This is a genomic window from Nonomuraea sp. NPDC049695 (assembly GCF_040674955.1).
Classification (GTDB): Bacteria; Actinomycetota; Actinomycetes; order Streptosporangiales; family Streptosporangiaceae; genus Nonomuraea; species Nonomuraea helvata.
Genome location: NZ_JBFANV010000011.1, coordinates 112,805 through 168,369, shown reverse-complemented (window position 1 = coordinate 168,369; position 55,565 = coordinate 112,805). Strand labels below are relative to the sequence as shown.

At 70.5% G+C, this 55,565-nt stretch carries 54 protein-coding genes (2 of these 54 running past the window's edge); 24 read left to right on the top strand and 30 right to left on the bottom strand.

The window, feature by feature from the left end:
- The 4 genes from AB0J64_RS13290 to AB0J64_RS13275 form a co-directional block, all read right to left on the bottom strand.
- A protein-coding gene (locus tag AB0J64_RS13290) for a hypothetical protein (protein WP_364025270.1) crosses the window boundary here: on the bottom strand, positions 1–1,548 show its 5' portion. 459 nt of this gene lie to the left of the window's left edge; the window shows 1,548 of its 2,007 coding nt (coding positions 1–1,548); it begins with the start codon at positions 1,546–1,548; its stop codon lies beyond the left edge, outside the window.
- A gap of 157 nt (positions 1,549–1,705) precedes the next feature.
- Positions 1,706–2,587 carry a hypothetical protein gene (locus AB0J64_RS13285; RefSeq protein ID WP_364025267.1) on the bottom strand — a complete coding sequence of 294 codons (882 nt, stop codon included), beginning with the start codon at positions 2,585–2,587 and terminating at the stop codon, positions 1,706–1,708.
- Positions 2,584–2,913 (bottom strand): helix-turn-helix transcriptional regulator, encoded by a 330-nt coding sequence (locus AB0J64_RS13280; protein ID WP_364025264.1) that lies wholly within the window; start codon positions 2,911–2,913, stop codon positions 2,584–2,586. Before AB0J64_RS13280 ends, AB0J64_RS13285 begins: the two co-directional genes overlap by 4 nt.
- 24 nt (positions 2,914–2,937) lie before the next feature.
- The gene (locus AB0J64_RS13275; protein WP_364025261.1) at positions 2,938–3,630 is read right to left on the bottom strand and encodes a TetR/AcrR family transcriptional regulator; all 693 of its coding nucleotides are present in this window, start codon (positions 3,628–3,630) and stop codon (positions 2,938–2,940) included.
- Positions 3,631–3,744: 114 nt separating this feature from the next.
- On the opposite strand from AB0J64_RS13275, the gene AB0J64_RS13270 reads away from it, so the two are divergent.
- The 3 genes from AB0J64_RS13270 to AB0J64_RS13260 are packed head-to-tail and all read left to right on the top strand — an operon-like array spanning position 3,745 to position 5,890.
- Positions 3,745–4,092, top strand: a complete 348-nt coding sequence (locus AB0J64_RS13270) for a YrdB family protein (protein ID WP_364025258.1) — start codon at positions 3,745–3,747, stop codon at positions 4,090–4,092.
- A 2-nt stretch (positions 4,093–4,094) separates the two neighbouring features.
- Positions 4,095–5,006, top strand: coding sequence for an NAD-dependent epimerase/dehydratase family protein (locus AB0J64_RS13265; RefSeq protein ID WP_364025256.1), 912 nt, complete (start codon positions 4,095–4,097; stop codon positions 5,004–5,006).
- Complete coding sequence (locus tag AB0J64_RS13260) at positions 5,003–5,890, top strand: Gfo/Idh/MocA family oxidoreductase (protein ID WP_364025253.1); 888 nt, start codon at positions 5,003–5,005, stop codon at positions 5,888–5,890. Before AB0J64_RS13265 ends, AB0J64_RS13260 begins: the two co-directional genes overlap by 4 nt.
- Here the strand turns inward: AB0J64_RS13260 and AB0J64_RS13255 are convergent.
- Complete coding sequence (locus AB0J64_RS13255) at positions 5,874–6,695, bottom strand: trypsin-like serine protease (protein WP_364025250.1); 822 nt, start codon at positions 6,693–6,695, stop codon at positions 5,874–5,876. The genes AB0J64_RS13260 and AB0J64_RS13255 overlap by 17 nt on opposite strands.
- 231 nt (positions 6,696–6,926) lie before the next feature.
- Here AB0J64_RS13255 and AB0J64_RS13250 point away from each other — a divergent pair, with 231 nt between their 5' ends.
- Positions 6,927–7,289 (top strand): hypothetical protein, encoded by a 363-nt coding sequence (locus tag AB0J64_RS13250; RefSeq protein ID WP_364025247.1) that lies wholly within the window; start codon positions 6,927–6,929, stop codon positions 7,287–7,289.
- Between the two features lie 102 nt (positions 7,290–7,391).
- Here AB0J64_RS13250 and AB0J64_RS13245 read toward each other — a convergent pair whose 3' ends face one another.
- Positions 7,392–8,018: a TetR/AcrR family transcriptional regulator gene (locus tag AB0J64_RS13245; RefSeq protein WP_364025244.1), complete on the bottom strand. Its 627-nt coding sequence runs from the start codon at positions 8,016–8,018 to the stop codon at positions 7,392–7,394.
- Positions 8,019–8,097: 79 nt separating this feature from the next.
- Here AB0J64_RS13245 and AB0J64_RS13240 point away from each other — a divergent pair, with 79 nt between their 5' ends.
- On the top strand, positions 8,098–9,093 hold the full coding sequence (locus AB0J64_RS13240; protein WP_364025241.1) for an MBL fold metallo-hydrolase: 996 nt from the start codon (positions 8,098–8,100) through the stop codon (positions 9,091–9,093).
- Here the strand turns inward: AB0J64_RS13240 and AB0J64_RS13235 are convergent.
- On the bottom strand, positions 9,090–10,319 hold the full coding sequence (locus tag AB0J64_RS13235; protein ID WP_364025238.1) for a Glu/Leu/Phe/Val dehydrogenase: 1,230 nt from the start codon (positions 10,317–10,319) through the stop codon (positions 9,090–9,092). The two genes, AB0J64_RS13240 and AB0J64_RS13235, sit on opposite strands and share 4 nt — an antisense overlap.
- Positions 10,320–10,429: 110 nt before the next feature.
- The gene (locus AB0J64_RS13230) at positions 10,430–10,633 is read right to left on the bottom strand and encodes a hypothetical protein (RefSeq protein WP_364025235.1); all 204 of its coding nucleotides are present in this window, start codon (positions 10,631–10,633) and stop codon (positions 10,430–10,432) included.
- A 106-nt stretch (positions 10,634–10,739) separates the two neighbouring features.
- On the opposite strand from AB0J64_RS13230, the gene AB0J64_RS13225 reads away from it, so the two are divergent.
- The 4 genes from AB0J64_RS13225 to AB0J64_RS13210 all read left to right on the top strand — a co-directional run bounded on the left by AB0J64_RS13225 (position 10,740) and on the right by AB0J64_RS13210 (position 14,731).
- A complete protein-coding gene (locus tag AB0J64_RS13225) occupies positions 10,740–12,089 on the top strand; it encodes an alkaline phosphatase D family protein (RefSeq protein ID WP_364025232.1) in 1,350 nt (449 codons plus the stop codon).
- Between the two features lie 4 nt (positions 12,090–12,093).
- Complete coding sequence (locus tag AB0J64_RS13220; RefSeq protein WP_364025229.1) at positions 12,094–12,807, top strand: class I SAM-dependent methyltransferase; 714 nt, start codon at positions 12,094–12,096, stop codon at positions 12,805–12,807.
- Between the two features lie 69 nt (positions 12,808–12,876).
- On the top strand, positions 12,877–13,470 hold the full coding sequence (locus AB0J64_RS13215; RefSeq protein WP_364025227.1) for an RNA polymerase sigma factor: 594 nt from the start codon (positions 12,877–12,879) through the stop codon (positions 13,468–13,470).
- On the top strand, positions 13,463–14,731 hold the full coding sequence (locus tag AB0J64_RS13210; protein WP_364025224.1) for a CU044_5270 family protein: 1,269 nt from the start codon (positions 13,463–13,465) through the stop codon (positions 14,729–14,731). Before AB0J64_RS13215 ends, AB0J64_RS13210 begins: the two co-directional genes overlap by 8 nt.
- Positions 14,732–14,777: 46 nt before the next feature.
- Here the strand turns inward: AB0J64_RS13210 and rocD are convergent, their stop codons facing one another.
- The 3 genes from rocD to AB0J64_RS13195 all read right to left on the bottom strand — a co-directional run bounded on the left by rocD (position 14,778) and on the right by AB0J64_RS13195 (position 17,401).
- A complete protein-coding gene (gene rocD / locus AB0J64_RS13205) occupies positions 14,778–15,992 on the bottom strand; it encodes an ornithine--oxo-acid transaminase (protein ID WP_364025221.1) in 1,215 nt (404 codons plus the stop codon).
- Between the two features lie 2 nt (positions 15,993–15,994).
- Positions 15,995–16,792 carry a dimethylargininase gene (gene ddaH / locus AB0J64_RS13200; RefSeq protein WP_364025219.1) on the bottom strand — a complete coding sequence of 266 codons (798 nt, stop codon included), beginning with the start codon at positions 16,790–16,792 and terminating at the stop codon, positions 15,995–15,997.
- A gap of 123 nt (positions 16,793–16,915) precedes the next feature.
- Complete coding sequence (locus tag AB0J64_RS13195) at positions 16,916–17,401, bottom strand: Lrp/AsnC family transcriptional regulator (RefSeq protein ID WP_344986260.1); 486 nt, start codon at positions 17,399–17,401, stop codon at positions 16,916–16,918.
- A gap of 92 nt (positions 17,402–17,493) precedes the next feature.
- Here AB0J64_RS13195 and AB0J64_RS13190 point away from each other — a divergent pair, with 92 nt between their 5' ends.
- Together AB0J64_RS13190 and AB0J64_RS13185 are read left to right on the top strand one after the other, a co-directional pair.
- Positions 17,494–19,839 carry a GH1 family beta-glucosidase gene (locus tag AB0J64_RS13190; protein ID WP_364025216.1) on the top strand — a complete coding sequence of 782 codons (2,346 nt, stop codon included), beginning with the start codon at positions 17,494–17,496 and terminating at the stop codon, positions 19,837–19,839.
- Between the two features lie 72 nt (positions 19,840–19,911).
- Positions 19,912–20,856 carry a 2-oxoglutarate and iron-dependent oxygenase domain-containing protein gene (locus AB0J64_RS13185; protein ID WP_364025213.1) on the top strand — a complete coding sequence of 315 codons (945 nt, stop codon included), beginning with the start codon at positions 19,912–19,914 and terminating at the stop codon, positions 20,854–20,856.
- Between the two features lie 5 nt (positions 20,857–20,861).
- Here the strand turns inward: AB0J64_RS13185 and AB0J64_RS13180 are convergent, their stop codons facing one another.
- The 3 genes from AB0J64_RS13180 to AB0J64_RS13170 form a co-directional block, all read right to left on the bottom strand.
- Positions 20,862–22,244, bottom strand: a complete 1,383-nt coding sequence (locus AB0J64_RS13180; RefSeq protein WP_364025210.1) for a glycoside hydrolase family 16 protein — start codon at positions 22,242–22,244, stop codon at positions 20,862–20,864.
- Positions 22,245–22,457: 213 nt separating this feature from the next.
- Complete coding sequence (locus AB0J64_RS13175) at positions 22,458–23,177, bottom strand: DUF5941 domain-containing protein (protein ID WP_364025208.1); 720 nt, start codon at positions 23,175–23,177, stop codon at positions 22,458–22,460.
- Positions 23,174–24,697, bottom strand: a complete 1,524-nt coding sequence (locus AB0J64_RS13170) for a CDP-alcohol phosphatidyltransferase family protein (protein ID WP_364025205.1) — start codon at positions 24,695–24,697, stop codon at positions 23,174–23,176. The genes AB0J64_RS13175 and AB0J64_RS13170 overlap by 4 nt, the downstream gene beginning before the upstream one ends.
- A 140-nt stretch (positions 24,698–24,837) precedes the next feature.
- Between AB0J64_RS13170 and recO the strand changes: the two genes are divergently transcribed.
- The 4 genes from recO (at position 24,838) to AB0J64_RS13150 (ending at position 28,896) form a co-directional block, all read left to right on the top strand.
- Positions 24,838–25,572, top strand: coding sequence for a DNA repair protein RecO (gene recO / locus AB0J64_RS13165; RefSeq protein ID WP_364025202.1), 735 nt, complete (start codon positions 24,838–24,840; stop codon positions 25,570–25,572).
- Positions 25,569–26,342 carry an isoprenyl transferase gene (locus tag AB0J64_RS13160; protein ID WP_364025199.1) on the top strand — a complete coding sequence of 258 codons (774 nt, stop codon included), beginning with the start codon at positions 25,569–25,571 and terminating at the stop codon, positions 26,340–26,342. The genes recO and AB0J64_RS13160 overlap by 4 nt, the downstream gene beginning before the upstream one ends.
- A 111-nt stretch (positions 26,343–26,453) precedes the next feature.
- Positions 26,454–28,082 (top strand): polyketide antibiotic transporter, encoded by a 1,629-nt coding sequence (locus AB0J64_RS13155; protein ID WP_364025196.1) that lies wholly within the window; start codon positions 26,454–26,456, stop codon positions 28,080–28,082.
- A gap of 43 nt (positions 28,083–28,125) precedes the next feature.
- On the top strand, positions 28,126–28,896 hold the full coding sequence (locus AB0J64_RS13150; RefSeq protein WP_364025193.1) for an aminoglycoside phosphotransferase family protein: 771 nt from the start codon (positions 28,126–28,128) through the stop codon (positions 28,894–28,896).
- Positions 28,897–28,903: 7 nt separating this feature from the next.
- On the opposite strand, the gene AB0J64_RS13145 is transcribed toward AB0J64_RS13150, so the two are convergent.
- The 4 genes from AB0J64_RS13145 to AB0J64_RS13130 all read right to left on the bottom strand — a co-directional run bounded on the left by AB0J64_RS13145 (position 28,904) and on the right by AB0J64_RS13130 (position 32,690).
- Positions 28,904–29,749 carry an LLM class flavin-dependent oxidoreductase gene (locus AB0J64_RS13145; RefSeq protein WP_364025189.1) on the bottom strand — a complete coding sequence of 282 codons (846 nt, stop codon included), beginning with the start codon at positions 29,747–29,749 and terminating at the stop codon, positions 28,904–28,906.
- Positions 29,750–29,970: 221 nt separating this feature from the next.
- Positions 29,971–31,182 (bottom strand): FAD-dependent monooxygenase, encoded by a 1,212-nt coding sequence (locus tag AB0J64_RS13140; RefSeq protein WP_364025186.1) that lies wholly within the window; start codon positions 31,180–31,182, stop codon positions 29,971–29,973.
- Positions 31,179–31,772, bottom strand: coding sequence for a PadR family transcriptional regulator (locus AB0J64_RS13135; protein WP_364025184.1), 594 nt, complete (start codon positions 31,770–31,772; stop codon positions 31,179–31,181). The genes AB0J64_RS13140 and AB0J64_RS13135 overlap by 4 nt, the downstream gene beginning before the upstream one ends.
- A gap of 390 nt (positions 31,773–32,162) precedes the next feature.
- Positions 32,163–32,690 carry a CGNR zinc finger domain-containing protein gene (locus AB0J64_RS13130; protein ID WP_344987653.1) on the bottom strand — a complete coding sequence of 176 codons (528 nt, stop codon included), beginning with the start codon at positions 32,688–32,690 and terminating at the stop codon, positions 32,163–32,165.
- A 92-nt stretch (positions 32,691–32,782) separates the two neighbouring features.
- Between AB0J64_RS13130 and AB0J64_RS13125 the strand changes: the two genes are divergently transcribed.
- Positions 32,783–33,688, top strand: a complete 906-nt coding sequence (locus AB0J64_RS13125) for a DMT family transporter (RefSeq protein WP_364025181.1) — start codon at positions 32,783–32,785, stop codon at positions 33,686–33,688.
- An 8-nt stretch (positions 33,689–33,696) separates the two neighbouring features.
- Here AB0J64_RS13125 and AB0J64_RS13120 read toward each other — a convergent pair whose 3' ends face one another.
- From AB0J64_RS13120 to AB0J64_RS13080, 9 genes are all read right to left on the bottom strand, one after another.
- Positions 33,697–34,089, bottom strand: coding sequence for a transcriptional repressor (locus AB0J64_RS13120; protein ID WP_364025178.1), 393 nt, complete (start codon positions 34,087–34,089; stop codon positions 33,697–33,699).
- Positions 34,086–34,958 carry a metal ABC transporter permease gene (locus tag AB0J64_RS13115; RefSeq protein WP_364025308.1) on the bottom strand — a complete coding sequence of 291 codons (873 nt, stop codon included), beginning with the start codon at positions 34,956–34,958 and terminating at the stop codon, positions 34,086–34,088. The genes AB0J64_RS13120 and AB0J64_RS13115 overlap by 4 nt, the downstream gene beginning before the upstream one ends.
- Positions 34,958–35,737, bottom strand: coding sequence for a metal ABC transporter ATP-binding protein (locus AB0J64_RS13110; RefSeq protein ID WP_364025175.1), 780 nt, complete (start codon positions 35,735–35,737; stop codon positions 34,958–34,960). Before AB0J64_RS13110 ends, AB0J64_RS13115 begins: the two co-directional genes overlap by 1 nt.
- Positions 35,734–36,594, bottom strand: coding sequence for a metal ABC transporter substrate-binding protein (locus AB0J64_RS13105; protein ID WP_364025172.1), 861 nt, complete (start codon positions 36,592–36,594; stop codon positions 35,734–35,736). The genes AB0J64_RS13110 and AB0J64_RS13105 overlap by 4 nt, the downstream gene beginning before the upstream one ends.
- Positions 36,595–36,721: 127 nt before the next feature.
- Positions 36,722–37,582 carry a formate dehydrogenase accessory sulfurtransferase FdhD gene (gene fdhD / locus AB0J64_RS13100; protein WP_364025169.1) on the bottom strand — a complete coding sequence of 287 codons (861 nt, stop codon included), beginning with the start codon at positions 37,580–37,582 and terminating at the stop codon, positions 36,722–36,724.
- Positions 37,575–38,417, bottom strand: a complete 843-nt coding sequence (locus AB0J64_RS13095; protein WP_364025167.1) for a 2Fe-2S iron-sulfur cluster-binding protein — start codon at positions 38,415–38,417, stop codon at positions 37,575–37,577. The genes fdhD and AB0J64_RS13095 overlap by 8 nt, the downstream gene beginning before the upstream one ends.
- A complete protein-coding gene (locus tag AB0J64_RS13090) occupies positions 38,414–40,228 on the bottom strand; it encodes an NAD(P)H-dependent oxidoreductase subunit E (RefSeq protein ID WP_364025164.1) in 1,815 nt (604 codons plus the stop codon). Before AB0J64_RS13090 ends, AB0J64_RS13095 begins: the two co-directional genes overlap by 4 nt.
- A 4-nt stretch (positions 40,229–40,232) precedes the next feature.
- The gene (locus AB0J64_RS13085) at positions 40,233–42,134 is read right to left on the bottom strand and encodes a molybdopterin-dependent oxidoreductase (protein WP_364025161.1); all 1,902 of its coding nucleotides are present in this window, start codon (positions 42,132–42,134) and stop codon (positions 40,233–40,235) included.
- Positions 42,135–42,171: 37 nt separating this feature from the next.
- On the bottom strand, positions 42,172–43,149 hold the full coding sequence (locus tag AB0J64_RS13080; RefSeq protein ID WP_364025158.1) for a 2-dehydropantoate 2-reductase: 978 nt from the start codon (positions 43,147–43,149) through the stop codon (positions 42,172–42,174).
- A 74-nt stretch (positions 43,150–43,223) separates the two neighbouring features.
- Between AB0J64_RS13080 and AB0J64_RS13075 the strand changes: the two genes are divergently transcribed.
- The 7 genes from AB0J64_RS13075 to AB0J64_RS13045 all read left to right on the top strand — a co-directional run bounded on the left by AB0J64_RS13075 (position 43,224) and on the right by AB0J64_RS13045 (position 52,607).
- On the top strand, positions 43,224–44,396 hold the full coding sequence (locus AB0J64_RS13075; protein ID WP_364025155.1) for a molybdopterin molybdotransferase MoeA: 1,173 nt from the start codon (positions 43,224–43,226) through the stop codon (positions 44,394–44,396).
- Between the two features lie 77 nt (positions 44,397–44,473).
- A complete protein-coding gene (locus AB0J64_RS13070; protein ID WP_364025153.1) occupies positions 44,474–46,147 on the top strand; it encodes a thiamine pyrophosphate-binding protein in 1,674 nt (557 codons plus the stop codon).
- An 11-nt stretch (positions 46,148–46,158) separates the two neighbouring features.
- A complete protein-coding gene (frc, locus tag AB0J64_RS13065) occupies positions 46,159–47,382 on the top strand; it encodes a formyl-CoA transferase (protein WP_364025150.1) in 1,224 nt (407 codons plus the stop codon).
- Positions 47,382–49,568, top strand: a complete 2,187-nt coding sequence (locus tag AB0J64_RS13060) for an acetate--CoA ligase family protein (RefSeq protein ID WP_364025147.1) — start codon at positions 47,382–47,384, stop codon at positions 49,566–49,568. Before frc ends, AB0J64_RS13060 begins: the two co-directional genes overlap by 1 nt.
- Positions 49,569–49,645: 77 nt before the next feature.
- Entirely contained in the window at positions 49,646–51,136 is a 1,491-nt protein-coding gene (locus tag AB0J64_RS13055; protein WP_364025144.1) for an Nramp family divalent metal transporter, read from the top strand.
- Positions 51,136–51,621, top strand: coding sequence for a hypothetical protein (locus AB0J64_RS13050; RefSeq protein WP_364025141.1), 486 nt, complete (start codon positions 51,136–51,138; stop codon positions 51,619–51,621). Before AB0J64_RS13055 ends, AB0J64_RS13050 begins: the two co-directional genes overlap by 1 nt.
- Entirely contained in the window at positions 51,618–52,607 is a 990-nt protein-coding gene (locus AB0J64_RS13045) for a TerC family protein (protein WP_364025138.1), read from the top strand. The genes AB0J64_RS13050 and AB0J64_RS13045 overlap by 4 nt, the downstream gene beginning before the upstream one ends.
- A gap of 47 nt (positions 52,608–52,654) precedes the next feature.
- On the opposite strand, the gene AB0J64_RS13040 is transcribed toward AB0J64_RS13045, so the two are convergent.
- The 3 genes from AB0J64_RS13040 to AB0J64_RS13030 form a co-directional block, all read right to left on the bottom strand.
- A complete protein-coding gene (locus AB0J64_RS13040; RefSeq protein WP_364025135.1) occupies positions 52,655–52,834 on the bottom strand; it encodes a hypothetical protein in 180 nt (59 codons plus the stop codon).
- A gap of 73 nt (positions 52,835–52,907) precedes the next feature.
- Positions 52,908–53,645, bottom strand: a complete 738-nt coding sequence (locus AB0J64_RS13035) for a GntR family transcriptional regulator (protein ID WP_364025132.1) — start codon at positions 53,643–53,645, stop codon at positions 52,908–52,910.
- Positions 53,646–53,742: 97 nt separating this feature from the next.
- A complete protein-coding gene (locus AB0J64_RS13030; protein WP_364025129.1) occupies positions 53,743–54,978 on the bottom strand; it encodes an MFS transporter in 1,236 nt (411 codons plus the stop codon).
- An 89-nt stretch (positions 54,979–55,067) separates the two neighbouring features.
- Here AB0J64_RS13030 and sucC point away from each other — a divergent pair, with 89 nt between their 5' ends.
- Positions 55,068–55,565: the 5' end (the start) of an ADP-forming succinate--CoA ligase subunit beta gene (sucC, locus tag AB0J64_RS13025; protein ID WP_364025126.1), read on the top strand. 633 nt of this gene lie beyond the right edge of the window; only the first 498 of its 1,131 coding nucleotides appear in the window; it begins with the start codon at positions 55,068–55,070; its stop codon lies beyond the right edge, outside the window.

Here is a 55,565-nt window from a genome sequence, read left to right as displayed (position 1 = left end):
GGCGTCCAGCAACGGCTCGACGTCCCCGCCGTGTGCCGCGAGCCAGCTCTCCAGCTCCGTCGTGGCCTCCGCCGGCGGGTAGTGCTCCGCGAGCACGCCGAGCAGCTCGCCCGGCGCGGCCTCCGCCAGCTCTCCCACCAGCGGTGCGTCCCGGCCCTCGGCGAGCATCCGCTCGCGCACGCCCCGCATGCCGAGCGGTGTCAGGCTGACGAGCATGCCCGGCTCGGTGAGGATGGCACGTAGGCGGGTTCGCGCTTCGGCGGGCAAGGGTTGTTCTTCGTCGTCATCGCCCAGGTCGCTGAGGTAGAGGGGATCGGCGACGCCGTGGCTCAGCACCACGGCGCCGAGCTCGGCCAGGGCCTCCAGCGCCGCGACGAGGTCGTCGTCGACCTTCCGCCGCCACAGGTCGTGCGCCCGCTCGTCCAGCATCAGGTATTCGCGGCAGGCCAGCCAGACCGTCTCCTGGAGGCGGGCCACCGGGACCCGGTCTGAGAGGCCGTACACGCTGTTCAGGACGTCCGCCATCACCTCGCCGAAGACCTCCACCAGCAGCGACTGGACGTCCCACCCCGAGGTGGAGCCGCCGATCGCCGGGCCGAGGTCGAAGAAGGCCTCGAAGGCCCGGGACCACAGCCGTTCCGGGTCGCGCAGCAGGGGCGCGGCCTTGGCCACCCGTAGGAGGCGGCCTTTGTTCACGCGAACCAGGCGGGCGGCCTTCGCCCATTCGACGAGGAGGTGCAGCTTGGGCATGTGCGTGGCGCTGCGAACCTTGAGGTCCTGCTCGCCGGTGCCGAGGAGCTCGGCCAGTTCGCGGGCGTCGGCCATGCGGAGGTTCCCGGCGCTGGTCAGCGGCCGGCCCTCCGCTCCGGCCCAGGTGGCCAGCGCCGCGAGCCTCCGTACGGTCTCGCTTCGCGCCGCGGCGGCGGCGATCTGCGGCGCGGGGGGCAGGACGATGGGCGGCTGGGGGAACGCTCGTTCCTCGTCGGGCCCGAATCCGAGGAAACGTGCCTCCATCACCTTGTCGAGCACGTCCGCGTCGTACACCACCCGCCCCGCGTCGACATCGCGCTGGAACTTCGTCAGGGCCTTGTGGTCGCTCGGGTCGACACCGTTGTCGATGGCCACCTGCGTCCAGAACTTCGCCAGCCCTTGGCGGTACGGGTCCGCCAATGCCTCCGGATATTCCTTCACGGCCTCGGCCACGGCCTTCTCCAACTCGGCCGTCGTGGCGCCGCGCGGGTCCCGGATGCCGGTCGCGTCGAGGTAGCGCAGCAGCGTGATCAGGGTTTCGGGGGCGGCGGCGAGGTCCTCGGGGGGTGCGGCGACATATCGGGGGAGCCACTCCAGCAGGAACCGCCGCGCCTGCGCGGCGTCCCAGAAGGCCAGCCGTCCGTCTCTGCTGCGATGGCGGGAGTCCAAGGCCGCCGTCAGCACCAAGTCGTCGGCGGCCAGTCCGCGGTCGGCGGCCCAGTCCGTGCAGCGGCGGATCAGCAGGTCCTTGGCCGCCTCGAACTCCTCTTCCTGGTCCGGCTCGAAAAAGGTCCGCATGAGTCCCCACAGTGGTTCCGGATGCCCTGGAGGCTCGAAGCCGCACGGGCCGATGACTCTCCATGATGGACCATCGACCCGCTGTGCGCGTCCGAAGAATGATCACGCGGGGGCAGGGGGAGCCACGCCGTCGTGGACGAGGCGCTGGTGTCGCTGTTCACGCGGGCGTGAGCAGGCCCATCACGGTTCTGCCACGCCTGATCGCGCTTCTCGTGACCAGCACGCTCATCCCTATGCTCATCAGCGCACTCGCCGCCACCATCGCCACGAACGACCAGGACGCCTTCTCCAGGCCCAGCGCCAGCAGGACCGCGACAGGCCCCCAGGCGAGCGCGTTGCAGATGGCCGCGGATGCGAGGATCTGGCCGGTGCCGCGCACGTCGGAGCCCAGTGATGGCGCGCCCGCCGCCGTCATGGGCAGCGCCAGCACAATCGCCATGATGATGGGTACGTGGAAGCCGCCCACCATCGCCTCACCCAGCGGCCCGACAGGAGCGCCGGCGTTCTGGAAGGCCATGCTGACGAAGAGCTGGCCGACCAGCCCGACGGGGACAGCGAGCAGCGCGGCCGTCATGATCACCCGTCGCGCGGTCATACGCGTGAGCGGGCCGTGCACGGAACGGCGCATGGCGGTGAAGCAGGTGGAGAGCAGCGGCGCCACCGAGAGCACGGCTATGACGCCCGCCATGGCGAACCACACCTGGGCCATGCTCCGCGTCTTCTCGGCGATCCGCCCCGCGCTCGCGGCCTCGGCCCACACGCCGTGCAGGCTGGCCATGTCGCGCACGCCCGGATTCCACAGGAACCACAGGGCCGCCCCCGCACCGATCAGGACCGCCGCGAGAGGAACCGTCAGGCCCCCGGCGCCCGGGACGTGCCGGTAGTGGACCCAGGCGTCGGCCGCGCCCCTGACCAGGTCGAGCACCGTGCGTACGCGTACTGGCCGCGACCTGATCAGATCGGCGACCTCCTCGCCGTAACGCTCCCGCCACACCTTCGGATAGAGGCTGAGCATCGCCTCGGCCACGGCCCGCATCATGCGAGCCCCCAAGCGGCTCCGGTACGCCTGGCGCCCGCCTGCTCGATGCGCCGCAACGTGGCGAGCTGCTCGCTCAGCGCGTCGCGCCCGCTCTCAGTGATCCGGTACGGCTTGCGCCGCTCGGCCGACTCGACCGCCTCGATCCACCCGCGCTCCTCCAGTCGCATCAACGCCCCGTAGAGGGTGCCCGGCTCCAGCGCGGTCCCCGAGAACTCCTCGATGTCATTGATCATCCGGTACCCGTGCTTCTGCCCTTCGGCCAGGCTGATGAGCACGAGCAGCGCCACGTCTGTGAAGCGGCCGAGCTCCTGTTTCCTCCGTACCATGTATTCAGTAAAACTTAGTAAGTCTCACTGAGCAAGTCCGATCGTCGCGGCCGCCAGCCGCACCGAGTGCTCGAACACCGTCCGCCGGTCCTCGATCGTGTTGTTGAACTGGCCGAACACCTCGAAGTTGACCCACCCGTACAGCGCGGTCCACGCCGAGATGCCGCGCCAGAGCACGTCGTCGGGCACGCCCGGCATGAGGTCCCGGAGCCCGGCCGCCTCCGACTCCAACTTCGGCGACAGCTCCTCGGACGGAGGCCGGATCGCGCCGGCCCGCCAGGCGTCGGAGACGAGCCGGCCCATCACGGCGACGTCGCGCACCCGGGCCGCGATCGTGTCCTGCGGCGCCTGATAGCCGGGCACGGGAGAGCCGTAGAGCAGCGCGTATTCGTGCGGGTGCGCCACCGCCCAGTCGCGTACCGCGTGGCAGATCGACATCCACCGGCGCGGGAAGTCGTCCTGCGGACACTCGGCGTCGGCCCGCTCCACGGCCTCGCCCAGTGCGTTGTAGCCGTCGATGATCAGCGCGGTCAGCAGGTCGTCGCGGCTCGGGAAATAGCGGTAGATGGCCGAGGAGACCATGCCCATCTCGCGCGCGACGGCCCGCAGCGACAGGCCGCCCGCGCCCTCGGTGGCCAGTTGGCGGCGCGCGATGTCGGTGATTTCCCTGGTGAGCTCGGCTCTGACACGTTCTCTGGCAGTTCGGCTGGCTGTCATGGACGTCAGGTTATCAGAGCGGTGCCAAAAAACGAGAGCACCGCTCTTGACGAACGGCGCTCTCTTGAGAGAGCATTGCTCTCGTAGCCGAGCGATACACTACGGAGGATCAAGATGCTCGCCAAGAACGCCAACGCCGTCCTGATGTTCTTCCTGGAGCTGGGCGTGCTGGCCTCAGTGGGTTACTGGGGCTTCACGGTGAGCAGCATGTGGGCGATCAAGCTGCTGGCCGGGCTGGGCGGGCCGGCGCTGTTCATCGTCGTGTGGGCGCTGTTCGGCGCCGGGGGCGGCGCGAACGCCACGTTCCCCCTCACCGGCCTGGCCCGCGCCGCGCTGGAGATCCTCTGGTTCGGTGGCGGCGCCGCCGCGCTCTACGCCTCCGGCCTGGTCACCCCGGCCGCCATTTTCTTCGCGATTTTCGTCATCAACGCGGTTCTCCGCATCATCTGGAAGCAGGTCTGATCATGGGTAAGCACGTCGTCGTGGGTTCGGGCCAGGTCGGCACACACCTGGCGAGCAAGCTCGTCGAGCAGGGACAGGATGTCACCGTCGTGACCCGCTCGGGCAGCGGCCCCGAAGGGACGGTCAAGGTGGCCGCCGACGTCGCCGACAAGGCCAGGCTGATCGAGATCGCCAAGGGGGCCGACGTCCTCTACAACTGCGTCAACCCGCGCTACCACCGCTGGCTCATTGACTGGCCGCCGATGGCCGAGTCGTTCCTGGCCGCCGCCGAGGCGAGCGGCGCCGTGTACGTGATGCTCGGCAACCTCTACCCGTACGGGCCCGTCACCGGCCCCATGACCGAGGACCTGCCGCTCGCCTCCACCAACCCCAAGGCGCAGGTGCGCGCGAAGATGTGGCAGGACGCGCTGGCCGCGCACGAGGCGGGCCGGATCAGGACGACCGAGGTGCGCGGCGCCGACTTCTTCGGTCCGGGCACCAGCGACCAGTCCTACCTCGGCGACCGGTTCCTCGTGCCGCTCAGGGCGGGCAAGACCATCCAGGTGCCCTATCCGCCCGACATGCCGCACAGCTGGACGTACCTGCCCGACGTGGCCGACGCGCTGATCGTGGCCGGCCGCGACGAGCGGGCCTGGGGCCGGCCCTGGCACGTGCCCACCGAGGACCCGCTGAGCTTCCGCCAGCTCGGTGAGCGGATGGCCGGGCTGCTCGGCCTGCCCACGCCCAAGGTGGCGCAGTTGCCGTGGCCGCTGATCAGCGTGGCCGGGCTCTTCTCGCCCATGCTGGGCGAGCTCAAGCACGTCCGCTACCAGTTCACCGCGCCGTACGTGCTCGACTCCTCGGCGTTCCAGGGCACGTTCGGCGTCGCGCCTACCCCGATCGACGAGGCGCTCAAGGCTACGCTCGAGGCGTGAAGACAGCCATGATCGGCCTGGGCGACATCGCGGAGAAGGCGTACCTCCCCGTACTGGCCGCCCAGCCCGGCCTCGACCTGCACCTCTGCACGCGTAACCAGGCTCGGCTCGACCGCCTCGGCGACACCTACCGCGTCGCCCGGCGGTCCACGAGCGTGGACGAGGTGATCAAGTCGGGGGTCGAGGCGGCGTTCGTGCACGCGGCCACCGACGCGCATCCGCAGATCGTCGAGCCGCTGCTCCGGGCCGGGGTTCACGTCTACGTCGACAAGCCGATCGCCTACACGCTCGAGGAGTCGGAGCGGCTCGTACGGCTGGCCGAGGCCGAGGGGAGGTCGCTGATGGTCGGCTTCAACCGGCGGTACGCGCCCGGATATGTCGGACTTGCCGCCCATCCCCGCCATCTCATCCTGATGGAGAAGAACCGCGACAATCACCCGGACGTGCCCCGCCGGGCGATATTCGATGACTTCATTCACGTGGTGGACACCCTCCGCTTCCTCGCTCCAGGCCCTGTCACCGGCACCACGATCAGGACCCGCGTCCAGGACGGCCTGCTCGAGCACGTCGTCCTGGAGCTGTCCGGAGCCGGCTTCACCGCCATCGGCGTCATGAACCGGGTCAGCGGGGCGAGTGAGGAGTCCTGCGAGGCCATGGGCGACGGCGCCAAGCGCCGCGTGGTCAACCTCGGCGACATCATCGACTACCGGGGCGGTGAGATGCTCGCCCGCCGTCCCGACTGGACGCCGGTGGCCAGGCAGCGCGGCATCGAGCAGGTCTGCCTGGAGTTCCTGGCCGCCGTACGCGACGGCCGCCGGATCGCCGCCGACGACGCCCTGGCCACGCACGCGCTGTGCGAGGAGATCGTCAGCCGGACGGTATGAGCTGCATCGACTTGTCCGCCTTGGCGAACATCCGCTCGAAGACGGGCGCGCTCAGCCTGGTGAGCACGGTGTACCCCTTCTGGTCCTTCAATGGGCTGGACGACGACACGACGCCGGCCACCGCGTCCCCGTACAGCGCGGGCCCGCCGCTGCCGCCGGCGGCGGCGTGGCAGTTGCGCGTGACCATCAGCCCGGGCTCCTCGGACAGCGCCTCGACCGTGTCGGCCACGCACCGGTACATCTGCGTGCCCGGATAGCCCTTGCCCCCGGGGTAGCCGAGCAGCTCCAGCCCGCGCAGCTCCGTGCCCCTGCCGGTGGTCAGACGCGGCAGCCCCCGCCCGGTGACGTCCTCCAGCGGGCGCTTGCGGCGCACCACGCCGACCAGGCCGATGTCGTACGGGAGCAGGTCCGGCGAGTAGGGCTGGCTACGCCACTTGGCCGGCACCCACGTGCGCACGGCCGGCCAGATCCCCATGCGCGGCTGCTCGTCGTAGCCCGGCAGGAAGGCCAGCTGCTTGATCGCCCGTCCGTGCTGGTACAGGCAGTGCGCCGCGGTCAGCACCAGGCTGCGGCTGCGCGAGTTGATCACCGCGCCCCCGCACAGCACGTTCGTCCGCGTCACCGGGTCGTGGCCGAGCAGCATCCCGGTGAGCCGGCGCGCCCCGGCGTAGGGGCGGGGGACCGGCGCATAGCCCAGACGGTCGCCGTCGGGGGTCAGTATCCGGGGAACGGGGACGTTGCGCTGCGACACCTCGGCGACGGCGGTTGGGTCGAGCAGGACCAGAGACAGCACCAACCTGAGCACCCTTCCACCTTAGAGCGAAGATGATCAGTGCTCTGACCTGCGAGATCAAGCTTTACCTCGTTGATACGAACAGTAGTCAAAAGACTACTCTTCGCATTGACACGCTGAGTAAAGAGCTGAATGCTCTCTGTAGGACAGTCCTTTGCTCTCCTGGGCCCGTCCTGCTACGGCATCGCGCCACGCGCGCGTGCTCGCGCGGGAGGTCGCCAGGAGGCCGTCACAAGGAGAAGCATGCAGTCGAAGAGGCTCACCGTCCTCGCCGTCACCGCCACCGTCCTGGCAGCCACGGCCGGCCTGGGCACGGCCGTCGCCGCCGCCAACACAGAGACCGCGCAGTCCGTCCGGGCGAAGGCGCTCCCGCCGGGGTACCAGATCGTCGCTCTCCCGAACGCCAACGTACCGAACTTTCAACGCCGCGTTGTGATGTGCCCCGGCTCCAAGCACGTCCTCGGCGGCGGCGCCGAGGCGCGCGGCAACCAGGCGATCCTCGTCGGATCCTTCCCTACGGATGACGGGCGCGGCTGGATCGGCCTCGGCCGCCAGGACGGTTACAACGACGTCGGCATCAGCGTCTACGCCATCTGCGCCGACTAGACGGTCAAGGCTCTAAGGGGCGCGAAGGGTGTTGACGATCGGCTCGTGAGGGCGGATCTCAACACCCATCGCGCGCCGGCTGGACCCAGTAGGTGCGTGGGCTCAGGGCCTCAGGGCCTTCGCGAACAGGGCGGCGTGGGCGGTGATGCGGGCGCGGGCGCGCTCGCGCTGCTCCTCTGTCGCGGTGCCGTGCAGCCACAGCATGCGGGCGTGGGCGATCGGGGCCAGCAGGGCGTAGGCGAGGTCGTCGGGACTGCCCAGGTCCGTACGGATCCGCCCCGCCGACTGCCACCCAGCGAACACCTCCGCCAGGCGGGCCAGCGCGTCCTCGATGCCCTCGTTCAGGGCGTCGTCGTGGATCAGGCCGTCACGTGAGACCAGGCTCATGACCTGCCTGGACCGCGCGGTGTCCCAGGCGGACAGCACCCGGGCGGCGAACGATTCGACGAAGGCCGCCGGGTCCTCCGGGGCGTCGTCGAGTGCCACGGTGGCCGCCTGGGGGCCGGCCAGGGCCATGGCGGCGTCGTAGATCGCCTGTTTGCTGTCGAAGTGGGCGTACAGGACGCTCTCGCTCAGCCCGACCTCCCTCGCGATCGCCCTGATCGAGGTGCCCGCGTACCCGTTCTGCGCGAACAGGCGCAGCGCGGCGTCCAGGAGCGCGGCCTTGGTGTCGCCCGCCTCGGCCTTGGAGGGGCGGCCCGGCCTGCGCCGGCTCGTGATGCTGCTCACGGTGACATCCAATCATCTTGCTAAATAATCGATCGATCGATTAGTTTACCGGGAGAGGCAGGACCGAGAGGAGCGGAAGATGTCCGTGTCACGGATTCCGGAGCGGGAGATCGCCGAGCGGCCGGCGGGCTACGGCGGCCCGAACCTGTCGCCGGTGGGCCTGGAGCTGGTGCCGCACGCGTTCGCCGAGGGCGTGTACGCGCTGATGGCGAGCATCCCGCCGAAGGACAACAACGGGGTGGTGGCCGGCAGAGACGCGGCGCTGGTGATCGACGCCGGGATAACGGCCGAAATTTCGGCAAAAATCCAGGCGCAAGCGGCCGCCCTCACCGATCGGCCCCTCCGCTACCTGGTCAACACGACCTACCACGGCGACCACACCTTCGGCAACGCCGCCTTCCCCGGCGACGTCGTCGTGGTCTCGTCCCGGGCGAACAGGGAGAACATGGCCGACCTCGCGTACGAGAAGCAGACCAGGTCGGCCAACATGTACGGCGACGCCGCCCTGCTCGACGCGGTCACCACGTGGCGCCGCCCCGACCTCGTGTTCGACTCGTACGCCGAGATCGACCTCGGCGGCCGCACGGTCCAGCTGCACCACTTCGGCCCCGGCAACGGCCCGGGGGATACGGTCGTGTACGTCCCCGACACCCGCACCGCCTGGACCGGCAACTTCCTCGCCCACGCGGGCACGGCCCACATGCTGCTCCAGGGCGGCCCGGAGCCGTACATGGCCTCGCTGCGCAGGATGCGCGAGGCCCTGCCGGAGCTGGAGACCGTCGTCTCCGGCCACGGCCCGATGGGCGACGGGCACGCGGCCCTGGAGGCCCTGATCGGCTACCTGGAGCGCCTCCACGACGAGGTGCTGGCCAGTGTGGAGGCGGGCCGCAGCCTCGAGGAGACGTACGCGGCCTGCACCGACCCGTGGGCCGAGGCCCTCGACCCCCGCCTCGCGGCGGCCCTCGCCCGCTACCCGGTGCCCCAGGAGCAGGCCCGGCAGGGCATGCTCGCCCTGTGCCGGGACCTCCACCGGCTCAACGTCCTGGCCACCTACCGCCTCTACGAGGCGGGTTAGTGGTCGGAGACGACGCGCCCCACGGCGACGGCGTGCGCCGCCTCCCGGAGGGTCAGGCCGCGCGCGGTGGCGAGCGACCTCACCTCTATGAACGCGTCGTGCACGCGGTCATGGAGCCGGGCGTCGAACTCGGCGTTGCTCCACGAGCCGGCCTGCGCGTTCCGCACCCACTCCAGGTGCGACACGATCACCCCGCCCGCACTCGCCAGGATGTCGGGCACGACCGTGGCGCCGTTCGCGGCCAGGATCTCGTCGGCCTCCGGGGTCGTGGGGCCGTTGGCGGCCTCCACGATCAGGCGGGCGCGGACCCCGGGCGCGTTGGCCTCGGTGACCGCGCCTTCCAGCGCCGCCAGGACGAGGACGTCCACGTCCAGCTCCAGCAGGTCGTCGCGGTGCAGCGCGTCGGCGTCGCGGTAGCCGGACACGCCACCGGACTCGGCGCTCCAGGCGCGCAGGCCGTCGAGGTCGAGGCCGCCGCCCGCGTACACGGCGCCGGAGGCGTCGGAGACGGCCACCACCTTGGCGCCCGCCTCGGCGAGGTAGTGGGCGACACGCGCGCCCACCTTGCCGAAGCCCTGCACGGCCACGGTCAGCCCCATGGGGGAGCCGCCCAGCGCGGACAGCGCGGCGATCCGCGCGCCCCGCGCGGTCGCGTCATCGAGCGTCATGATGCTCGCGCCCGGCGCCCAGTAGCCGGAGTCGAGCCGGTAGGTGTCGCGGATCCAGGCCATGGTCCGCTCGTCGGTCCCGGCGTCCGGGACGGGGACCTCCTTCTCCGGGCCTGCCAGCGGCAGGATCTCGGCGGCGTAGCGGCGGGTGAGCCGCTCCAGCTCCCGGGCGGTGAGCGCGGCCGGGTCGACGGCCACGCCGCCCATGGCGCCGCCGTACGGGATGCCGGCCAGCGCGCACTTCCACGTCATCCACATCGCGAGCGCGGTGACCTCGTGGAGATCGGTGCCGGGATGAAAGCGGAGCCCGCCCTTGGCGGGGCCGCGTGAGACGTTGTGCTGGACGCGGAACCCCTGGACCACCTGCACGCGGCCGTCCTCGCGCCGCACCGGGACCGCGACGGCCATGGAGCGGCGGGGCGTGGCCAGCATCGTGTGGGTCTCGTCGTCGAGCCCGAGGTGCTCGACGGCCCCGGCGAGCTGGTGGAGAGCGGAGTCGAGGGCCTGACGGCCCGGGGTGATCAGGGCCGGCGTCTTTGACGGCACCATGATGCTCATGGAAGCGAGTCCTCCTGTGATGCGCGCCCTATTTGCAGGGAAAGCGCCATTGCCTTCCCTTTGTGGGCGCTATTGTCGAGATCATCCTAGGGTGGGGTGTTTGACCTTGCCTAGTCGTCGGTGAAATCCCGGCTGCCGATCGAGGTGCTGTGGACCGTGCCACTCTGGCAGGCTTGCGTCCCGTAAACGTGCCGAATCGTCAAAATCTCGGGGGGTGAGATGCCCGCACTCGTGATGGGGCCGATGCTGCGGTACGTGGACTCCGTCAGCGCCTCGATCTGGGTGGAGACCGCCGATCCCTGCACGGTCACCATCGAGGCGGACGGTAGGTCTTACCGGTCGCCTACCTTCACCGTGCACGGTCACCACTATGCGATCGTGGATCTCGTTGAGCTCACTCAGGATATCGGGTCATATTCCGTGAGGCTCGACGGGGAGCAGGTATGGCCCCTGGCGGGTCGCCCGCCGAGCCGGATCCGGCTGCTGCCCGCCGACGGCGCGCGCAGGCTGGCGTTCGGCTCGTGCCGCGCCAGCGTGGCGCACGACGCGGCGCACGTCCTCACGCACGGCGCCGACGTGCTGCGCGCGTACGGCGGCCACCTCGCGACGGCGGCCGACGAGGAGTGGCCCGACCTGCTGCTGCTCATCGGCGACCAGGTCTACGCCGACAGCCCCTCGCCCGAGATGCTCGACTACATCAAGGACCGCAGGAGCACGGAGCCGCAGAACGAGATCGCCGACTTCGAGGAGTATGCCGAGCTCTACCGCCTGGCCTGGACGGACCCGGAGATCCGCTGGCTGCTGTCCACCGTGCCGAGCGCGATGATCTTCGACGATCACGACGTACGCGACGACTGGAACACCTCGCAGCCCTGGCGCGAGCAGATGGCCGCGACGCCGTGGTGGCACCGCCGGGTGGTCTCGGCGCTCGGGGCGTACTGGGTCTACCAGCACCTCGGCAACCTCTCACCGGCCGAGCGCGCGGAGGAACCGCTGCTGCGCGAGCTGATGGAGGGCGGCGACGGCGGCGCGGCCCTCGACGCGTTCGCCGAGAAGGCCGACGCCGAGCCGAGCAGCAACCGCTGGAGCTACGCCCGCGACCTCGGGCGCGCCCGTCTGATCATGGTCGACACCAGGTGCGCCAGGCAGCTGACGCCCGGCGACCGCCGCATGCTCGACGCGGAGGAGTGGGCCTGGCTCGAGGAGCAGCTCGCCGCCCCGGCCGAGCGGCTGGTCATCGGCTCGTCCATCCCGTTCATGCTCCCCGAGGGCGTGCACCTGGTGCAGAACTGGAACGAGGCCCTGTGCGACGGCAGGTGGGGCCCGCTCGTGCGGCGGTGGTCGGAGAGTTTCCGGCAGGCCCTCGACCTGGAGCACTGGGCGGCCTTCCGGCGCTCCTTCGACGACCTGGCCAGACTGCTGGCGAAACTCGGCAAACCGGTGCTCATCCTCTCGGGCGACGTCCACTACTCCTACCTGGCCAAGGCCAGTGCCGGGCCGATCTACCAGATCGTCTGCTCGCCGATCCGCAATCCGCTCAGCCGCCTGCTGCGCTGGGCCAACGTGTTCACCCAGTTCAGGATCGCCACGCTGGTGGGCGGCCTGCTGGCGCGGTCGGCGGGCATCCCGCGGCCGCCGTTCCGGTGGCGGGTCACCCAGGGTCCCTGGTTCCAGAACGCGCTGGCCACGCTGACCTTCCCCGACGAGGTGGCCTGGTACGAGTCCGACGGCGACTCCGTAACCCCCATCGACTCCGTCCGCCTACGCTGATCGAATGCTTGAGGACAATTACGCCGTCGCCGTGCCGTTCTACGACCTTTGGCACGGTGACGGGCATGTTCCCATGGTGCGCGAGCTGCTTCCCCCGCTGCTCAAGGGCGTGCGGCGCAGCGTGATCGAGATCGGCGCGGGCACCGGGCTGATCACCGAGCTGATCGCCAGGGAGACGCCGGCCGAGGTCTACGCCGTGGAGCCGTCGCTGGGCATGCGCTCGGTCCTCGTCTCCCGCCTGTCGTCAGATCCCGACCTGCTGCGGCGCGTGACCGTGCTCCCGTACGGGGCCCTGGACGTGGAGGTGGACGAGCCGGTCGAGGCGGTCGTGATGATCTCGGTGCTGCAGAGCTTCCCGGCCGAGGAGCGGGCCGAGCTGTGGCGGGTGCTGGCCAGACAGCTGGAGCCGGGCGGGCGGCTGGTGTTCAACTGGCGCGAGCGGGCCCTGCCCGTGCCGGGTGGCCTGGAGGTCATGGACACGTACCAGGTGGGCAGGCACGCGTACGAGATCGCCGGGCAGGTGCTGGAGGTCGCGGGCGAGAGCGTCACCTCGCGCTTCGTCTACCGGATCCGGCAGCGCGGCGTGGCGGTCAGCGAGGACGAGATGGTCGTCACCAACCACTGGCCCGCCAGGCAACGGCTGGCGTCGGAGCTGGCGGCGGCCGGGTTCGTCCCGGACGCGGCGCCAGAGGGCATGGAGGTGTGGCGGCGGGGCTAAATAGTGGGAACCGGCCTCCGGCATGCGGCCAACAACAGGGTGACCGCATGAGAGAGGACCGACAGAGTGGTGGGTGTTCAGGATGCGCCTGAGACGCTGGATGACTCGACCCTGATCGGGCATTCGCTCGACGACCCGGAGAGCTTCGCGGCGCTGTTCGACCGTCATGCCGACGAGATCCACAGGTATGCGGCCCGGCGCCTCGGAGCGGAGCTGGCCGACGACGTGACGGGGGAGGTGTTCCTGGTCGCGTTCCGTGGGCGGGCGCGTTACGACCGCTCCTGGCCGGACGCCAGACCCTGGCTGTACGGCATCGCGACCAAGGTCGTCGCCCAGCACCGCAGGGCGGAGCGGCGGCGCACCACGGCCATGGCCAAGGTGAGCGTGGAGCGCCCCGGCACGTTCGACGACCGCAGCGCCGACCGGGTGACGGCCGAGCAGCTCCAGCCGAGGCTGGCCAGGGCACTGACCCGGCTCAGCGCGGGCGAGCGCGACCTGCTGCTGCTCGTGGCCTGGGGGGACCTGACGTACGAGGACGCCGCGCTCGCGTTGGGCGTGCCCGTCGGCACCGTCAGGTCCAGGCTCCACCGGCTCCGCGCGAAGGTGCGCAGGGCGCTCGGCGGCATCGATCCCTACGCGACAGAGGAGCCCCAGCGTGGATGAGCACGGCATGGATGACCACAGCAGGGATGAGGACGAGATCCGCCTCTTCGCCGACGGCAGGCCCACCGTGCCGCCGTTCGGAGCCGAGGCGAGGGCCAGGGCGCGGCAGCGGCTGCTGGCGGAGGCGCGTGGCGGGGGCCGCTTTCGCCTGCCCAGCTTCGGGTGGCAGGCCGCGGCCGCGTTCGGGGCCACGGTCGTCCTGGTCGGCGGCGTGGCAGTGGCCCTGTCGAACCAGGGGCAGGGCGGCACGAACCCCGCCACGTCGGTGACCCAGTCGGCCGCCGTGGCGTCGTCCGTGGCGTCGTCTGTGCCGTCGTCCGACGAGCTGAACCCCCGGCCGGGCCAGTTCATCGAGATCGAGTCCGACACGATGTACGGCTCGTTCTCCTTCGGCAAGAAGGGCGAGAATTCGCGTTACCTCTACAAGACGCACCGGAAGATCTGGCAGTCGGTGGACGGGAGCGCGGACGGCCTGCTGCTGATCGAGGGCCGCGAGCCCCAGCCGTGGCCGGGCATGACGCTGCCGAAGGAGGCCAAGGACTGGAAGGGCTCCGACTGGCACGCGCTGCCGGTCTGCTCAGGGCCGCAGGGCGATCGCCGAACCGACTACGCCTACCTGAGCAGCCTGCCGACGGATGCCGACGGGATGCGGACGCGCCTCTACGAGATGAACAAGCTGTACGTGGGCGACGGCAAGGGCGTGGACAACGACCGGGCCGCGTTCGACCACGTGACGGACCTGGTCAGGGAGACGTACATGCCGAAGGCGCAGCGTGACGCGCTCTTCGAGGCGGCCAGGACGATCCCCGGCGTCCAGGTGGCCGAGGGCGTGGAGGACGCGGCGGGCCGCAAGGGGGTGGCGCTCGGGCAGGTGGACCCGCAGGGCATCCTCAGGCAGGCCATCTTCGACCCGGTCACGCACCTGTTCATGGGGGAGCGGCACACGGTCGTGGACGAGAAGCGCGCCCAGGCCCCCAAGGACAGCGTGCTGGCGCTGACGTCCCAGCTGAAGGTCTCGGTGGTGGACGAGCTGCCGCAGGCGAAGGTACGGGAAGGGGACACCTCCTGCGCCAGCGCCACTTTTGAGGAGACCACCCCGAGCCCGTCGGGCACGGTCACGCCGTCGCCCAGCGATGACGCCATGACGCAGACGCCGGAGCCTCTGCCGACCATGACGGTCACGCTGGAACCCGAAACCGGAGCTGTGCAAGAAGCGGAGCCGACGGTCACGGTGACGGAGACCGCGACGCCGACGAAGTGACACTCGCGGAAAAGAGCCCGGCCACGTACGGTGGCCGGGCCCTTCCTCAGGACTGGCTGAACTCGTAGAGGGCGTCGGAGAGCTGGTTCACGGCCCAGACGAGGTCGTCCTCGGAGACGACGATCGGCGGGGCGAGGCGGATCGTGGAGCCGTGCGTGTCCTTGGCCAGGACGCTCCTCGCCATCAGCGCCTTGGACACCTCCCGACCCGTGGCCAGCTCAGGATCGATGTCCACGCCCGCCCACAGCCCGCGTCCGCGCACCTCGACCACCCCCTTGCCGACCAGCTCGCGCAGCCGGGCGTGCAGCACCTCGCCCAGCTTGGCGGCCCTGGCCTGGAACTCGCCGGTGTTGAGCAGCTCGATGACCGCGATGCCGACCGCGCAGGCCAGCGGGTTGCCGCCGAACGTGGACCCGTGCTGGCCGGGATGGATGACCCCGAGCACGTCGCGGTTGGCGGCGATGGCCGAGACCGGTACGACGCCGCCGCCGAGCGCCTTGCCCAGGACGTAGATGTCCGGCACGACCCCCTCGTAGTCGCACGCGAACGTCTGCCCGGTCCGCCCCAGCCCCGACTGCACCTCGTCGGCGATCATCAGGATGCCCTGCGCCGAGCAGAACTCCCGGATCTCGCCCAGGTACCCGTCAGGCGGCACCAGCACCCCGGCCTCGCCCTGGATCGGCTCGACCAGCACCGCGACCGTGTTCGCGTCGGCGGCCCGCCTGATCGCCTCGGCGGAGCCGTACGGCACGAGCCGGAAGCCCGGCGTGAACGGGCCGAAGTTGTCGTGTGCCTCCGGGTCCGTGGAGAAGCTCACGATCGTGGTGGTGCGGCCGTGGAAGTTGCCCTCCATCACGATGATGTTCGCCTGGTCGGGCTCCACGCCCTTGACCTCGTAGCCCCATTTGCGGGCCACCTTGATGGCGGTCTCGACGGCCTCGGCCCCGGTGTTCATGGGCAGGATCAGGTCCTTGCCCGTGAGGTCGCCGAGCCCGGCGCAGAACTGCGCGAACTGGTCGTGGTAGAAGGCGCGGCTGGTCAGGGTCAGGTTCTTGAGCTGCTCCTGGGCGGCCTCGATGATCTTCGGATGGCCGTGGCCGAAGTTGAGCGAGGAGTAGCCGGACAGGCAGTCCAGATACCGCTTGCCCTCGACGTCGGTGACCCAGGCGCCGTGCGCCTCATGGATCACGACGGGCAGTGGATGGTAATTGTGCGCGCTACGGCGCTCGCTCATCTCGATGAGCTCTGCGCTGGTGGTCATGGTCAGTTCTCCCCCCTGATCTCCAGTGTGCAGCACTTGGGGCCCCCGCCCGCCTTACGCAGCTCCGACAGGTCGACCGGGATGACCTCGTAACCGCTCCGCTTGAGCTCCAGTTGGAGGTTCGACGCCTCGGCGTTGATGACCACGTTCCTGCCGTCGCTGACCGCGTTCAGGCCGAGCACCTCGGCGTCCTCGGCGGTCGCGAGCACCGCGTCGGGGAACAGCCTGCGCAGCACCTTCCTGCTGCCTTCGGAGAAGGCCTCCGGGTAGTACGCGACGTTGCGGCCGTCGAGCGGGAACAGCGCCGTGTCGAGGTGGTAGAAGCGCGGGTCCACCAGCTTCAGGGTGATCACCGGGCGGCCCAGGTACTCCTGCGCCTCCTGGTGGGCGACCACGTCCGTGCGGAAGCCCGTTCCGGCCAGGATGACCTCGTCGAGCGTGAGGAAGTCGCCCTCGCCCTCGTTGACGTGCTGGGGCTCGTGCGCCGGGTAGCCGCGCTCGGTGAACCACCGCAGGTAGGCGGGGCCCTCGGGGCCGCGCTCGGGGTGGGCGAACCTGGCGCCGTAGACGCGGCCGTCCACGACCAGCGCGCCGTTGGCCGCGAAGACCATGTCGGGCAGGCCCTCGATCGGGTCGATCAGGCTCACCTGGTGCCCGAGCTCCTCGTACGCCGCCTTCAGGCCCTCCCACTGCCGGACCGCCACATCGCGGTCCGCGCCGGCCTCGGGATGCATCCACGGGTTGATCGCGTACTCGACCGTGAAGTAGTCCGGACGGCACATCAGGAAGTGTTTGGGCATGCAGGTCTCCGTCGAGCTTTATGGATGGATGTCCAGATTGGAGGGACGGAGACAGCCTAAGAATGCATGTTTATGCAGGCCAAGTGTTTGGCATTGCGTGTTGGCGCGGGTCTGTTGCGTGTGTCAGGGCGTGGGACGCGATCCGTTGCGCGGCTCCGGCACGGCGGCCCCCGGAGGGGTGTCCACCAGCCGCGACAGCACGATGGAGCTCTTGGTCCGCACCACGAACGCCTCCGCCGCGATGCGCTCGATCACCCGCTCCACGTGGCGCACGTCCGTGGCCCTGATGTGCAGCAGCGCGTCCGCCTCGCCGGTGATCGTGGCCGCCGCCACCACCTCGGGGAACTTGGCGACGGCCAGCGCGATGTCCGAGGGCTTGGTCTTGCCCTGGCAGAACAGCTCCACGTACGCCTCGGTCGTCCACCCGAGCGCCTGCGGCGCCACCCTCGCGCTGAACCCGGTGATCGCCCCCGTGTCGCGCAGCCGGTCGACCCGTCGCTTCACCGCCGACGCGCTCAGCCCGACATGGTGGCCGATGTCCGCGTAGGTCGCGCGCGCGTCGTCCACGAGTGCCGCGATGATGTCACGATCAAGCCGGTCCAGTTCCACGCGCCCTGTATACCGCCTGGCCAGGCTGGCGCGCGACGAGCGGCACGCGGGAAACTGGGCGTGCTGACAGTCATCGGAAGGTATCCGCCACAATGAGCACCACAAGCTTCCCCGAGGGTTTCGTGTGGGGAGTTTCGACGTCCGCCTTTCAGATCGAGGGGGCCACGTCCGCCGACGGCCGCGGGCCGTCCATATGGGACGGCTTCTCCGCCGACCGCGCCGAGGCGTGCGACCATTACCACCGCCATTCTGAGGATGTGCGGTTGATGAAAGACCTCGGAATGGCCGCCTACCGGTTCTCGGTGAGCTGGCCACGGGTGGTCCCCGAGGGCTCGGGAAAGGTGAACAAGGCCGGGCTCGACTTTTACGACCGGCTGGTCGACGAGCTGCTCGCGGTGGGCATCACGCCTTATGCGACGCTTTATCACTGGGACCTGCCGCAGGCGCTCGAAAGGGTCGGCGGCTGGCCGTCCCGTGACACCGCCCGCCATTTCGCCGATTACGCCGCGGCGGTTCACGACCGGCTCGGGGACCGGGTCGACACCTGGTTCACGCTGAACGAGCCCTGGGTGGCGGCCTTCCTGGGATACGGCTCCGGCGTGCACGCGCCGGGCCGGAAATCGGCCGCGGACGCGTTCAGGAGCGCCCACCACATGCTGCTCGCGCACGGCCTGGCCACGCAGGCCCTGCGCTCGGCCGGGGCCACGAGGGTCGGACCCGTGCTCAACATCTCGCCCGTCATGACGCCCGCCCAGGTGAGCGACCTCGGCAGGGAGCTGTCGGAGGAGGACGCCGAGGCCGTGGCCAGGATCGACACGCTGGCCAACCGGCAGTTCCTGGAGCCGATGCTGCGCGGGTCGTACCCCGCCGAGCTGCTGCCCGTCATCGAGCGCCACGGCGGTCTCGGCCACATCCGCGACGGCGACCTCGACACCATCGCCCAGCCCGTGGACCTGCTCGGCGTCAATTACTACACCCCATTAGTGGTGCAGGCGCAGCCCAGCGAGACCGCCGATCCGGCCTTTCCTGGAAGCGAGGGCGTGCTGTTCTGCACGGTGCCCACGGCGGTCACCGCGATGGGCTGGCCGATCGTGCCCAACTGCCTTTCGCTGCTGCTTGGACGCATTTCCCGGGAATATCCCGGCCTTGATCTGATGGTCACCGAGAACGGCGCCGACTTCGTCGACACGGTGACCGGCGACGGCATTCACGACGTGGACCGCATCAGTTTCATAGAAGAACATCTGCGCGCCCTTTCGTCCGCCGTCGAGGACGGCGCGCGGGTCCGCGGATATCTCGTCTGGACCCTGCTCGACAATCTCGAATGGTCCGACGGCTACCAGCGGAAGTTCGGCCTCGTGCACGTCGATTTCGCCACCCAGCGCAGACGGCTGAAGGACAGCGCGCTGTGGTACCGCGACGTCATCCGCCGCAACGGCCTCGCCGAGACCCGCCCCAAGCGGCCCACGCTCGAAACCGTCGCCGCCCGCGCCGGCGTCTCCAGGGCCACGGTCTCGCGCGTGGTCAACGGCGAGGCGGCGGTGAGCGCGGACGTCCGCACGGCGGTGCTGCGGGCCGTCAAGGAGCTCGGCTATGTGCCCAACGCCGCCGCCCGCAGCCTGGTCACCCGGCGCACCAACGCGATCGCCCTGGTCCTGTCCGTCCCCAGGCAGGGGGACCCGCTCACGGCCGCCGTGGTCCAGTACGTCACCAGCATGCTCGAGGGCGCGGGCAAGCAGATCACCCTCATGCTCGCCGACACGGCCGAGAGCCACCGGCGCATCGTCCAGCAGGCGGAGGCCCGGCTGGTGGACGGGGTCGTGCTGCTGCCGCCGGACCGGGCCGACACGCTCGCCGAGCGGCTCTCGCGCACCGGCGTGCCGATCGTGCTGCTGGGCAAGCCGGCCGTCACCTCGCTGGTGCCGTACGTGGACGTGGACAACACCGGCGGCGCCGAGTCCGCCACCCAGCACCTCCTCGCGCGCGGGCGACGGCGCATCGGCATGATCTGCGGCCCCATGGACCTGGTCGCCGTCCAGGACCGCCTGGCCGGGCACCGCGCGGCGCTGCACCGTGCGGGGCTGCAGCCGCTGCTGGCCCTCGCCGACCTCACCCGGGCCTCCGGCGCGGCGGCCGCCCGGCAGCTGCTCGGCGACGACCCGGCCCTGGACGCGATCTTCGCCGCCACCGACCAGCTCGCCATCGGGGCGCTGCAGGCCGCGCGGGAGGCGGGGCGGCGGGTGCCCGAGGACCTGGCGATCGTGGGCTTCGACGACATCGACGCCGCCTCGGCCACCACACCGGGGCTCACCACCGTGCGGGTCCCGCTGGCGGACCAGGCGCTGGCGCTGGCGCGACTGCTGCTGTCCCGGCTGGAGGGCCGCCACACGACGTCGGTCGTGCTGCCGACCCGGCTGGTGGTCAGGGACTCCGCCTGAGCGCCGCAGGGGCCGAGGGGCGGGTCAGGAGCGCGCGGCCATGCCTTCGATCAGGTGCGTCACAATGACGGTGTGAGCCAACTGCCGGTCATCGATGTCGCGCCCCTGCTCGCCGAGGCCCCTGCTCCCGCCAAGCGCGCTGTCGCCGCGGCCATCGGCGCCGCGTGCAGGGACAGCGGCTTCTTCTACGTCGCCGGGCACGGCGTACGGCCCGAGCTCCTGGCCCGGCTCGACGTCGCGAGCAGGCGCTTCTTCGCCCTCCCCGAAGAGACGAAGGCGGAGATCTCGATGGACAGGGGAGGAAAGGCCTGGCGCGGCTTCTTCCCGGTCGGCGCGGAGCTGACCTCGGGCCGGCCCGACCTGAAGGAAGGCATCTACTTCGGCGCCGAGGAGCCGCCGGGCCCGCTCCCGCTGCACGGCCCGAACCTGTTCCCCGCCCAGGTCCCCGAGCTGCGTGAGGCCGTGCTCGAGTACCTCGACACGATGACCGCGCTCGCCCAGTCCGTCATGTCGGGCATCGCCCTGAGTCTGGGGCTGGACGAGGGCTACTTCCGCACCGGCTACACCGCCCACCCGACCGTACTTTTCCGGATATTTCATTACCCGCCCGCCCCACCGGACGACCCCGGCACCTGGGGCGTCGGCGAGCACACCGACTACGGCCTGCTCACCCTCCTCCTCCAGGACGCCAACGGCGGCCTCCAGGTACGCACGCCGCGCGGCTGGATCGAGGCCCCGCCGCTGGAGAACACGTTCGTCTGCAACATCGGCGACATGCTCGACAAGCTCACCGGCGGTCAATACCGCTCGACCCCCCACCGGGTGCGCAACCGCAGCGGCAACGAGCGGATCAGCTTCCCGTTCTTCTTCGACCCAGGTTGGGACAGCGAGGTACCGCCGTTGCCGTACGCCCCTGGCCGCAGGTGGGACGGCCAGGTCGACTTCACCGGCACCTACGGCGAGTACCTGCTGTCCAAGGTCTCCAAGGTCTTCCCGCGCCTCTTCGAGACCCTCTGAGACCCTCAGCTGGTCGAGAAGGTGAACCAGTTGACGTTGACGAAGTCGGCGGGCTGACCGCTGCTGAAGGTCAGATACACCGTGTGCGTCCCGGTCACGGCTGAGATGTTGGCGGGCACCGTACGCCAGCTCTGCCAGCCGCCCGTGTTGGCGAGGGCGAAGTCCCCGATGGGAGCGGCGGTGGGGCTGTCCAGCCGCACCTGCACCAGGCCGCTCACCCCGGCCGCGGCCCCGGACGCCACCCGGGCCTTGAACTGGCGGGCGGCCTCCGTCCCGAAGTTCACCCCGTCGAAGCGGAGCCAGTCGCCGTTGGCGATGGCCCCGACGTTCTGCCCGCCGCCCGTGTCCGTGGTCGTCTCGACGATGGTGCCCGACTGCGCCTGGTACCGCTCGGCCTGGATCGTCGAACGGGCGTCAACGTCCCCGGGAGGCGGGGTGGAGCCGCTTCCGCTCTGCCACACCGCCACGTAGTCCACCAGCATCGGCCGCCCGGGCACGGTCGCCGCCGTGGGCGTCTGGCCGCCGAGCGCGTTGGGGAACGCCCCGCCCATCGCCACGTTGAGCAGCAGGAAGTAGCCCGCGTGCCCGGTCATGTTGGTCCACGTCCCCGCGTCGAACTGCGCCTGGCTCACGCTGTGGAACTGCTGCCCGTCCACGTACCAGCGCAGCTGGTTCGGGCTCACGCTGCGGTCCCACTCGAAGCGGTAGGTGTGGAACGCCGCCTGGCACGTCGAGCCGGGGCAGGCGTGGTTGGCGCCGAGGCCGGTGGTCTCGTTGCACGGGCCGCCCGGGTTGACGCCGCAGTGGAGCACGCCCCAGACGGCGTTGATGCCGTTGACGTTCTCCATGATGTCGAACTCGCCGATCCCCGGCCAGTTCCAGTAATTCCCCCGGTACGGCGCCCCGAGCGCCCAGAACGCCGGCCAGTAGCCCAGCGCGGCGTCGCCCGTCACGTTCGGCATCTGGACGCGGCCCTCGATGCGCAGGACGCGGCCGTCGGCGGGCTTGAAGTCGGCCCGCCTGGTCTCGATGCGGGCCGAGGTCCACTCGCCCGAGCCGCTGCGCTGGGGCGTGATGCGGAGGTTGCCACTGCCGTCGAGGCTCAGGTTGGAGGTGCTGGAGGTGTAGTTCTGGATCTCGCCGGTGCCCCAGTCGGCGGGGCCGCCGGGGTACGAGTGCCCGGTGTCGATGATCCAGTCGGCCGACGAGGGCAGCGTGCCGGCCGTGCCGTTGAAGTCGTCCGACCAGACCAGCGACCAGCCCGAGGGGGTGGGCGGAACGGCGGCCGAGGCGCTGACGGCCACTTTGACGAGCAGGCCGCTGAGCGCCACGAGCACCACGGCCACGGCCGCCAGGCGACGCCGCGGCCGGATGGCTGTTGTCATCATCGCTCCATGGGGGGTGTGGCGGCGTGGAGGAAGAGAGCGCTCTCTCAGACGATGTCAACACAGCCCTTACCCGCCGTCAACATCGCGCGCTTCTGAAGAGCGCTCCCTGACAGGGGATCCGTCGCAGCCAGCCGCAGGCGGCCGTCGGCGTGCTCAGGCATGAAACACGTACGGCGCCGCCCAAGGGCGGCGCCGTACGACTCGGGGAGGAGGTCAGCCCTTGTCGGCCTCGCCGGTGGCCTGCTCGAGCTGGTCCTCGGGGGAGGCCTCCAGGTCCTGCTCGGCGTCGGCGCCCGCCTGGGCGGAGGCCTTGTCGAGGCGCACCCAGCTCGTCACGCTCTCCACCGCGAACAGCACGAAAAGGTACGCCGTCAGCACCGCCAGCACGGGCGGCAGCACACCAAGGGCCGCTCCCACGCCGATGATCAGCAGTCGCAGCTCCCAGCCGAGCCCCGCGTGGAACACCCACGCGGGCGGCCAGATGCTCTGCCGCGTCCGGTAAACGGTGTCATACGTGTGGTAACCCACGACATAAACCAGCACGAAAAGGAGCCACTTGGGCGCGTCGGCGGCGAGGCCGATCGCGATCATGGTGAGGAACTCGGCACCGCGCAGCAGCGGCGGCGTGAGCCAGTCGAAGCGGCCAAGGTGGTCACGCGGCGCGGTCGGCAGCACGAGCAGCAGCATGGTCGCGACCGGGAGAAGCAGGATGGGCCCGGGCTTGAGCACGCCGGTGACCACGAAGACGGCGACGGCCAGGAGGGCGACGAGCGTGGCGGGCACGGGCGGCAGGCCGCGGCCGAGCTTGCCGGCGAGCGCGTGGACCAGCGGCCCGTCGTCGCGGTAGGCGAGCAGGCGGGCGGTCTGGATGCGGCGGCGCTCCTCGTCGGGGTCCGGCGTGGGGGTGGCCATGGCCTGCGGTTGGGTGATCATACGAGCGACCTCATGAGGCGTCCGGTGAGAGTGTAGGCGGCGGCGACGGAGCCCCAGATCACCAAGGTGAGGAAGGTGATCCGGGCGTCGAAGAGGGCGGCGGTGATCGCGATGGCCGCGAACCGCTCGCCGATGGGGAACACGATCATCTTGCGTGCCCAGTGGACGGCCCGGAACTTGCCGGCCTTGGTCCACATCTTGAGCAGGCCGCGCAGACCCTGGCTCCGCTCGACCTTGCGGCGCGTGAGCGCCTGGCGCAGATCGCGGTCGTCGGGGGCGTCAAGTGCCAGCGTGGGCAGCTTGGCGGGCGGCTTGCGGCGGTTGGCGACGCCGAAGGAGAAGTCGAGCAGGTGGCGTACGGACTGCAGGCCGAGCGCGGCCAGCGCCAGGATCCAGATGTCGTCGCCGTTGCCCGAGACCACCCAGCCGATGGCCAGTCCGGCGAAGACGACGTACTCCTTGAACCGGTCGAACGTGGCGTCCAGCCACGCCCCCAGCACGCCGAACTTACGGGCGTACCGGGCGACCTGACCGTCCACGCAGTCGAAGACGAACGCGAAGTAGATCAGCACCCCGCCCAGCACCATCCACGGCCGGTCGCCGGTGGCGAAGCAGGCGGCGGCGGCCACGCCGAGCGCGATCGAGATCAGCGTCACCTGGTTGGGCGTCAGGCCGCGCCTGGCCGCCCAGCGGGCGATGAAGCGGGAGTAGGTGGAGACGAAGTACGTGGTGAAGAAGCCGTCGGCGCCCTTGACCGCGTTGTTGAGCCTGGCCCGGTCCTCGTCCATGCCGGACATCTCGGCGCCGGCCTCGTTGGCCTCCTCCTGGGTGGTGACCCGGCGGTAGAACAGGTCGCGCCGGCCCCTGATGCCGACCGACACGCCGTTGCGCACCAGGCCGAACACGATGAGCTGCAGCAGGTCGTCGTCCTCGCCGAACGTGGCGGCCATCGCGGCCAGCTCGCGGCAGGTCTCCGCCAGGATCGGCGCGTTGCGCGCGCTCACGTGCAGCGGGCCGAGCAGGACCGCGTTGGGCCTGGTCACGGCGTGGCTCGCGGTGCCCACCGACACAACGCGAGACTTGCCGACGCGCGAGCGGACGGGCAGCCCTTCGAGGCGGCCGAGGCCGATCTCGGGCTCGGCCTCGTCGATCGGGACGTTGTCCTCGGGACCGCTGTCGTCCTGCTCCTCCTCTGTCACCTCCGGACGCGGCTCCTTGGCCACAAGCGCCAGCGCGCCGCGCTTGGCCTTGGTGATCTGGTAGATCAGCTCGTCGTGGACGACTGAGTTCTCCGGAATGATGAAGAGGTTCTCCGTCGCGGACTCAGCGACCTCTGCCAGCGCGTTCAGGGCGGCGGCCACGTCGCCTGAGTCGATCGTGGCGAGCCGTGGATCCAGGGAAGTGAGCTGGCTGCGTAGTCGCTCGGCGACGGTGGGATTGCCGGGTAGCGCGGCCAGCCTCAGGCCGGTCGGAGAGGTGTCGGGGCCGGGCGAGGCGCCCAGCAGGACCACGCGGGTCATGACTCCCTTTCGAGGCGGTAGCGGGGGGTTGAACAACGGGTAATGCGGGGACAGGCGTCAAAGTCTAATGATGGTGACGTAAAGTCGCGTCATCAGAGCATGCCCGTAACATGGTTCCGATCCAGCCGTAAGATGTTCGAGTGAGTCTCTACCGTGACGAAGGCGTAGTTCTACGCACGCAGAAGCTCGGTGAGGCCGACCGTATCGTCACCATCCTGGCCAGGCGCACCGGCAAGATCCGGGCCGTGGCCAAGGGCGTGCGCCGCACGACATCCCGCTTCGGGGCCAGGCTGGAGCCGTTCACCCACGTCGACCTGCAGTTGCACACCGGGCGTACGCTCGACGTCGTCACCCAGGCGGAGACCATCAGGCCCTACGGTGAGGTGCTGGCCGCCGACTATCCCCGCTACACCGCGGGCAGCGCGATGCTGGAGACCGCCGACCGGCTGACGCACGGGGAGAAGGAGCCGGCGCTGCGGCAGTTCCTGCTGCTGGTGGGCGGGCTGCGCACGCTCGCCGAGCGCGGGCACGAGGCCCGGCTGGTGCTGGACGCCTACTTCCTGCGCTCGCTGGCCGTGGCCGGCTACGCCCCCGCGCTCGACGCGTGCGCCAAGTGCCAGGCGCCGGCGATCAGGGCGTTCGCCATCGTCGCCGGGGGAGTGGTGTGCGGGGCGTGCCGGCCGGCCGGCGCGGCCGTGCCCGCGGGAGAGACGATCGGGCTCATGACGGCCCTGCTGCGCGGCGACTGGGCCACCGCCGACGCCTCGGAGTCGCGCCACCGCAGCGAGTGCAGCGGGCTCGTGGCCGCATATCTGCAATGGCACCTCGAACACGGAATACGCTCTCTCCGACACGTCGAAAGGGAGCCCGTGTGAACGTACGACCTCCGTCCCCGCACCCGTCGGGCGCGACTCCGCCCCCGATCCCGCGCGACCTGGTGCCCCGGCACGTCGCCATCATCATGGACGGCAACGGCCGCTGGGCCAAGGCCCGGGGACTGCCCCGCATCGAGGGGCACAAGGCAGGCGAGTCCTCGCTGTTCGACGTCATCGAGGGGGCGCTCGAGCTGGGCATCCCCTATCTGAGCGCGTTCGCGTTCTCGACCGAGAACTGGAAGCGCTCGCCCGACGAGGTCCGCTTCCTCATGGGGTTCAACCGTGACGTGATCCGGCGGCGGCGCGACGAGCTCAACGCCATGGGCGTGCGCGTGCGCTGGGCGGGCAGGCCCGGGCGGCTGTGGAAGAGCGTGATCTCGGAGCTGCAGGCCGCCGAGGAGATGACGGTCCGCAACCGCACGCTGACGTTGCAGTTCTGCGTCAACTACGGCGGGCAGGCCGAGATCGTCGACGCGGCGGTCAAGCTGGCCGAGGACATCGCGGCCGGGCGGGTCAAGCCGTCGAAGGTCAACGAGAAGGTGTTCGCGCGTTACCTGGACGAGCCCGAGATCCCCGAGGTGGATCTTTTCGTGCGCTCCTCGGGTGAGCAGCGCTTCTCCAACTACCTGCTGTGGCAGTCGGCCTACGCCGAGATGGTCTTCCTCGACCGGCTCTGGCCCGACTTCGACCGCCGGGATCTGTGGGAGGCGTGCGAGGTCTTCGCCAAGCGCGACAGGCGCTACGGCGGAGCGATCCCCAACCAGGTCTGACCGGCCTTTCCTCACCGACCTCGGTACCGCCTGGCCTGCTTGCTATACGTGGGTATAGTCTGCTGTTCGTCGGAATAGCTAGCTGTACCCATGAACAGGAGCTGGTAGCCGATGGCTTCCGCAAGCGGAGACGGCCGGGGGCGCACCCTCGCGGGCACCGGTCACCTCGTTCGCCTGGCGTTGCGCCGCGAACGGGGCATCGCGCCCTGGTGGATCCTCCTGATCGTGACCCTGGCCCTGGTGATGGTGTCCTACGTCACCAGGGCCATGGGCACGTACGAGCTGAAGGTCAACTACACCGAGCTCATCGCCAGGACCTCCTTCCTTCGGGCACTCGGCGGCGGGGTGGTCGAGCCACGGCTGGAGGTGCTCGCGACGTGGCGCAGCGGCGGCTTCCTCTACGTGGCGAGCGCGTTCGCGGCTCTCATGTCGGTCGTCCGGCACACCCGCAGGGAGGAGGACGCGGGCAGGATCGAGCTGGTCCGGTCGGGCGTGGTGAGCCGCTACGCGCCCCTGACGGCCGCCCTGCTGGTCGCGGGCGGGGTCAGTCTGGCCGCCGGCGCGCTGACCGCGGCGGTCCTGATCGGGATCGGGTTCCCGCCCGTGGGGTCCGTCGCGTACGGGGCCGCGATCACGGCCGCCGGCTGGGTGTTCGGCGCCGTCGCCGCGGTGGCCGCCGAGCTCGCGCGGAGCGCCCGCACGGCCACCACGATCAGTCTGTCCGTGCTCGGCGCCGCCTACGTGATGCGCTACGCGGGTGACGCGACCGGGCAGTACTGGCTGAAGGCGCTGTCCCCGATCGGGTGGAGCCATCTGGTGCGGCCGTACCAGGACGAGCGGTGGTGGATGCTCGGGGTGCCGATCCTGGCCGGCGCGGTCCTGTACGCGGTGGCGTACCGGCTGCTGGACCGCCGTGACCTCGGCGCGGGACTGCTGCCCGAGCGCCTGGGCCGGGCCTCGGCACCGGAGCTGCGCGGCCCCGTCAGCCTGGCCTGGCGGCTGCACCGCGGCCTGCTGGCGAAGTGGGCGGTCGGAGTGGCGTGCTTCGCCGCGGCCGGGGCCGGGCTCAGCCCGCTCACCAAGGACCTGCTCTCGCGGCCGAGCGTCGTGGTGGAGAACATCACGCGCATGCTGGGCGTCTCCGGCGAGGGCAGGACGCTGGGCGCCTACTCCTGGTACCTGATCCTCGTCATCTCGTACGCCGTCGCGCTCTACCCGGTGCTCATGACGCTGCGGCTGCGTTCGGAGGAGATCTCGGGCCGCGCGGAGAGCGTGCAGTCCACCCCGCTGACCCGGCTGCGCTGGGCGGCCGGTCACCTGGTCGTGACGGGGCTCGGCACGGCGGCGCTGATGGCCGTGGCCGGGCTCGTGTTCGGCACGCTGTACTCGGTGCTCGTCGGCGACCTCGCCACCGACCTGCCCCGCTTCCTCGCCGGGGCACTGAGCACCGTGCCGGCGGCCTGGTGCGTGGGGGCGGTCTGCATGCTCGCGTACGGGCTGCTGCCGCGGGCGAGCGTGGCGCTCTCCTGGGTCGTCTGGCTCCTGACCGCCGCGCTCGGCAAGGTCGCCGGCCCTCTGTACGGAATCTGGAACGGGACCCCGCTCGAGCCGTTCCACTACATCCCCAACGCGATGATCGGGACGCCCTTCGACGCGCGCCCCACCCTCACACTCACGGCCGTCACGGCGCTGCTGCTCGGCGGCGCCCTGATGGCTCTGCGCCGCCGCGACTTCGGCTGAAATGATCTAGAATGTCGTGCCACCCGGCGAGATCGGAGGGCGAATGGGCGGCCATTCCATCGAGGTGCGTTCCGACGTGGTGATCAAGCGATATCGGTCGTGGCACTACGACGAGCCCGGACGCGAATGGCGAGCCCTGAAGCTGCTCGACGAGCACGATCCCGGCCTGGCACCGGCGCCGGTGACCGCCGAGCTGACGGCCGACCCGCCGACCGTGGTGATGTCCCGCCTGGACGGCGCCGCCGTGAGCGGGGAGATCACCGGGAAGCTCGTCGACGCCCTGGCCGAGGCCGTCACCGGTGTCCAGCAGGCGATCCCGCCGCGGGAGCTCGAGCGGATGCCGGCGCGTGCCGGGCACCCGGTCGAGTTTCTGCGGCTCGTCCGCGAGCGGGCGGCGGCCGTGGAGCCGGATCCTCTGATGGCCGAGGCGCTCCGCGCGGCCCGCGCCTGGGTGGAGCGCCCGGCCCTGGAGCAGATGCTCGCCGAGCCGGGCACCCCGGTGTTCGGCACCGGCGACGGGAACATCGCCAACTACCTGTGGGACGGCACGAAGGTCCGGGTCATCGACTTCGAGTACTCCGGGCGGAGCGACCGCGCGTTCGAGCTGGCCGAGGTGAGCGAGCACATCGCGGTCTGGGAGAACGACCCGGCCGGGATGACCGCCGTGCTCGAACGGCTCGAACTGACCGCCGAGGAGTCCGCCAGGCTCACGGAGTGCCGCCGCCTCATGGCGCTGTTCTGGCTGCTGCGGGTCCGCGAGGAGATCCGGTCCGAGCAGGCGGACCGGATGCTGGCCCTGCTGCAACCGGGATGAGCGACGCTCAGAGGGCGTCGGCGAGGCGGTCGACCTGCTCCGGGTCGCGGCCGTAGCAGTAGAGCATCACCTCGTCCGCGCCGAGGTCCGCGTACTGGGCGATGGCCTGGCGGATCTCGCCCGGTGTGGTGAGCATGCCGGAGACCATCCGGTCCGCCATGCCGGTGAACGCGTAATAGGCGCCCATGGCCGTACGGGCGTCCGTGACGACGTCCTCGGGGCCGAGCGCGACGTTGACCTGGGTGACGATGCGAGGCTCGCCGGAGCGCCCCGCTTCCTTCCAGAACCGGTGAACGGTGTCGATGAGCCCGCCGGCCCAGGACGGCGGGGCGGCGGCGAGGAATCCGTCTCCCCAGCGCGCGACCCGGGCGAGAGCGGCCGGCTGGAAGCCGCCGAAGAGCACCTCGGGGCCTCCGGGCCGGGCGGGGAGAGGCCCGATCGAGCCGGCCCCGTCGCCGTACGGCTCGCCGGACCACAACCGGCGCATGACGGCCAGCTGCTCATCGAGGCGGCGGCCGCGGGTGCGGAGGTCGGTGCCCGCGACCAGGTGGTCGTCCTCGCGGCCGCCCACGCCGAGCCCCAGGACCAGCCGGCCGCCCGAGATCACGTCCAGGGTCGCGGCCTGCTTGGCGAGCAGGGCGGGCTCGCGAAGGGGCGCGAGCAGGACTTCGGTCTGGACGCGTACGCGGGTGGTGGCTCCGGCGATGACCGCCAGGGCGACCAGCGGCTCGGGGTTGTCGTAGACCAGGCGGTCGAGGAGAGCGAGAGTGGTGAAGGGGCCGGCATCAGCGCGGCGGGCCCAGTCGAGCAGTGCCGCGGGGTCGCTGATGGGCAGGCCGAGACCGACGTTCATGAAGTTCCTCCGTGAAGGGGCATGCGTAAGCGATGCCGCCCCTCCAGGACCTCCACGACGGGGGAGGCAGGGCTCCCGTTCTGCGGCGCACTTCTGGGGAGCTCCTGATCAAGTGGACTCACTCTAAGGTGACGCAGCCACGTCGGGCAACTCGCGGTGCTCAGGTGCCGGCACCAGCTGATCATCCATCGAGTGGGCACACGCGAACCGATCTTCTGGGCCTAAGCGGCCTTGACGACCTCGTCCCACTCGATGTGGTAGTCGTACTGCGACATCATGAACTTGCTGTTGGCCGTCAGCTTCATGACGATCGGCATGAACGCGTCCCTGATCGCCGCGCCGACGGCGCCGGGAGCCTTGTTGTTGTTGATGCTGCCGGCAACCTTGATGATGGCCTCGACGCGCGGGCGGCGGAGCCTCTCGAAGGTGGCGAACGCCTCCTTCGAGGTGGGCAGGTCGCGCAGGCACTGGGCCAGGACCACGGCGTCCTCGATGGAGAGCGAGGCGCCCTGCCCGGAGGTGGGAGTGGGTGCGTGGGCGGCGTCACCGATGACGACCATGCGGTCGTTGTGCCAGGTCGGCAGGTTGGGCACGGAACGGGTCGGCGTGGCCCGCAGGTTCTCGGGGTTGCGGGTGGCCTTGATGAGGTCGACCGCGGGGCCGGAGTCGTGCTCGAAGAAGCTGATCAGCTTGCGCTGCCAGCCCGGCCCGTCGGTGGCGTCGAGCTCGCCCTTCTTGGGCTCGTTGTGGTGGGGCAGGCTCGCGTACCACCACACCTCGCGGCTGGGCAGGACGGCGTAGCCGAAGAAGGCCCGCTTGCCGAACATCATGCTGTAGCTGCACGATTCGGTGTCGACCGGGACTCCGTCGGTGTAGCCGCCGAGGTTGATCAGGCCGGTGTAGTGGGGGGCCGGCGCCTTCGGATCGATGATCTTGCGTACGGTGGAGTCGATGCCGTCGGCGCCGATGATGATGTCGCCGGTGGCCTCGGTGCCGTCCTCGAAGACCGCCCGCACGCCGTCGGCGGTCTGCTCGGCCCTGACCAGGCGCTTGCCGCCCTCGATGCGGATGCCCCGCCCGACGGCCTCGTTCTGCAGGATGCGGTAGAGGTCGGCACGGCGGACGGTGTGGCTGGTGGTGCCGTCAGGCAGGCGGGCGCCGGTGTTGGTGCCGCCCAGGTTCTTCCCGGCGCTGTTGCGCAGGGTGATCTTCGGGGTGGGGAAACCGGCGGCCACCACATCCTTGTCCGCGCCGATCGTGCGCAGCGCGTCGATGCCGTTGGTGGCGACGGTGAGGAACACGCCGACGTCGTCGGCCGGGGTGGCGTACGCCTCATGGACCACGGCCTCGATGCCGGCCTTCTGTAACGCCATGGCGGCCGCGGGCCCCGCGACGCCGCCACCGATGACGAGCGCTTTCCGAACTGAAGTCATGTCTGGCTCCCGAAGGTTTCCTGCCATGCCCGCATGTAGGCCGGCTGCTTGAATGACTCGATGAGCTCAGTGACGAACTGACGCTCGGCTTCCAGCAGGGAGAGCCGGAAGTCGTCGTCGATCAAGAACACCCACAGGACCCCGTCGTCGCCGGCGCTCTGCCTGCTCTGACGGATCTGCTCGGCTTGGGTGGTGAGGCGTTCCAGCCGCTGGGTGAGCAGCCGGACCGACTCGGCGGGCGGCAGGACGCTCATGAGCGACAAGGCCACCCCGAACTGGGGATAGTCGTTGACCGGCTGCGCGATCAGGTCGCTCAGCCAGTCGAACAGCTCGTGCCTGCCCTTCTCTGTGAGGGCGTAGACGGTGCGCTCAGGTCGCAACGTGTCACGCACTGTCTCCTGGGAAGCGATGAAGCCTGCCTTGGTCAGTTGCTTGACGACCATGTAGAGCGAGCCCTGGTTGTATTTGATGGACTGGTCGGTGTTGTGTCCCTTGAGGCGCCGTCCGATTTCATAGGGGTGCATGGGCTCGGCCGTCAGCTCTGCAAGCACCGCCAACGCCAGCGGGTTGGTCACCTTGCGCTGCTTCATCACTGTCCTGTCCACACTCCCTCTGTTCCTTGCTCAGGATGAACTAGTCAGCCCTATATAGTCAACACCAACTAAGTGATACCAACTATTACGACGTACCGGCCGGATGTCGCCACCGGCTCAACCCAAGCGTTCGGGAGGGCTCGACGACGGCGACAGGCAGCGCGCTGGTCATCGGAGGCGGCATCGCCGGCTCGGACGCCACGGTGCGCAAAGTCGGGCCGGCGAATAGCGGCTGGAAGGCGCAAGGAGAGAAGGCGTCGGAATGGTGAAGACGTGAAGATCTCTGCGCAGGTGCTCGACGGAGTGTGCGGCCGGGCGGCGTCGGACAGCGAGTACTACTTCTCCGGGCGCGCGTACTTCGGCACCAGGAGCTGAACGCCCGCTCCTCTAGGCGCGGCGCCGGGCGCGGTAGGCGGCCACGTGCATGCGGTTGCCGCACGTCCGGCTGTCGCAGTAGACCCGGGACCGGTTGCGGGACTCGTCGACGAAGACGCGGTCGCAGTCGGGGGCCGAGCAGGTGCGCAGCCGTTCGACCTCGCCTTCGACCAGCAGGTGGGCCAGGGCCACCCCGCAGTCGGCCGCCACGTGCTCGGCCAGCGTCGCGTCGGCGGCGAAGTAGTGCATGTGGAGCGGGTGGCCGTCGTGTTCTGTCAGGCGGGGCGTGATGCGGGTCTCCGACAGCAGGGCGTTCAGCGTGCGGACCGCCGTGGGCTGGTCGGGGGCCGTAAAGACCCGGTGGAACGCCTCCCGCACCATCCGCACGTGGCCCAGGTCGCGGGGGGTCAGCTTGGTCACGCCGCTGATCTGGCGGGACTCCACGAACGCCTGCAACTCGGCCAGGCCGGCCAGGCCCTCTTCGCCGCCCGTGGACGGCGAAGTGTTGACCAGTTCGACAACGGTGGCCAAAGAATGCACCATGTCATGGCCAAACGGCATGTTGACTCCTGTCCGCGCCGGGTTCTAGCGTGGTCGAACTGTATCTGCTGCATGGGCGTTCGGGGGTCTCCATGAGTGCACATCGCCGTATCGTGCTGGTCGCGATAGCCGGTGCGCTCATCATCTCCACCTCCGGCCCGTTGGTCCGGCTATCAGGTGTATCGCCGGCCACGTCGGCATTGTTCCGCTGTGCGTACGCCGTGCCGCCCATGCTCGTGCTGGCCTGGCTGGAGCGGCGCAGACTGGGGCCGATGCCCGTCAAGGGGCTCGTCCTCGCCTGGCTCGCAGGGGTGGTGTTCGCGCTCGACCTGCTGTTCTGGCACCACGCGATCGAGTACGTGGGCGCGGGGCTGGCCACCGTGCTGGGGAACCTTCAGGTCTTCCTCGTGGCTTTCGCGGCGTGGGCGTTGTTCCGTGAGCGGCCGTCCACGCGGATGATGATCGCCACACCGGTGGTGTTCGCCGGGGTGGTGCTCATCTCCGGGATGTTCGACAGCGCCGCCTACGGGAGCGATCCGGTCATGGGGGTGTGGGCCGGGATTGCCACGTCTGTCTCCTATGCGGCGTTCCTGCTGCTGATGAAGGCCGGGCCCGAGCGGGCAGCCGGGCCGCTGGCACACGCGACCGTGGTCGCCACCGTGGCCATCGCCGCGCTCAGCCCGCTCTTCGGGGGCGCCGACCTCGTGCCCGAGTGGCCGGCGCACGGATGGCTGCTGCTGCTCGCGCTGGGGCCGCAGGTGCTGGGCTGGTCGCTGATCACGTTCTCGCTGCCGCGCCAGCCCGCCGCGCTCACCGCGCTGCTGCTGCTCATCCAGCCCATGACGACCGTGGCGCTGTCAGCGGTGGCGCTCGGCGAGCGACCGTCGGTCCTGCAGCTCGCCGGGTGCCTGGTGGTCGTCCTCGGCGTCCTGTACGGCTCCGGCCGCCGTGCTCAGGCCAGGCAAGTCCACGACGAGGAGCTGTCGAAGGTGGCGTGAAGGGGGGCTCAGCCCACCTTGGCCGGGACCGAGGAGCATGAGGAGCAGGTGCCGAAGACCTCCACCGTGTGGGTGATCCCGGTGAAGCCGTGCTCGCTCCCGACGGCCTCCGCCCACCGCTCGACCGCAGGACCGGCCACCTCCACCGTGTGGCCGCAGCGACGGCAGACCAGGTGGTGGTGATGGGCGTCGCTGGCGCACGCGCGGTAGACCGACTCGCCCTCGTCCGTGCGCAGCACGTCGACCTGGCCGCCGTCGGCCAGGGCCTGCAGGGCGCGGTAGACGGTGGTCAGGCCGATCTTGGCGCCGTGCAGGCGCATCTCGGCATAGACGTCCTGCGCGCTGCGGAAGCCCTCGCTCCTGCGGAGGGTGTCGTGCACGGCATCGCGTCTCGTCGTCATGCGGCCTCCTCCGTGCGCAACTTGGCTCTCTCGCTCACTGTCGACTCCTGGGTACGGCCTCGCCGTACGAATCTACCGATCCCGAGCGCCAGGACGAAGCCGGCGAGAGCAAGAAGCACGATCGCCGCACCGGGCGGCACCTTGGCCGAGTAGGTGGAGGCCAGCAGGCCACCCACCGAGGCGAGCACCCCGAACAGCATGGCCAGCCCCATCGTGGTGCGGAACCCCCGCGTGAGCTGCTGACTGGTGGCCACCGGGATCACCATCAACGCGCTGACCAGCAGCAGCCCGACCACGCGCATGGCGATCACCACGGTCAGCGCGGCCGTGACCGCGATCAGCAGGCTGAGGAAGCGCACCGGCAGGCCGCTCGCCCTGGCCATCTCCTCGTCCTGGCAGAGGACGAACAGCTCCCTGCCGAAGATCACGACCACCGCGATCACGGCGACGGCCAGCGCGCCGATCACCCAGATGTCCTGAGGGGTCACGCTGGCGATGGCGCCGAACAGGTACGAGTTCAGCTTGGCGTTGCTGCCGCCGGGCGCGATGCCCATGAGCATGACGCCGCCCGCGATCCCGCCGTAGAAGAGCAGCGCGAGCGCCACGTCGCCGCTCGTCCGCCCGCGGGCCCTGACCAGCTCGATGGCCACCGCCCCGACAACCGAGACGATCACGGCCGTGAGCACGGGTGCCGTGCCCGTCAGGAAGCCCAGGGCCACGCCGGTCAGCGCCACGTGGCCGATGCCGTCGCCCAGCAGGGCGAGCCGGCGCTGCACGATGAACGTCCCCACGGCGGGTGCGCAGAGGCCCACCAGCAGCGCGGCGACCAGGGCGAGCTGGAAGAGCTGCTCCTGGAGAAGTTCCATGATCATGATGCGTCTCCCTGCCAGCCCGTCAGCGGCCCCGCGGCCGGGGCCGCGGCGTGCGGGTGCTGGTGCTCGTGGCCTGGCCTGGCGCAGTCGCCTTCCGGGCGCGGCGGGCGGCCGTCGTGCGCGACGCGGCCCTCGCGGATCACCACGCCGCGCGTGATGATCGGCTCCAGCGGCCCCAGCTCGTGCGCGACCAGCACCACCGTCTTGCCGTCGAGCACCAGCCCGGCCAGCGTGTCGGCCAGCAACTGCTGTGTCCCGGCGTCCACGCCCGCCGTCGGCTCGTCCATCACGTACGTGTCCGGCTCCCCGGCCAGCGCGCGGGCGATGAGCACCCGCTGCTGCTGCCCGCCGGACAGCGACTGGACGGGGTCGTCAGCGCGGTCGGCCAGCCGGACGGCCTCCAGCGCGTGGGCCACGGCGGCCCTGTCGGCCGGGCTGGTCCTGCGGAGCCGGCTCTGCCTGGCGATGCGGCCCGAGGCCACGACCTCCCGCACGGTGGCGGGCACGCCGCCGCCGACGTGCAGCCGCTGCGGCACGTAGCCGATGCGCCACCAGTCGCGGAACCTGCCGGGCGGGGAGCCGTACACCAGGGTCGTGCCGCCGGACAGCGGCGTGAGGCCGAGCAGCGCGCGGACCAGCGTCGACTTGCCCGAGCCGTTGGCGCCCAGGAGGGCCACGACCTCTCCAGGGCAGACGGTCAGATCGATCCCGCGAAGGACGGGCTTGCCATCGAAGGAGACCCGGCCGTCGGTCATCGCGAAGGCCGTTTCGCTCATGCCGTACACCCCAGTGCTGTTTGAAGGGTTTTGAGGTTATCGCGCATGGCGGACAGGTAGTCGCCGGAGGGCTTGCTCTCCAGCGGGTCGAGCACCGCCGTCTTCGCGCCGACCTGGTTCGCGAGCACCTCGGCGACCTTGGGGCTGACCAGGGACTCCGTGAAGATCGTGGTCACGCCCTCGGACTTGGCCAGCTTGGCCACCTCGGAGATGCGCGTGGGCGACGGCTCGGTCTCCGGGTCGAGCGTGATGCCGACCTGCTTGAGCCCGTAACGGTCGGCCACGTAGCCGAACGCCTCGTGCGCGGTGACCAGCGTCTTGGTCTTGCACGTGCTCAGGCCCTTGGCGAACTCCTGGTCGAGCGCTCCCAGCGCGCTCGCCGTCTTGGCGGCGCGATCCTGGTACGCCTGCGCGTGCGGCGGGTCGGCGGCGGCCAGGCGCTCGCCGAGCTTGGTGGCGACGGTGGCCAGGCGGGACGGGTCGAGCCAGAGGTGCGGGTCGTACGAGACCTCGTGCTCCCCGCCCCCGTGAGAGGGGAGCGTCTTGACGGCCGTCGCGGCGTCGAAACTCGTGTCCGCGTCCACCGCGTCGTCCACGGCAGGCTGGACGCCCTTGATGTAGACGGTGAGCGCGGCCTTCTGGAGCTCGCTCACCTGCTGGATGCCCAGCTCCAGGTCGTGCGGCTCCACGCCGGGCGCGGTCAGGCCCGTGACGTGCGCGTCGGATCCCCCCACTTGCTCGGTCAGCCACTGGAGCGGGTAGAACGCGGCCACCACCTCGGGCCGGTCTCCCGAGACGGTTTCAGCGGAGCCCGAGCCGCAGGCGGCAGTGGTGAGGAGAGTGGCTCCGGCCAGCAAACCAGCAGCGTACGACCGGGAAAATCCTGACATCATGTGAGTCAGTATGGGCCAAAATGAAAACGGTTGTCAAAATCGGGATGCCGACGGCGGCTGGGGGCCAGGCGCGCCGTACGGCACCCCGCCATCACCCCGGCTGGCGTGCGCCGGCTGAGCCGTTGCCGGCGCCCAGGGTGATGTCCAAGCGGCGCTCGCCGGCGTAGACGTTCATCGAGTTTCCGCGCAGGAACCCGATGAGCGTCAGCCCCTCCTCCGCGGCCAGTTCGGCCGCGAGCGACGACGGCGCCGAGACCGCGGCGAGAGCCGGGACCCCGCCCATGACAGCCTTCTGCACCAGCTCGAACGAGGCCCGGCCCGACACCATCAGCACGGTGCCCCGCAGCGGGAGCCGGCCGTCGCGCAGCGCCCAGCCGATCAGCTTGTCCACCGCGTTGTGCCGGCCCACGTCCTCGCGCACGCACAGCGGCTCGCCGTCGGCCGTGAACAGGCCGGCCGCGTGCAGGCCCCCGGTTCTGTCGAACACCCGCTGGGCCGCACGCAGCCGGTCCGGCAGGGTGACGACGACGGACTGCGCCAGCTCGACCGGGTCGTCGCCGGCGCTCCAGCGAGCCACGGTGCGCACCGCCTCCAGCGACGCCTTGCCGCAGACGCCGCAGGAGGACGTGGTGTAGAAGTTGCGCGGCGCGGGCGCCTCGACGCCGGGCGCCAGCCGCACGTCGAGGACGTTGTACGTGTTCCCGCCGTCCACCGTCGCGCCCGCGCAGTAGCGGATCGTGGCGATGTCGTCCGCCGAGCCCACGGCCCCCTCGCTGACCAGGAACCCGGCGGCCAGGTCGAAGTCGTCACCGGGGGTGCGCATGGTGACCGTCAGCGGCGTCCCGTCGAGCCGGATCTCCAGCGGTTCCTCGGCGGCCAGCGAGTCGATCCTGGTGGTGCGGGCGGTGTCCTGGACCCGGAGGATCCACCGTTTCACCGCGACCCTAGACATAGCCGAACCCGAAGCGGCCCTTGACGCAGAGGTTCCCCTTGGTCACCGGATTGTCGTGCGGCGAGGTCACCTTGACGATCTTGTTCTCCTGCACGTGCAGAGTCAGGTTGCAGCCGACCCCGCAGTAGCTGCAGACCGTGGTGGTCTCCGTCTGCTTCGACTCGTCCCAGGTGCCCTCGGACCGCATGTCGAACTCCGTCTTGAACGACAGCGCGCCCGTCGGGCACACCTCGACGCAGTTGCCGCAGTAGACGCAGGCCGAGTCGGTGAGCGGGGCGTCGAACTCCGTGGAGATCGTCGCGTCGAAGCCCCGGCCGGCGACGCCGATGGCGAAGGTGTTCTGCCACTGGTCGCCGCAGGCGTCCACGCACTTGTAGCAGAGGATGCACTTGCTGTAGTCGCGTACGTAGAGGTCGTTGTCCACCTTGGCGGGCTGCTCGACCGTGGCCGCGCCGTCGCCGAACCGCGACGGGTCGGCGCCGTACTCCGCGGTCCACTCGGCGGCGCGGGGGGTGGTCGACAGGTCCACCGAGGAGCCCAGCAGCTCCAGCACCACCTTGCGGCTCTGCCTGGCCCGCTCGGTGTCGGTGCCGACCTTCATGCCGGGCTCGGCCTTCCTGGAGCAGGCGGGCGCCAGCGTCCTCGCGCCTTCCACCTCCACGACGCAGACGCGGCAGGCGTTCTTCGGTGTGAGCGTGTCGCCGTAGCAGAGGGTGGGGATGTCCTTGCCCGCCGTCTGGCAGGCGTCGAGGATCGTCGACCCTTCAGGAACGCGTACGTCCTCCCCGTCGATCTGCACGTCGATGAGCCGCCGGGGCGGCTGGAGCGGGATCATCTGAACACCCCCAGGCGGTCGGTGGCGGATTCGACGGCGTTCCAGGCGGTCTGTCCCAGGCCGCAGATCGAGGCGTCGCGCATGGTCTGTCCGACCTCGCGCAGCAGCACGAGATCGGGGTCGTCGTCCCGGCGCGGGAGGCTCGGGGAGACCCGGCGCGACAGGCGGTGCAGGGCCTCCTCCTGCCGTACGGTGCCCACCCGGCAGGGCACGCACTGGCCGCAGGACTCGTCGCGGAAGAACTCCGCGATGCGCAGCAGGAGCCGTTTCAGGTCCACGGTGTCGTCGATGACGAGCACCACGCCGGAGCCGAGCGTGGCCCCCGCGTTCCTGGTGCCCTCGAAGGTGAGCGGGATGTCCAGGTCGGTGACGAACGCGCCGGCGGCGCCGCCGAGCAGCACCGCCCTGGTCGTGCCCGTGGTCCCGGCCAGCTCCAGCAGTTCGCGCAAGGTGGCGCCGAACGTCAGCTCGTACACGCCGGGCCGCTCGACCGCGCCCGAGACGCAGAACAGCTTGGGCTCGGCCGCCGCGTACGCCTGGGCGCCACGCTCCAGTATCGGCAGCACGTTGACCAGCGTCTCGACGTTGTTGACCACGGTCGGCTTGCCGAACAGCCCCTTCTCCACGGGGAACGGCGGCTTGCTACGCGGCTCGCCGCGCTTCCCCTCGATGGAGTTGAAGATCGCGGTCTCCTCGCCGCAGATGTACGCGCCCGCGCCTCTGCGCAGCTCGATGTCGAACGACAGCCCCTTGCCGAGGATGTCGTCGCCGAGCAGGCCCCGCGCGCGGGCGGTCGCGATGGCGTGCTGGAGGCGTGCGGCCGCCCGGGGGTACTCGCCCCTGATGTAGAGGTAGCCCTTGGCGCAGCCGGTGGCGTAGCCGGCGATCGTCATGGCCTCGACCAGCGCGTACGGGTCGCCCTCCATGATGACCCGATCCTTGAACGTGCCCGGCTCGCTCTCGTCGGCGTTGCAGACGAGGTAGTGCGGGTGGTCGGGCTGGCGGGCGGTGGCGTCCCACTTGCGGCCGGTCGGGAACGCGGCGCCGCCTCTGCCGACCAGCCCCGACTCCAGCACCTCCCGGATCACCCCGGCGGGGCCCAGCTCGAACGCCCTGCGCAGCGCGGTGTACCCCCCGCTCGCCCGGTAGTCGTCCAGGCTCACCGGATCGGTCGTGCCGACCCGCCTGAGCAGGACCAGCCCGTCCTGCCCGGCCTGCGGCACGGCGTCCTTCACCGGGGCGTCGCCCGCCACGTCGAGACCGGGGGTGCTGCCGTTGGGGGTGGGTCCGTCCAAGGACGGGGCGTGCGCGGGGGCGTACACCTGGGCCTTCGGGGGTGTGCCCGCCTCCAGGGCGAGCGCGGCGGGGGCGCGTTCGCACAGGCCCAGGCACGGGCTCTCGTGCCATGACGTGCCCTGCGGGCCGAGCGCCTCCTCGACCCGCCTGCGTACGTCCTCCCCGCCCTTCGCCTGGCAGGCCAGGTCGGTGCAGACGTGCAGCACGCGCTTCGGGCGCGGCTCCATGGACAACAGCGAGTAGAACGTGGCCACCCCGTACGCCTCGGCGGGCGGCACGGTGAGGCGGCGGCAGATGTACTCGAGCGCGCCCTCGCTGATCCAGCCGACGCGGTCGTTGACCGCGTGCAGGGCGGGCAGCAGCAGGTCGCGCTGCGACTCGGCGCGGGCCGCGACCCGCAGGTCGGTCTCGGTCCTCGAGCCGCCCTCCCATGCGGTGGCGGGCGGCCCGAGCAGGGCGTCGACCGCCGCGCGCTCCTCCTCGGACGGCTCGGCGCCGCGGAACCTCAGATCCATCTGATCACCCGGCCTTCACGAGTTTCTCGACGCGTACGGCCGCCGCCTTGAACTCGGCCGTGCCCGCGATCGGGCAGGTGGCCTCGATGGTGAGCGAGTTGGTGTCCACCTCGTCCGGGAAGTGCATGGTCATGAACACCAGCCCCGGCCGCAGGGCGGGGTCGATGAACACCGGCGCGACCACCGACCCGCGCCGCGAGCTGATCCGCACCTCCTCGCCCGCGACCACGCCGAGACGCTCGGCGTCCTCGGGGCAGAGCTCCACGGTCTCGCCGCGGCGCAGGGGAGAGGCGAACCCGGAGGACTGCACGCCCGTGTTGTACGAGTCGAGCCGCCGCCCGGTCGTCAGCCGCAGCGGATACTCCTCGTCCAGCAGGTCCACCGGCGGCGAGTGGCGCAGCACCGCGAACGGCGCCGGCACGCCCCGCTTGACCGGGTCGCTCTCCCACAGCCTGCCGTGCAGGTAGGGCGGCTCCAGCGAGTCCTCCGACGGACAGGGCCACTGGATGCCCTGCAGGTCGGCCAGCCGCTGGTAGGTCATCCCGTGGTGCTGCGGCGACAGGGCGCGCAGCTCGTTCCAGACCTCTTCCGCGCCGTCGTAGTGCCAGTCGTGGCCCAGCCTGCGGGCGATCTCGCACATGATCCAGATGTCGTCGCGCGCCTCGCCCGGCGGGTCCACGGCCTTGCGCACCCGCTGGACCCGGCGCTCGCTGTTGGTGAACGTGCCGTCCGCCTCGCACCAGGCGGCGCTGGCAGGCAGCATGACGTCGGCCATCTGGGCGGTCTTGGTGAGGAAGATGTCCTGCACGACCAGGTGGTCGAGCATGGACAGGCGCTTGATGCAGGCCAGCGAGTCGGCCTCGGACTGCACGGGGTTCTCGCCGATGAGGTAGCAGGTGGTCACCTCGCCCTCGGCCATCGCCTCCAGCATCTGGGTGAGGTTGAGGCCGTAACGCGGCTGGATCTGCCTGCCCCACACGCTCTCGAAGCGCGCCCTGGTGTCCGGGTCGAGGATGTCCTGGAAGCCGGGCAGGCGGTTGGGGATGGCGCCCATGTCGCCGCCGCCCTGCACGTTGTTCTGACCGCGCAGCGGTGACAGGCCCGAGCCGTAGCGGCCGACGTGGCCGGTGAGCAGGGCCAGGTTGATGAGGGCCCGTACGTTGTCCGTCGCATTGTGGTGCTCGGTGATGCCGAGCGTCCAGCACAGCTGGGCGCGGTCGGCGCGGGCGTAGGCGTGGGCCAGCTCGCGGACGGCGGCGGCGGGCACGCCGGTGACCTGCTCGGCGGCGGTCAGCGTCCACGGCTCGACCGACTGCTTGAACTCCTCGAAACCGACCGTGGCCCGCTCGATGAACGCCTCGTTGTGCAGCCCGGCGTGGATGATCTCCCTGGCCACCGCGTGGGCGAGGGGGATGTCGGTGCCCACGTTGAGCCCCAGCCACAGGTCGGCCCACTGGGCGGTGCCGGTGCGGCGCGGGTCCACCGCGAACATCCGCGCGCCGTTGTGAATGCCCTTCAGCACGTGCTGGAAGAAGATGGGATGGGCGTTGCGCGCCGCCGAGCCCCACATCACGATCACATCGGTGTCCTCCACCTCCTGGTAGGAGGAGGTGCCGCCACCGCTGCCGAACACCGCCGACAGCCCCGCCACGCTCGGCGCGTGACAGGTGCGGTTGCAGGAGTCCACGTTGTTGGTGCCCACCACCACGCGGGTGAACTTCTGCCCGACGTAGTTCATCTCATTGGTGGAGCGGGCGCACGACAGCATGGCGAAGCTGTCGGGGCCGTGCCTGGCGATGTTGCGGCGGAAGCCCTCCGCCGCCCGCTCGAGCGCTTCGTCCCAGGTCGCTCTGCGCAGCACGCCGTTCTCGCGCACCAGTGGATGGGTCAGGCGGTCATAGCTCATGATCCCTCCATTCTGTATACAGGCTACGGTATTCCCGCTATACCGCGCGGACAAGGTTCGCGTTGAGCAGGTCGCTCACCGCGTGGATCGCGCGCAGCGTCGGGACCTCGGCGCCGGTGAGGTCGGCCAGCTCGACCACCGCCGCCAGCAGCACGTCCAGCTCCAGCGGCTTGCCCTTCTCCAGGTCCTGGAGCGTGGAGGTCTTGTGCTCGCCCGCCTTCTCCGCGCCCCGCAGGCGGCGCTCGATCGAGATCCCCGGATCGCAGCCGACCCTCCCGGCCACCTCGACGGTCTCCCGCATCATGGCCACGACCAGCTCCCGCGCGCCGTCATGGCGGCAGATCCCGGCCATCGTCGCCCTGGCCAGGGCGCTGATCGGGTTGAAGGCGATGTTGCCCATGAGCTTGATCCAGACGTCTTTTCGCAGGTCGCGCTCCACCGGGCACTTCAGCCCGCCCTCGATCGCGGCCTGGCTGAAGTCGGCGCACCGCTCGGTGAGCCGGCCGTCCGGCTCGCCGATGGAGAAGCGGGTGCCCTCCAGGTGACGGATCACGCCGGGGCGCTCGATCTCGGTGGCGGCGTACACGACGCAGCCGACGGCACGATGAAGGGGCAGCGCGGCCGTGACCGCGCCGCCCGGGTCGACGCTCTCGATGCGGTAGCCCTCGTAAGGGCCTCTGAGCCGGTGGAAGTACCACCACGGGATGCCGTTCTGCGCGGCGATGATGCTCGTGCTCTCGTGCAGGAGCGGCTTGATCATGGGGCCCGCGGCGGCGTAGCTGTTCGCCTTGAGACCCAGGAAGACGTGGTCCACCGGGCCGACCTCGGCGGGGTCGTCGGTGGCATGGGGATGGGCGGTGAAGTCGCCTCTGGGGGTGAGCACCCGCACACCGGCGCGGCGTATCGCCTCCAGGTGCTCGCCTCTCGCGATGAGGTGCACCTCGACTCCCGCCCGGTGGAGGGCGGCCCCCACGTATGCGCCGATGGCGCCGGCGCCAAGAACAGCGACCTGCATGCTGCGCTCCGTTCTCGCGTCGGATAGTGCATTCGGTATACAGTATGGAAAAACGCGGGTCAAGGAGCATGCCCATGACCGTTTCGCAGGTGGAGACGACGACCTGGGCCGCCGCGCGCGCCCTGGCGGTGGACTCCGTGGCGCCGCTGAAGCCGACGTCGGTGCTGCTTTCGGAGGCGCTCGGCTGCCGCCTCGCCGAGCCGCTGACTGCGCTGGTGGCGGTGCCGGGAGTGGACGTCGCGGCGATGGACGGCTACGCGGTGGCGGGTGCCGGACCGTGGCGGATGGTGGGCCGTGTCCTGGCAGGTGGCGCGTGCTACGGAGATGAGCTACGAGCTGGGGAGGCAGTGGAGATCGCCACCGGCGCTCCGACACCCGAGGGGGCGTCGGCGGTGCTGCCCTACGAGCACGCGACCGAGGTGCCGCCGGTGTGGGTGGACGGCGTCGTGGAGGCGGGGCGGCACATCCGGCGGCGCGGCGAGGACATCGCCGAGGGCGCCGTGGTGCTCGGGGCGGGCGCGGTGGTGACCCCGGTGACCCTCGGGCTGGCCGCCGCACTCGGCCATGACGAGCTGCTGGTACGTCCGAAGCCGCGCGTGGCGGTGCTGGTGACGGGCGACGAGGTCGTGCACGAAGGGCTCCCCGCGCCGGGCCGGGTGCGCGACGCCATCGGCCCGTTCCTGCCGGGTCTGGTGGAGTGGGCGGGCGGCCGGGTGGCGAGCACGGACCGGCTGCCCGACGGCCCGAGCCCATTGCACATCACGCTGGCGAACGCGGCGGCCGTTGACGTGGTCGTCGTGTGCGGCGCCTCGTCCAAAGGCCCGGCCGACCACCTCCGGGCCGTGCTCGCCGGTCTCCGCGCCGACGTGCTCATCGACGGCGTCGCCGTGCGCCCCGGGCACCCGCAGCTCCTGGCCAGGCTGCCGGCAGGACCGCTGGTCGTGGGCCTGCCGGGCAACCCGTTCGCGGCGCTCGGCGCGGCGCTCACGTTGCTCGCCCCCATCCTGCGCGAACTGGCCGGGACGACCGCGCGCAAGGAGACGTCCGCGCTGGCCGGAGCCGTGCGGGCGCACGAAAGGGACACCCGGCTGGTGCCGGTCAGGAGGTCGGGCCGGGGTGCGGTGCCCGTGGGACACGACCGGCCAGGCTCGTTGTGGGGAGCGGCCCTGGCGGACGCGCTGGCCGTGGTCCCGCCCGGGTGGGCCGGTGAGCAGGTCGAGCTGATCGAGTTGCCCCATGGGGGCTAGACAGGCCGATCGGGAGGGAGTAACCATTGCGTTCATACGGTATGCAGTATGCGGAAGACAGCGCCGGGAAAGGTGGCATGATGTCGGAAACGATCTCTGGCGGTCATCTCGTAGCCAAGGCACTCAAGGCCGAGGGCGTGGATGTGATCTACACGCTCTGCGGCGGCCACATCATCGATATCTACGACGGCTGCGTCGATGAGGGCATCGAGGTCATCGACGTACGCCACGAGCAGGTAGCCGCGCACGCGGCGGACGGTTACGCGCGCATCACCGGCAAGCCCGGCTGCGCGGTCGTCACCGCGGGACCGGGCACGACCGACGCGGTCACCGGCGTGGCCAACGCCTTCCGCGCGGAGAGCCCCATGTTGCTGATCGGCGGCCAGGGAGCGCTGAGCCAGCACAAGATGGGCTCGCTACAGGACCTGCCGCACGTGGACATGATGACCCCGATCACGAAGTTCGCCGCCACGGTGCCCAGCACGGAACGGGTGGCCGACATCGTGTCGATGGCCTTCCGCGAGTGCTACCACGGCGCTCCCGGGCCGTCGTTCCTGGAGATCCCGCGTGACGTGCTCGACGCGAAGGTCCCCCTGGACAAGGCCCGCATCCCCAAGGCCGGGCAGTACCGGGCCTCCACGCGCCAGCAGGGGGACCCCGAGGCGATCGAGCGGCTGGCGGACCTGCTGGCACACGCGGAGAAGCCGTGCATCCTGCTCGGGAGCCAGGTGTGGACGTGCCGGGCGACCGACGCCGCGACCGACTTCGTCCGGGCACTGAACGTGCCCGCGTACATGAACGGCTCGGGCCGCGGCACGCTCCCGCCGGGCGACCCGCACCACTTCCAGCTCAGCCGCAGGTACGCCTTCACCAACGCCGACCTGATCATCATCGTCGGCACCCCGTTCGACTTCAGGATGGGCTACGGCAAGCGCCTCTCGCCGACCGCCACCGTGGTCCAGATCGACCTCGACTACCGCACTGTCGGGAAAAATCGGGACATCGACCTGGGGATCGTGGGCGACGCGGGCCTCATCCTCGCGGCGGCGGCCCAGGCCGCCAGCGGCCGCATCGAGAACGCGGGCGCCAAGCGCAAGGAGTGGATGGACGAGCTGCGCGCCGTCGAGACCCAGGCGTACGAGAAGCGCCTGCCCCGCCAGCTCTCGGACGCCCAGCCCATCGACCCGTACCGCCTGGTCCACGAGATCAACGAGTTCCTCACCGAGGACACGATCTACATCGGCGACGGCGGCGACATCGTCACCTTCTCGGGCCAGGTCGTACAGCCCAAGTCGCCGGGTCACTGGATGGACCCTGGGCCGCTCGGCACGCTCGGCGTCGGCATGGCGTTCGCGATGGCCGCCAAGCAGGCACGGCGCGACAAGGAGGTGCTCTGCCTGTTCGGTGACGGCGCGTTCAGCCTGACCGGGTGGGACTTCGAGACCATGGTCCGCTTCGACCTGCCGTTCATCGGGGTCATCGGCAACAACTCGTCCATGAACCAGATCAGGTACGGCCAGGCCGCCAAGTACGGCGAGGACCGCGCCCGCGTCGGCAACACCCTCGGCGACATCCGCTACGGCGACTTCGCCAAGCTGCTCGGCGGCCACGGCGAGGAGGTGCGCGACCCGGCCGAGATCCGCCCCGCGCTGGAGCGGGCCAGGGAGTCGGGCAAGCCCTCGCTGATCAACGTGTGGGTGGATCCGGAGGTCTACGCCCCCGGAACCATGAACCAGACCATGTACAAGTGAGGGAGCGCCAGATGAAGGCTCTCGAAGGTGTCCGCGTCCTCGACATGACCCACGTCCAGTCGGGCCCGTCCTGCACCCAGCTGCTCGCCTGGCTGGGCGCCGACGTGGTCAAGCTGGAGGCCCCGACCGGCGACATCACCCGGCAGCAGCTCCGCGACCTGCCGGGCGTCGACAGCCTCTACTTCACGATGCTCAACTGCAACAAGCGCAGCATCACCCTCAACATGAAGAGCGAGCGCGGCAAGGAGATCTTCACCGAGTTGGTGAAGAGCGCCGACATCCTGGTGGAGAACTTCGGCCCGGGCGCGGTCGACCGCATGGGCTTCACCTGGGACCGCCTCCAGGAGCTCAACCCGCGCCTCATCTACGCCTCGATCAAGGGCTTCGGCACCGGCCGGTACGCGAAGTTCAAGGCGTACGAGGTGATCGCCCAGGCCATGGGCGGCTCGATGAGCACCACCGGCTTCGAGGAGGGCCCGCCGCTGGCCACCGGGGCCCAGATCGGCGACTCGGGCACCGGCATCCACACGGTGGCCGGCATCCTGGCCGCCCTCTACCAGCGCGAGCAGACCGGCCGCGGGCAGCGCGTACAGGTGGCCATGCAGCACGCCGTGCTGAACCTGTGCCGCGTCAAGCTCCGCGACCAGCAGCGCCTGGCGCACGGCCCGCTGCGCGAGTACCCGAACAGGACCTTCGGCGACGAGGTGCCGCGCTCCGGCAATGCCAGCGGCGGCGGCCAGCCCGGCTGGGCGGTGCGCTGCGCGCCCGGCGGCCCGAACGACTACATCTACGTCATCGTGCAGCCGGTCGGCTGGAAGCCGATCTCGGACATCATCGGCCGTCCCGAGCTGGCCGACGACCCCGAGTGGGCGACGCCGGACGCGCGGCTGCCGAAGCTGGACAAGATGTTCCAGCTCATCGAGGAGTGGACGATCCGCCACGACAAGTGGACGGTCCTCGACCGGCTCAACGCCGAGAACATCCCGTGCGGCCCGATCCTGTCCACCAAGGAGCTGGCCGAGGACGAGAGCCTGCGCGAGGAGGGCATCGTCGTCACGGTCGACCATCCGGAGCGTGGCGAGTTCGTGACCGTCGGCAGCCCGCTGCAGCTGTCGGACTCGCCGGTGGAGGTCCGCACCCCACCCCTGCTCGGCGAGCACAACCAGGAGATCTACGGCGAGCTCGGCGTGAGCGCGGACGAGCTGGTCGAACTCAAGACGAACGGAGTCGTCTAATGGAGCGGCGAGTAGGGTCCGACAGCGGCAGCCTGCGTAACCAGGGAGGACCCGTAGGGAGCGCGACCATAGGCGCAGTCCGCGAAGTCATCGAGAAGGCGCTCGCCGAGGGCCGCACGGCCCTGACGGCTCCCGAGGGCCGCCTGATCTGCGAGGAGTACGGCATCGCCACCCCCGGCGAAGGGCTGGCCACCTCGGCCGACCAGGCGGCGGAGATCGCGGAGAAGATCGGCCTCCCGGTCGTTCTGAAGATCGTCTCGCCGGACATCCTGCACAAGACCGACGCGGGCGGCGTGCTGGTCGGCCTCAAGATCGCGGAGGAGATCCGGGCCGGTCACGACACGATCCTGGCCAACGCCCGCGCCTACAACCCCGACGCAAAGATCGACGGCGTCCAGGTGCAGCAGCTCGTCGGCGGCGGCCACGAGGTCATCGTCGGCGCCGTCACCGACCCCACCTTCGGCAAGGTCATCGCGTTCGGCCTGGGCGGCGTCCTGGTCGAGGTGCTCAAGGACGTGACCTTCCGGCTTGCCCCGGTTTCGGGTGAAGATGCCCTTGGGATGCTGGATGACATCAGGGCGGCGGAAGTGCTCCGTGGTGCCCGTGGCGCCGAGCCCGCCGACCGGGAGGCGCTCGCGGAGCTGATCGAGCGCGTCGGCAGGCTGGTCTCCGACTTCCCCGAGATCGTCGAGGTGGACCTCAACCCGGTCTTCGCCGACGCGAACGGCGCGGTCGCCGCCGACGTGCGCATCCTCATCGGCGACAGGCCCGCGGAGGTCAGCCGGCTGCCGCGCGAGGAGATACTCCGGCAGATGACGCGGATCTTCAAGCCGCGCTCGGTCGCCGTGATCGGGGCCTCGGCCGAGGCCGGCAAGATCGGCAACTCGGTCATGCGCAACCTCATCAACGGCGGCTACCAGGGCCAGATCTTCCCGATCAACCCCAAGGCCGACGAGATCATGGGGCTGACCGCGTACAAGAGCATCTCGGACGTGCCAGGGGACGTGGACGTGGCCGTGTTCGCGATCCCCGCCAAGTTCGTGGCACCCGCGCTGGAGGAGGTGGGGCAGAAGGGCGTGGCGGGCGCGGTCATGATCCCGTCGGGGTTCGCCGAGACGGGGAACGTCGAGGGCCAGAAGGAGATCGTCGAGATCGCGCGCAGGCACGGCGTGCGCATGCTCGGGCCGAACATCTACGGCTACTACTACACGCCGGAGAACCTCTGCGCGACCTTCTGCACCCCGTACGACGTCAAGGGCAGCGTGGCGCTGACCTCGCAGAGCGGCGGCATCGGCATGGCCATCCTGGGCTTCAGCCGCACCACCAAGATGGGCGTCTCGGCCATCGTCGGCGTCGGCAACAAGGCCGACGTGGACGAGGACGACCTGCTGACCTTCTTCGAGCAGGACGACAACACCAAGGCCGTGGCCATGCACCTGGAGGACCTCAAGGACGGGCGCGGCTTCGTCGAGGCCGCGCGCAGGGTCGTCAGGCAGAAGCCGGTCATCGTGCTCAAGGCGGGCCGCACCGCGATGGGCGCGCGGGCGGCGGGCTCGCACACGGGCGCGCTGGCCGGCGACGACAAGGTGTACGACGACATCCTGCGGCAGGCCGGGGTGGTCCGCGCGCCGGGACTGAACGACATGCTGGAGTACGCCCGCGCGCTGCCCGTCCTGCCCGCCCCCAAGGGCGAGAACGTCGTCATCATCACCGGGGCGGGCGGCTCCGGCGTGCTGCTGTCGGACGCCGTCGTGGACGCCGGGCTGACACTCATGGACATCCCGCCCGACCTGGACGCGGCCTTCCGCGCCTACATCCCGCCGTTCGGCGCGGCGGGCAACCCCATCGACATCACCGGCGGCGAACCACCCTCCACGTACGAGAACACGGTCCGCCTCGGCCTGGCCGACGAGCGCATCCACGCGCTGGTCCTGGGCTACTGGCACACGATCGTGACGCCGCCGATGGTCTTCGCCGAGCTCGTCGCCCGCGTGGTGGCGGAGGAGCGGGCGAAGGGCAACGTCAAGCCGGTCGTGGCGTCGCTGGCCGGCGACACCGAGGTAGAGGAGGCCAGCGAGTACCTGTTCGAGCACGGCGTGGTCGCGTACCCGTACACGACGGAGAAGCCCGTGGCGGTCCTCGGTGCGAAGTACCGCTGGGCCAGGGCTGCCGGGCTGCTGCGCTAAGAGCCGAGCGCAGCAGCCGCAGGCAAGGGGGCTAATCGGGGCGCACGAGAAGCAACAACCCCCCAGGAGGTCCGTAGGTGGACACATCGAATACACCACCGGCGACGGCCACGCCGCCGGTCCAGGACGAACGAGTATGGAAAGCGGGCCGGCTCGAGCCGATGCCCATCAGGAAGCTGCCCGACGCGCCTCCGTCGGTGCACATTCTCGGGCCGACGGTCTTCCTCGTCGCGCTGGGCGTGGGCATGGGCGAGTCGTACATGTGGCCCAGGCTGGTGCTGCTGTTCGGGCCCGAGATCAGGTGGCTGTTCCTCATCGGCGTCACGCTGCAGGCCGTGGTGATGCTGGAGATGGCGCGGTACGCCATGGCCACCGGGGAGAGCATCTTCTCCGGCGCGGCCCGGGTGTTCAAGCCGCTGATGTGGTTCTTCTTCATCGTGGCGATCGCCGTCTACATCTGGCCGGGACACCTGTCGGCGGGAGCGGCGGCGTTCGAGGAGATCACCGGCATCCCGTGGATGGTGACGGCCATCGTCGGGCTCATCCTGGTCGGGGTGGTGTTCAGCCTGGCCAAGGTGATCTACAACGTGCTGGAGAACGTGCTGTCGCTGCTCATCGGTGCGCTCGTGCTCGGCACGGCCGTGGTCGCGGCCATGGTCGGCTCCTGGGGCGACGTGGTCGACACGATCAGAGGCATGTTCGCCTTCGGCTACCTGCCGTCCGAGGCCATGTCGGCGGCCTGGTTCCCGGTCATCGTGGGCGCATGCGCCTTCGCGGGCCCGTCCGGCATGCAGCAGATGTGGTACACGCTGCACCTTCGTGACTCCGGGGCCGGTATGGGCGCGCACATCCCGCAGGTCCGCGGGCTGCGGCACGCGGGCGAGGAAGAGGAGATGCCCGCGCGCGGGTTCATGTTCGACACCGAGGACCAGGCCGAGATGGCCAAGTGGAAGGGCTGGCGGCGCTGGGTCACGTTCGACGCGCTGCTGATGTTCTGGGGCGTCACCATGATGGTGACGATCTCGTTCACGGTGATCGCGCAGTCGGCCGCGCGGCTGAACCCGGGTGTGCGGGCGGCCATCCAGGGCGACGACCGCGAGGTCGCGCTCACCGCGATGGCCAATGCCGTCTCGCACGCGGGCAGTTCGGTGCTCGGCGGGGTGTTCCTCGGGTTCATCGCGCTGATCGGCCTGAACGCGACTCTGGGGCTGTTCGACTCGTTCTCCCGGGGTCAGGCGGACATGACGTACAACTTCGTCCCTGGGGCGAAGAAGCTGGGCATGTCGCGTCTGTACGGGATCTTCCTCTGGGGTGTGATCCTCTTCGGCATCCTGATCCTGCTGTTCGGGCCGGCCGACGGGCCGAGCGGGATCCTGGACACGCTGGCGTTCCTGTCGACGTTCGCGATGGGGGCGTACTGCGTGACGCTGCTCCTGGTGAACAACCGCATGCTGCCCAAGCCGATCAGACCCAGGTGGTGGACGAACGTGATCATCGGGTGCGGAGCGGTGTTCTATCTCGGGATGCTGTTCTACAGCCTGTTCGCCTACGGCGTGGTCGTGGGCTGATGGGCGGACGGCACAGCCTCGAACTCGCCCTGCCGGGGGCGTCGATCGGAGCCGTCGCCGGAGCCATGGCCGGTGGGCTGACCCTGTTCGCGGGGCAGCCCACCGGGATGGCCGCGCTGTCGGCACTGTCACTCGCCGTGCCGCTCGCCCTCTTCGGCGGCCTGTACGGCATGCTGCTCGGCCATGGCGTGTTCCGTCCTGGCACCTTCGCACCCGTCGGCCTGTACTGGGTGGCGGCCTTCCCCGTGTCCCGGCTGGCGCAGGAGAGCCTGGTCGGGATCGGCCTGGCCGACGGCGTGCTGCCGTTCCTCGCGTACCAGGCGATGGTGAGCCTCGGCTTCGCGATCGGCTTCGTCTGGCTGCACGAACGGCTCATGCCGCACTGGCTGATGCGCCGCGCCGGCGCGAACCCCCTCGCCCAGGCGCTGCTCGAGGTCTACCTACGGCATGCCGGGCTGTTGCGCGCACGAAGGGGGCGGCGGTGAACCTGCCCGTCTGGATCTGGCTGGCCACGATCGGCGGGTTCGCGCTCGTGATCGCGGTGGACTTCTGGATCGTCGCCAGGAAGCCGCACGCGCCCTCGATCAGGGAGTGCGTGGCCTGGGTCTCGTTCTACGTCGGCCTGGCCGTGGCCTTCGGCGTCGGCCTGCTGCTGCTCTGGGGTCCCGCGCACGGCGGCGAGTTCTTCGCCGGGTGGATCACCGAGTACTCGCTCAGCGTGGACAACCTCTTCGTCTTCCTGCTGATCATGAGCCGCTTCCGGGTGCCGCGGGAGTACCGGCAGAAGGTGCTGCTCATCGGCATCATCCTGGCGCTGGGGATGCGGGGCGCGTTCATCGCGGCCGGCGCGCAGGCGGTGGCCAGGTTCGACTGGCTCTTCTACGTGTTCGGCGCCTTCCTCGTCTACACCGCGTGGAAGCTGATCGGGCACGAGGACGAGGAGGCGGAGTTCTCCGAGAACATCGCCCTGCGCGCGGTGCGCCGGGTGCTCCCGACGACGGACACGTACCACGGGGCCCGCCTCACCGTGCACCACGGGCGCAGGATGGTCACCCCGATGCTGATCGTCATGGTCGCCATCGGGACCACCGACCTGCTCTTCGCGCTCGACTCCATCCCGGCCATCTTCGGCCTCACCAAGGAGCCCTACCTGGTCTTCACCGCCAACGCCTTCGCCCTCATGGGCCTGCGCCAGCTCTTCTTCCTCATCGGCGGGCTGCTCGACCGGCTCGTCTACCTGAGCAAGGGGCTGTCGGTGGTGCTGGCCTTCATCGGCGTGAAGCTGATCCTCGAGGCCCTGCACCACGACGGCGTGTCATGGGCGCCGGAGATCCCGATCCTGGTGTCTCTCGGTGCCATCGTCGGCACCCTCGCCGTCACCACGGTGCTGAGCCTCATCAAATCGGTTCGCGACGCCAAGGCGTCGACGCCGGACTCGGAGGGGGTGGCGCCCGAGCCCGTGGAGCGCTGAGTACGCCGCGGCCGGGGCCGGCCTCCGCACGGGGCCCCTGCCGCGGCTCAGTGCCGACGGCAGTCGCGTACGTCCTGCTCCGCCGCGGCCCACTCGCGCAGGTAGCGGTCCGCGTCGTCGGCGGAGTAGTGCTTCCTGAGCGCCGTGCTCAGGCCCAGGCCGATCGCGCGGCCGTCCGCCGCCTGGCCCGGGGGATCACCAAGGAGAAAGCGGATGAACGCCTTCATCGTCATGCACCTCCAATGACTCCACCCTCTACCCGAGGTGTTTCGGAGCATGTGGCCTTCTGTGAACGTCAGGTCAACCGAGCTGCCGCGGGCGGCGCCGGCGCACCGGCTTGGGCGCCGGCTCGACCGGCTCCTTCTCGCGCTGTGCCAGGTAGGAGGCGCGGGTGTGCTCGGTGTGCTCGCGCATGATCTTCGCCGCACGGCGCTCGTCGCCCGCCTCGATGGCGTCGATCAGCGAGGTGTGCTCCTCCCACGAGGCCATGCCGCGCTGGCGGGCCACCGGCGTGTGATACCACCGCACCCGCCTGGCCACCTGGCTGGCCAGCTCGGAGAGGACCTTGTTGCCCGACAGGGCGGTCACCAGGGCGTGCAGCTCGGAGTTGGTCGCCACGGCCGCCTCGACGTCGTCGGACTCCACCGCCGCGATGCCCCGGGCGCACAGCGCCCGCAGCCGCTGCACGCCGTCCTCGCCCGCGTGCTTGGCGGCGAGCCTGGCGGACTCGGTCTCCAGCAGGGTGCGCACGGCCAGCAGCTGGTCGGCCTCCTCCAGCGTCGGGACGTGCACGAACGCGCCCTGCCCGGGGAACAGGTCCACCCACCCCTCGCCGCTGAGCTGCTGCAGCGCCTCGCGGACCGGCTGCCTGGAGACTCCCAGCAGCTCGGCCAGCTCGCTCTCGACCAGGTGCTGTCCCGGCTTGAGCTGCCCGGAGACGATGAGCTCCTGGATAGCCTCGATGACGCTCTCCCTGAGCGTGGCAGGGCGGGCGATCTTCGTGGCCGTCGCCTGACCGGCCTGATCCGAGAGCAACATGTCACGTCTCCAGGGCTGGACTAAAGTTTTTCGTCGACTGCCTACAGCATACCGTCCAAGGATGATCCCCGACCGTGAGTCTCATCACAGGACCGGGTCAGGCGGGGATGGTGGCGGGGAGGCCCGGAATGCGGAGGCGTGGGGCGGCCAGGGCGGGCAGAGTGGCGAGCGCGGTGGCGACGCCCAGCGCCGTCACGGGGCTGCTCAGGGCGAGCAGGGCCAGCGCGGCGGCCGCCACCCCGGCCAGGGCCTTGGCGCTGTAGACGACGGCGTGGATCTCGCCCGCCCGCTCGGCGCCGAAGAACTCCCGCACCAGGCTGGCGAGCAGCGGATAGAACGCCCCGCCCCCGACCCCGGCGGCCACGACCCCCAGCCACAGCAGCGGCTCGCCGCCCGAGGCGGCGGCAGCGAGGAGAAGCTGGCCGACGGCGAGTGACGTCAGTACGGCGGCGAGCACGCGCCGCCGGCCGAACAGCTCCGAGCAGCGCATGGCCACCGACCGGCTGGCCCCGTTCAGTGCCACCAACAAGGCGACCGCACCCCACGACCCCGTGCCCGCGACCACGATCACGTCGAAGACCGACACCGCGCCCGCGCACGTCAGGATCAGGGCCAGCGCGGGCAGCGTCCGCGTGCGCAGCGCCTGCGGCAGCCTGAACTGCCTGGCCGCCTCCGGGGTCGTGCGCAGCCTTGCCGCGTCCAGCGCGTGCGAGCGCGGGTCGACGTCCGCGGGCCACCACAGTGCCGGAGCCACCCGCAGGTGCCGGGCCGCCGCGCCGATGACCGCCACGGCGACGGCGGCGGCGACCAGGAAGGCGGTGGACGTGGCCTCGGGGGCGATACCGGCCCACACCAGTACGGGCACCGCGCCGTACCCGAAGGCGCCGGTGATCAGGCCGACCCGGGCGGCGGGCCGCTCCGGATACCAGGAGGAGACGACCTCGCCGCAACTCCCGTAGACCAGGCCGGCCCCCAGCCCGCCGAGCAGCGCGTAGCTCACGAGAGCGATGAGGTCCGGGTGGCTCGGCGCCGCCGCCGCCACGAGGCCGAGGCCGCTCAGGGCGGCTCCGGCGGCCAGGCAGACGCGGACCCCGAGGCGGCCCCGCCGTACCAGGTGGAGGGCGGGGAGGGCGCCCGCGGCCTGGCAGGCGATCCAGACGGCCAGCAGGGTGAGGCCGGTGGGCTCCTTGGCGAGGAGGGCGGCGTAACCGTACTGGAGCGGACTGATGGCCGCCATGGCGCCCCAGGCCAGCCAGAACATGCGCGTACGGTCGGCGGGGACGGGTCCGGGGAGGTACGAGCGCCCACGCCAGTCTTTAACTGCATTCTCCATACTGTATGGGATATCCAGTAGACGAGCCGCTGTCGAGACCCTAGACGAGGGTTTTTCCATACGGTATACCGTCTACAAAGGAGGCTCGAATGGACCTGTACGAGTACCAGGCGAAGGAGCTCTTCGGGCGCCACGGGATCCCCGTCCCACCAGGCAGGATCGCGGCCACCCCGGCCGAGGCCCGCGAGATCGCGGCCGAGCTGAACGCGCCCGTCGTCATCAAGGCCCAGGTGAAGACCGGCGGACGCGGCAAGGCGGGCGGCATCAGGCCGGCGGCGGGCCCGGTCGGCGCCGAGGCGGAGGCCGAGCGGGTCATCGGGATGGACATCAAGGGGCACGTCGCGCGCAGCGTGCTGGTCGAGGCCGCGACTGTGCCGTTCGAGGAGTATTACGCGGCCTTCCTCGTGGATCGGGCCGAGGGCGGATTCCTGGCGATGGTGTCCGGCCAGGGTGGCATGGAGATCGAGGAGCTGGCGGCCACCGACCCCGACGCGTTGGTGAAGCTGCCGATCGACCCCGTGACAGGCGTGGACGCGGACGCCGCCCGGCTGATGGCGGCCAAGGCGGGCCTGCCCGACCAGGCGGCC

Coding starts and splice junctions, on each gene's coding strand:
- AB0J64_RS13180 (WP_364025210.1), bottom strand. CDS start 22,244: ATGATGACAACAGCCATCCGGCCGCGGCGTCGCCTGGCGGCCGTGGCC.
- AB0J64_RS13145 (WP_364025189.1), bottom strand. CDS start 29,749: ATGAACGTCGGTCTCGGCCTGCCCATCAGCGACCCCGCGGCACTGCTC.
- AB0J64_RS13125 (WP_364025181.1), top strand. CDS start 32,783: ATGAGTGCACATCGCCGTATCGTGCTGGTCGCGATAGCCGGTGCGCTC.
- AB0J64_RS13050 (WP_364025141.1), top strand. CDS start 51,136: ATGGGCGGACGGCACAGCCTCGAACTCGCCCTGCCGGGGGCGTCGATC.
- rocD (WP_364025221.1), bottom strand. CDS start 15,992: ATGACCACCAGCGCAGAGCTCATCGAGATGAGCGAGCGCCGTAGCGCG.
- AB0J64_RS13060 (WP_364025147.1), top strand. CDS start 47,382: ATGGAGCGGCGAGTAGGGTCCGACAGCGGCAGCCTGCGTAACCAGGGA.
- AB0J64_RS13030 (WP_364025129.1), bottom strand. CDS start 54,978: ATGGAGAATGCAGTTAAAGACTGGCGTGGGCGCTCGTACCTCCCCGGA.
- AB0J64_RS13240 (WP_364025241.1), top strand. CDS start 8,098: ATGTCCGTGTCACGGATTCCGGAGCGGGAGATCGCCGAGCGGCCGGCG.
- AB0J64_RS13270 (WP_364025258.1), top strand. CDS start 3,745: ATGCTCGCCAAGAACGCCAACGCCGTCCTGATGTTCTTCCTGGAGCTG.
- frc (WP_364025150.1), top strand. CDS start 46,159: ATGAAGGCTCTCGAAGGTGTCCGCGTCCTCGACATGACCCACGTCCAG.
- AB0J64_RS13280 (WP_364025264.1), bottom strand. CDS start 2,913: ATGGTACGGAGGAAACAGGAGCTCGGCCGCTTCACAGACGTGGCGCTG.
- AB0J64_RS13070 (WP_364025153.1), top strand. CDS start 44,474: ATGATGTCGGAAACGATCTCTGGCGGTCATCTCGTAGCCAAGGCACTC.
- AB0J64_RS13075 (WP_364025155.1), top strand. CDS start 43,224: ATGACCGTTTCGCAGGTGGAGACGACGACCTGGGCCGCCGCGCGCGCC.
- AB0J64_RS13095 (WP_364025167.1), bottom strand. CDS start 38,417: ATGATCCCGCTCCAGCCGCCCCGGCGGCTCATCGACGTGCAGATCGAC.
- AB0J64_RS13110 (WP_364025175.1), bottom strand. CDS start 35,737: ATGAGCGAAACGGCCTTCGCGATGACCGACGGCCGGGTCTCCTTCGAT.
- AB0J64_RS13190 (WP_364025216.1), top strand. CDS start 17,494: ATGAGCACCACAAGCTTCCCCGAGGGTTTCGTGTGGGGAGTTTCGACG.
- AB0J64_RS13175 (WP_364025208.1), bottom strand. CDS start 23,177: ATGATCACCCAACCGCAGGCCATGGCCACCCCCACGCCGGACCCCGAC.
- AB0J64_RS13080 (WP_364025158.1), bottom strand. CDS start 43,149: ATGCAGGTCGCTGTTCTTGGCGCCGGCGCCATCGGCGCATACGTGGGG.
- AB0J64_RS13135 (WP_364025184.1), bottom strand. CDS start 31,772: ATGAAGCAGCGCAAGGTGACCAACCCGCTGGCGTTGGCGGTGCTTGCA.
- AB0J64_RS13150 (WP_364025193.1), top strand. CDS start 28,126: ATGGGCGGCCATTCCATCGAGGTGCGTTCCGACGTGGTGATCAAGCGA.
- AB0J64_RS13220 (WP_364025229.1), top strand. CDS start 12,094: ATGCTTGAGGACAATTACGCCGTCGCCGTGCCGTTCTACGACCTTTGG.
- fdhD (WP_364025169.1), bottom strand. CDS start 37,582: ATGTCTAGGGTCGCGGTGAAACGGTGGATCCTCCGGGTCCAGGACACC.
- AB0J64_RS13230 (WP_364025235.1), bottom strand. CDS start 10,633: ATGGTGACCGTGCAGGGATCGGCGGTCTCCACCCAGATCGAGGCGCTG.
- AB0J64_RS13040 (WP_364025135.1), bottom strand. CDS start 52,834: ATGAAGGCGTTCATCCGCTTTCTCCTTGGTGATCCCCCGGGCCAGGCG.
- AB0J64_RS13140 (WP_364025186.1), bottom strand. CDS start 31,182: ATGACTTCAGTTCGGAAAGCGCTCGTCATCGGTGGCGGCGTCGCGGGG.
- ddaH (WP_364025219.1), bottom strand. CDS start 16,792: ATGCCCAAACACTTCCTGATGTGCCGTCCGGACTACTTCACGGTCGAG.
- AB0J64_RS13120 (WP_364025178.1), bottom strand. CDS start 34,089: ATGACGACGAGACGCGATGCCGTGCACGACACCCTCCGCAGGAGCGAG.
- AB0J64_RS13035 (WP_364025132.1), bottom strand. CDS start 53,645: ATGTTGCTCTCGGATCAGGCCGGTCAGGCGACGGCCACGAAGATCGCC.
- AB0J64_RS13170 (WP_364025205.1), bottom strand. CDS start 24,697: ATGACCCGCGTGGTCCTGCTGGGCGCCTCGCCCGGCCCCGACACCTCT.
- AB0J64_RS13250 (WP_364025247.1), top strand. CDS start 6,927: ATGCAGTCGAAGAGGCTCACCGTCCTCGCCGTCACCGCCACCGTCCTG.
- AB0J64_RS13285 (WP_364025267.1), bottom strand. CDS start 2,587: ATGATGCGGGCCGTGGCCGAGGCGATGCTCAGCCTCTATCCGAAGGTG.
- AB0J64_RS13235 (WP_364025238.1), bottom strand. CDS start 10,319: ATGAGCATCATGGTGCCGTCAAAGACGCCGGCCCTGATCACCCCGGGC.
- AB0J64_RS13085 (WP_364025161.1), bottom strand. CDS start 42,134: ATGAGCTATGACCGCCTGACCCATCCACTGGTGCGCGAGAACGGCGTG.
- AB0J64_RS13090 (WP_364025164.1), bottom strand. CDS start 40,228: ATGGATCTGAGGTTCCGCGGCGCCGAGCCGTCCGAGGAGGAGCGCGCG.
- AB0J64_RS13155 (WP_364025196.1), top strand. CDS start 26,454: ATGGCTTCCGCAAGCGGAGACGGCCGGGGGCGCACCCTCGCGGGCACC.
- AB0J64_RS13265 (WP_364025256.1), top strand. CDS start 4,095: ATGGGTAAGCACGTCGTCGTGGGTTCGGGCCAGGTCGGCACACACCTG.
- AB0J64_RS13275 (WP_364025261.1), bottom strand. CDS start 3,630: ATGACAGCCAGCCGAACTGCCAGAGAACGTGTCAGAGCCGAGCTCACC.